Origin of the sequence: Sphaerisporangium sp. NPDC088356 (genome assembly GCF_040685555.1) — a bacterium.
GTDB lineage: Bacteria > Actinomycetota > Actinomycetes > Streptosporangiales > Streptosporangiaceae > Sphaerisporangium.
Genome location: NZ_JBFBIK010000001.1, coordinates 154,849 through 212,519, shown reverse-complemented (window position 1 = coordinate 212,519; position 57,671 = coordinate 154,849). Strand labels below are relative to the sequence as shown.

Here is a 57,671-nt window from a genome sequence, read left to right as displayed (position 1 = left end):
CCCTTCGCGGGCAGCGGCGCGGTCCTCGGCTCCGCACGGCCGAACCAGCGCATCAGGATCGCGATGAAGACCAGGTAGAGCGCGTAGGTGAAGCCCTGCGGCGAGAAGTAGTCCTGCCCGATCCATTGGACCAGGATGAACAGCAGCGCGGCGAACCAGCGGGCCCGGGTGGTGGCCACGAGCTGGCGCAGGATCAGCACGAACGGCAGCAGGTAGAGCAGGTTGGACACCAATGGCGTCCACTGCAGCACGGTGGAGGGGTCCTGGATCCCGGCGGCGCGCAGGACGAACCCGAACAGGGCGAAGAAGCCGGGCCAGGCGAAGCGCGCGTCCAGGCCAGGAAGGGCCTCACCGGCCCGGCCGATGTACTCCGCGAAGCCGGCGTGGACCCACGCGGTCGGGAAGCGCGGCTCCGCCTCGATGAGCGCCGCCGCCCCGTGCAGGGTGAACGTGACCGCCGCCAGCTGGAACAGCAGCAGGCCCTTGCGGTCGGTGTTCTGCGTCAGCGTCACGAAGAACGACACGATGATCAGGGCGATCGCCGCGAAGGCCGTCACCGGGAGGACGGAGACCAGCCCCAGCCCCTCGATCTTGCCGAGGTCGACCCCGCGCATGACGCCGTGCGGCACGCGCAGCGCCAGCACGTACATGACCAGGCCCTCGATGGTCAGCAGCGGGGGCAGCCACGAGGACGCGCTCGCCGCCAGACGGGTCACCCGGGACGGCGCCGCATCGGGCGTGGCCGGAGGAACCGCCGCGACCTCCGGCGCCTCCTCCACCACCGGCTCTGGCTCGGGCTTCGGCTGGACGCTCTTGCGTGGCTCGTCGAGCTCAAGGGGCTTGTCGGGGTCCGTGGAGGGCTGCACCGCCGGGGCGACGGCGTTCGCCGCGGCCGGGAGCGGAAGGTGGATCACCTGCGTGGCGGCCTCGTCGTACGCCTCCTCGGCCGCCATGACGTTCTCGTCCCCAGAGGCGTCCTCGGGGGCCGGAGCGATCGGCAGGGACACCGGGCGGGTCATCTCGGATGTGGTGTCGACGTCCACTTCCGTGTCGTCGTCGGCGAGCTTCGCCGCCGTCTCCTTTTTCACCTCGTTGCCCGTCCGTTGACTCACGTAGACCATGATGCGGCCTCGGGCGCCTCCCGCGCGCTCGCCGATTGCGGCGTTTCCGCATGATTAAGAATCTTGCGGAGCCCATTGAAGATCAACAAAGCGACCAGGACCTCGCTGAACAGCAGCCCGTACCCGACCGAGGTGATGCCCGTCACCGGCAGCAGGATCAACGACGAGGACAGCACGAGCACAGCCAGGCCGATCTGGACGAGGGCGAGCTTGCGGGCCTGGCTGCGGGCGCGCAGCCCGCTCAGGTAGATCTCGATGAGCACGCGGGGAAGGACGGCGAGGGCCATCAGCCGGAGCAGCGGCGTGCCCTGCTCGGAGAACCCCGGCCCGAAGACCGAGAGGATCAGCGGGGCCGCGATGAAGGTCACGGCCGACACGGGGCCGATGATCAGGTACGAGCGGCGTAACGCCTGGCGGCAGTTGGCGGCCAGGCGCGACCGGTCGGTGGACCCCTCCACGGTGAGGGAGGTGGCCATGTTGATGGCCAGCAGCTCGATCATCGCGCCCAGGGTCTGGGCCATGGCGAAGTAGCCGAACAGCTCCCCGCTGACCCGCGAGGCGACGTACACCGGGAGGAAGTAGACGATGGCCAGGATGGAGAACGCGCCGGGATAGTCCCCCGCCAGGAAGCGGCCGACCTCCCGGAACCTCGGCGGCTTGGACCCCTCGGGTGCCAGCCGGGCGTGCCGGGGTACGAGCACGCCGAAGATGAACAGGTTGATCGGGATCAGCGCGAGAGCGGTGGGGATGATCCAGGAGACGTAGATGCCGTCGTCCGGCAGGGCGCCCGCCAGCGCGACCAGCAGCCCCATCTTGACCACGCCGAAGCACAGGCTGTTGACCGGCACCCACACGGCCTTGCGCATCCCGGCCAGCGCGACGTCCTGCAGGGTGAAGACCGACCAGATGGCCACGGAGGCGAGGAAGAACAGGCCGGGGCCGACGCCGGCCAGCGTCGCGTAGTTCTCGCCCCAGAACGGCAGCGTCAGCAGGAACCCGCCCGCCGCCACGACGGCCGTGAGGGTGGCGGCGAGGTACCCCCGGCCGATCAGCGCGCCCGTCCGTCTGCCCGCCACGGGGATGAACCTGGCGAGCGCGCCGGTCAGGCCGAGCGCGATGAGCCCGGCGAACAACCGCATCGCGGTGATCAGCGCCTGGCTGCGCCCGAAGTCCTCCGGTGTGTACAGCCGGGCGGCGAGCAGCCAGTAGCCCATGCCGAGGACCGCCGTGACGCCCGTGTTGGCCATCAGCGCGTAGCCGTTGAGGAACAGTGGGTTGCGGAGGTCGCGTAAGATCCGTCGCCAGAGAACCGCCGGCCTTCCGGCCGCCTTGTCCGCGTCCGGATGCTTCGGCCTGTCGTCGGCCGCTGTGGTGTTCATGGTCGCGTCACCCCCCTCTTCGACGCGCGGCGTCTTCCCCGCGGTTACTTCACTCACGCCCGACCACATGGCGCAGGCCGTACCGTGTGCGGCGCACCATCGCGTAACCCTTGGTCAGCGCGTGTTCCTTGAGATAGATGAGCGGCACGCCGCGCCCCTCGACGGCCCGGCGGAAGCGGTCCATGGTCGTGGACCGGCCCACGGTCAGCCGGGGGAGTGCCATCACGTCGCCCGCGTCCGCCGCGAGCGTGTTCGCCACCGCGCAGGCCGCCCAGTAACCGGCCTTGCGCACTTCCCTGCGCACGCGGGCGCTGGAGTAGCCGTACGGGTAGGCCATCGTGGCGACCGGGCGGCCGACCTTGTCCTCCAGCAGGGCCTTGTTGCGCCGTAACTCCTGGCGCAGCGCCGCGTCGGGCAACTGGTCGAGCTGCGGATGGCTGTGGCTGTGCCCGGCGATCTCGATGCCGCAGGACACGGCCTCGCGCGCCTGGCTCCAGCAGAGCATGCGGTCGAGGGGTCTGCCCGCGGCGTCACCGCCCGCGTCGCTCACCCACCCGCTGGTCAGGAAGACCGTCGCGGGGAAGCCCAGCTGCTCCAGGATGGGCAGCGCCTCGCCGTGGAAGTCGGCGTAGCCGTCGTCGAAGGTCACGACCACGGGCCGCTCGGGCGCCGGGGCGCCTCCCGTGCCGTACAGGGAGGCGACCAGGTCTCCGAGGGTGAGGGGGGTGAACCCGCGGTCCTTGAGGTAGGTCATCTGGGACTCGAACACCGAGGGACGTACCGCCAGCGGCCGGGTCGCGCTGTTCGGGCGGTCGGTCACGGAGTGGTACATCAGGATCGGCAAGCGCATGTGATCACCGTTCGTGTTCGATGGATCGTCCCGCACGGTTTCCCCGCACGCGCAGCCGGGCGGAGCCCACCGCGTATCCCCACGTCGTCCAGGCCAGGCCGGCGACGATCGCCCCCGCTCTGGCCAGGCCGGCGAGATCGCCCCGCAGGGCGTCTCCCACGCCGCGCAGAGCGCCCATGGGCAGTGTCTTCATGGCGTGGGCGCGCTCGCTCGACAGCCCGTCACCGGCGCCGACCTCCTGCGCTACCAGGGCCTTTGAGAGCCCTTCCGCGTAGCACCGGGAACGGAAGTAGCGGAACGTGGCCCGCGACGCGGGCACTCGATGGCCGATGACCGCCCGCGGCTCGAACATCATGATCGAGCCTGGCCTGCGCTGGGAGAGCCTGATGCAGAACTCGGTCTCCTCGCAGCCCAGCGGGCGGCTCTTGCGACCCTGGACGCTGCGGCCGATGCCGGAGTGGAACCCTCCGACCTCGCCCACCACCTCCCTGCGGAAGGCGGCGTTGCCTCCCATCACGTTGCGGATCGGCTTCCTCTCGGCGGGCAGGCCGCGATAGGTGCACCCGATGGTCCAGTCGAACTCCTCGGGGAACCATCGCGGCCGGTCACCGTTGTCCCAGAGCGGTTTGGTCAGCCCGCCAACCCCCACGACGGTCGGGGCGCCACCCGGCTCAACGGACATGGCCTGCTCGAACGCGGCGAGCCACTCGGCGTCCGCGACGGCGTCATCGTCCAGGAACGCCACGACGTCGCCGGAGGCGGTCGCCACCCCGGTGTTCTTGCCGCCGGACAGACCCCGCTCGTGGGAGTTCTCCACGACGATCGCGTCGGCGTACTCCCGCTTGAGCCTGAGGTGCAGGTCGGGGTTGTAGTCGACGACGAGGATCAGTTCGTACGGCTGACGCCTCTGGCTGCGCACCGACTGCACGGCGGCCCTGATGTCGTCCCACCGGTCTTCGGTGTAGACGCAGATGACGACGGAGATGTTCATTTGGGTTATGCCGCGCCCTGGTCGGCGGCCGGTTGCGCCGTGGGGGCGGGGACGGCCTCGGTCAGCGGGCGGCGCCACTCACGCATGATCGTCTTGAGCACGCGCCAGCCGTCCCGCACGACGCGGAGGTTGCTCTCGCCGTGGATGCGGCACCTCTCGTGGCTCGGCACCTCGTGCACGCGCAGCCCGGCTCTGGCCGCGCGGATGTTCAGCACCGTCTCCACCTCGAAGCCTTCGCAGTCGAGGTCGAGGACATCGAGGTGACGCGCCCAGAAGGCGTTGTATCCGTAGCACAGGTCGGTGTAGCGGGTGCCGTAGATCCAGTTGACCATCGTGCGCAGCACGCTGTTGCCGAGGCGGCGGCTGATCGTGAGGTCGTCGCTGCCGCCACCGCTGGCGTACCGCGAGCCCTTGACGAAGTCGGCCCCGGTGACCAGCGCGCCGACGAAGTGGATGATCTCGCGGCCGTCGGTCGAGCCGTCGGCGTCGATCATCACGATGATGTCGCCGGTGCACTCGGCGAATCCGGTGCGGAGGGCGTCTCCCTTGCCCTTGCCGCGCTGCTGGATCACGCGGAGGTTCGGGCGCAGGCGGCGGGCCACCGCCACGGTGTCATCCGTGGAGTTGCCGTCGACCAGGACGATCTCGTGGATCCAGTGGGGCAGCGTGGCGAAAACGTGCGGAAGGTTCTCCGCTTCGTTCATGGCCGGTACGACCACGCTGACGGTCGGTGAAATGGCGAGGTGTGGCGTGAGAGGGGTGAAACGGTCCACTGCCGGCAGTGGCCTCAGGCTGTGAAGCTGAGGTTTCCCGTTGTGCTTGGTGATCTCGGGACTCATTTTGAGGGATGTCCTTCCGGGCGGTCTGACATCGGCGGCGACTGCCAATAGGACCGGCGCGACTGGACGGAGAGGGGTTTCTCCGTCCCGGTCAGAGCAGTAGAGGGGTCTGGGCTCGTTTCGGGAGGAGACTCAGCTCGCTCCCGAGGGTTCCTTATGTATGTTTTCGGGCTGGATGGTGGTGCGGACCCGCCCGAACCCCTTCAGCAGGCGGTCGGCCAGCCGGTAGAGCGACGGACGGTCAACCACGATGTTGCGGGCCTTGTTCACAGGCGTCCGTCCCATCCAGTGAACGGCGGCCGTCGCCGACGGACGGGAGACCCGGCCCTCGGTGACGTGGATGACGCCGTTCTTCAGCCAGCCCTTGTACTCCCGGCCCCCCTTGCCCATGTCGACTTGGCCCAGACCGTGGAACGCGGCCTGCTCCGCCATGTGCAGGTGGTGCATTATCCCGGGGGAGTACCGGGCGAACTCGGGGTCATAGGCGGGGAACCACCCGACCAGCGTGTGATGGGTGCGCAGGCCGAAGTGCCCCGCCACCGGGGTGTCCCCGGCGTAGAGCATCGTCAGCACGCCGCCGAACGACGGCGAGTCGGTGCCGTGCATCTCTTCCAGGAGCTCGACGATCCACGGCTGGGCGAACCGGTCGACCCGGCCGGTGCGGCGGTACTGGTCGGACTTCCAGCTCGTGAGGGTCTGCATCGACCCGGGGTCGGCCGCACACCACTCCAGCCGGATCTCACCGTGCTCGCGGGCGAGCTTGCGCTCCTTGTACCGGACCGTCTTGTAGTTCTTGGGCGAGTTGGCGCGGACGTACTGGATGTAGGAGTCGAACCCGCCGGTGAGGTCCATCATCGGCACCGGGCGCACCGCCGACTCGTGCGGCGCCCAGGTGGGCTGGCCGGCGACCATGTGATCGAAGTCGAAGACCGAGAGGCCGCACGCCCGCAGGAGCTCACGGGCGGAGACGTCGAGGCCGGGGACGGAGATGAGCCCGTGGCAGGTGGTCAGCCAGCTGCCGAGGGGCTTGCCGATGCCGAAGGCGTGCCGCTCGAACGGGAGGAAACCGACCACCTTCGCGTCGTCCTCGATGACGGCGACGCGCACGTACGAACGCAGCCGGCTCAGGGCCAGCGCGAACTCGACCGAGAGAAAGGGGTTGTCCAGCGACGGAGCCGAGTGCTGTAGTTCACGCCAGCGGGTGAGCTCCGGCTCTCCAAGCTCCCCCGGCCGGACGACCGTGACTTTCATCTTGACCCGGCCCCCTGTTCGGTGTGCACACTGCCGTTCCCCCGGTACAGAGACCGAAGAACCCACATGAATCCACCGAGCACCGCGACGGTGGCCACTCCCGCGCGTGGGGACCAAGCGTCAAACATAAGCATGGCCTCGGCTAACAGAACGTTTATAACGAGACTCACGGCGGCGCCCACCGTTAGAGCCGCGAGAGGGTCACGATCACGCAACAGTCCAACGACCGAAGCTCCTGGCACCACCAAAAGGAACAGAGGCGTCAGAATCAGGCGTGCCGGAGTTTGGATATCGGCGAGCGCGATGACCGCTCCCGCGGCGCACGCGATGGCCAGCACCCATGTGAGCACGGTTCTGTTCGTACGCATCTCTCCTGGCTCCGCTGGTCAAGGCCGACTAAAGACATGGTTGATCGCTGCTCTCATAGGACCAACCACGCTATGCGATCGTCAATGCCGACGCCCCAACCCGGTCAATGGTTTACCTGGACGAGGGCAAGAACCGTTGTGTAGTCAATCACGTCACCCACGCCAACGACTGATGCCCCCGAGACCACTGGGACTGCAGGGGCCGGGGGGTAATCAAAAGGTACCCCTGGTTTGCCCCAGATGTGCAGTCGGGCCTGAATTCAGCCGGGGCCTCCGCTCGATTCCTCGCTCGGCGTGCCGGACGCGGACGGCTCCGCCGTGGGCGACTGATCGGGAGGCGGATCCGAGGCGGGAGGCGCATCCTGACTGTCCCATGACAGCCGGCATGACGCGTCACCTGACGTGGAACGCAAGGTCACCGTGCCTTCCCCGGCCTCCCCGGGCTCCGAGACCACGACCGACAGCCTTTCCTTCACGCCAGACTTAAGTACGCCCTGGCCGGGTATCACGGCCAGCCCGCCCGTCACGCTGGCCGTCCAGGAGACGGTCGCGTTACGCGCGGAGACAAGGATCACACCGTTGCCCTCCTCGCTCAGCGCCCCCGGGCACGAGACGACGAGCTTGGCCGCGGGCGTGGGGGCCGGCCGGGTGGGCGTACGCGAGGGGGGAGGCGGCCTGCCGGTGGACGCGGCGGGGGCGGCGGCAGCGCTCTGAGTCGGTGATCTCTTCGCCTGGGTGGGGGTGGGCGACGGGGACTCTGAGAGGGAGGGGGTGTCGGTGGGCTCGGGACCGTAGCTGATCCGCAGCTCGCCGGGCGTCTGGCTCGGGAAGCGCAGGGTCTGCGTCAGCCCGCCCGGACCCGGGGAGCCCTGCCCGGTCGCGACGACCATCGCGCCGGTCGCCACGAGCACGCAGGCGACGGTGGCGAAGACGGGGGTCCTTCGGGATGTCCTGCGGGCGTGCGCGACCCCGGTCCCGTACCTCGGGGTCTCCATCTCCGGGGACGCGCGGCGGTCCTCCCGGGTTTCCCGGCCCCTGGCCCGGCGCTCGGGTCCCACCGGAGGGAAGCCGCTCTTGTCGAACCGGTCGGCCACCGCCATGATCGCCGTCCGTCCCGCGTCGCGCTCCGACTTGGCGCAGGTCTCGGCGACCCGGCGGCGCAGCGACAGGGGAGGGAAGGCCACGGGGACGGAGTCGAGCAGGCGCTCGGCCGACACCCGGCGGCGCCGCCCTTCCGTGCACTCCTTGCACCCGATGATGTGCCTGGTCAGGCGCCTCCTCAGCTGCTGTGGGAGCGGACCCTCGATGGAGTCGAGCAGGGCGGACAGATCGGGGCAGTGCGCCCGGCCGGTCCTGGCGAGGATCACCGCGGCGGCGGCGTTCTCCACGTGGTCGCGGGCGCGGGCCAGCCGGGTCCCGGTCTGACGTGAGGTCAGGCCGAGCACGGCGCCGATCTCGGAGACGGTGAGCTCGTGCCGCAGCGCCAGGAGCAGGACGTCCCGCTCCTTCTGCCCCAGCTCGGCCAGGCCCTCGCGTACGATCGCCGCGAGCTCCGGATCCTCCTCGTCCCCCTCGAGGAACGGCTCCGGCGTGGTGCCGTGCGCGGGGGTCTTGCCGCGCCGGGTGGTGCACTGGAAACGCGTCAGCGCGTACAGCCAGGCACGCATGCGCGCCGGTTCGCGCAGCGCTCCGGCCCGCCCGTGGGCGGTGACGATCGCGTCGTGCACGGAGTCCGCGGCGGTGTCGGTGTCGTGGAGCAGTGAATAGGCGTAGTCATTGAGTCGGTCGGCGTAGGCGTCGTAGAGGCCGTCCGCCGCGCGGCCGTCCGCTCGGCGCAGGGCCTCCAACAGTCGCTGGTCGTCGGCACGGCCGACGCTCGGCCATCCGGGCACGAATCTTCCTCCCCGCAGGACGGGTACCTGGCATTTGGTCGCGCACGCTCGCGAGAATTTCTCCTGCCCGCGCCAGGCCCCACACGCGTAGGACGTCCGTTCCCCTCGCCCGGTTCACCCGACATTGCTTGATAATCATCGGGTATGACCTGGGAAAATGGGGTCGGATGGGGCTGCTGAAACTGGTGTTTCGAAGAGAAATGCCTGAGGTGATGATCGGTAACGCGGAGGGGCGTCCCCGGTGACACACCGCGAGTTCCGGTCGGTCGGAGGAGCGGAAAAAAGACGCCCGACCCCGGGCCCGCGAGGGGCCGGGATCGGGCGGTCGCGCGCGGGGCGCGTCTACTGCTGGGACGTACTGCCATTGCAGTTGGGGGCGCACAGGCGGCGGGAGATGCCCTCCAGGAAGACCTTGCGGATCTCCAGGGCGTTGTTCGGGAAGAACGCCTGGCCGTGCGTGGCCTTCGCGATCGACTGCATCTGCCGGCGTCCGGCCGCGTCGTTGGCGCCCAGGGCGACGATGATGACGCTGATCGGCTGCGTCTCGTCGAACTCCGAGCGGAGCTTCTTGAGGATCTCGGCGTTGGAGATGCCGCCTTCGGGGTCGTCGTTGCCCACGCCGTCGGTGAAGACCAGGATCGTGTTGATCTTGTCGGCCTCGTACTCGGCCTTCATCTTGTCGTAGGCGGCTGCGAGCGTGTCGTTCAGGCCGGTGTCCCCGGTGGCCTTCGCCTTTATCTGGTTGAGGGACTGGCCGATGACGTCCCGGCGAGTGACACCGTTGATCTTGGCGCCGATGGGCCCGACGGGCACGGCCTCGCGGTAGTCGACGCCCTTGCCGTTCAGGTTCGTGGAGAAGATCCAGGTGCCGATCTCGGTCTTGTCGGGGAAGAGCTTCAGGCCCTCGATCGCTGTCTGCCCGATCAGCTTCATGCGGTCGCCGGGGGCGCCGACGGCGGGCAGCGCCATGGTGCCCGAGATGTCCAGCAGGGCCAGGAGCCGGCCGCCCAGCTTGAGGCGGGACCACGCCTGCGAGAGCCTGGTCACCGAGGCCGCTTCCGGGACCTTGATGGCGCGCGGCGTCGCCGGGTTGAGCCCGTTCGCCTGGCTGATCGCGCTTCCGCCCTTGCCGTCCGGGGTGCGGAAGCCGTACTGACGGATGATCTTGTTGGCGTCGGCGCCGGAGAGCGCGGTGGCGAAGCTCTTGGCCGCGTCGCGGGTGGCCTGGTCCTTGGCGGTCACGACGACCGGGTAGTCGAGGCTGATCGTGCCCTCGGCCGGGTAGAGCGCGACGATCTCACCCGGCTTGGTCTTGGCGTTGAACGCCCAGATGCCCTGCTCGGAGGCGATGCCGATCGGGACGCGGGACGACTGCTTCGCCATGGTGGCGAACATGTTCGCCGGGCTGTTCACGGCGTTCTCGGAGAGCTGCCTGAGCACGCCCACCAGTTGGTCCTCACCCGCGCCCGACGCCTGGAGGAGTCCTGACCCGGCGAGCAGCGCGCTCAGGCCGGCGGCGTTGAGGGTCGGGTCGAGCGGGAGAACGCGGATCTTGCTCGCCAGGCCGTCCGGGTTGGCGGCGTTGGCGGCCGACATCAGGCCGCTCCAGCTCGGCTCTCCGAAGGCGCTCTGGAGCTTCTCGACGGCCGGCTTGGGAGCCGCCAGCACCACGGGGGAGCGGGCGACCGAGCCGACGGGCGCGGAGATCCCCGACCCCTTGGGCGTGGAGCGCAGCTTGGCGAGCCACAGGCTGGAGTCCGGGATCCAGAGATCGCCGTCGAACTTGCCGGCGGTCGCACCCGAGCCGGCGATGGCGTTCGTGACACCGGCCGGGTCGCTCTCCTTGACCGTGACCGCGAAGCACTTGCCGTCCACGGGGGTGGAGTTCTTGGAGAAGCCGGCCGCGATCTTGGTGATGGCGGGCGCGATGTCGGGGGCGGCCACGACCTGTAGCGCCACCTTGCCGTCGCCGCAGGTCTTGTCGCGGCTCATGATCACGTATGCCGCGACGCCCAGCAGCACGGCCAGCGCCACAGCGCCCGCGAGTGGCACCAGCACCTTGCCCCGGCCCGCGCGACGGCGGCCCGACGGCTCCTGATAAGGGTTGTAGCCGCCCTCAAGCTCGTCTGTGCGGTGGCGTCCGCCCACGGTGTCCTCTTAAGGTGTCGATCTTTTCCCAAATCTGGCGCGCTTTGCGGCGACCATATAGGGAGATCCCGGGTAATGCTTACGGAACCATAGCGTCAAGGCGGGGCGCGGCAAAACCGATCATTTCGTGCAGTGATTACCGTACGTGCGGGTAACTTATGCCTGAGCGACATTGATCGCGATACATCTCGACACTCGCGTAACGCGATGTATCGTGACCCAATAGATCGAGATATTTGATGCTTTGACGGGGTGTGTGCCGTACGCGGCCGGCAGGGGGTAGCGGCTCATGTCGATGGCCATGGCGCTCCGGGGGGTCCGGGGCGAGGGGTGTCCGGACCTGCTGCTCATCGAGTCGCACGGGCCCGGCTGCCCAGAGGAGATCAGGCGGGCGCTCAGGGAGTCGGACTGCGTGCGCGAGGTCGTCATCGCGGGCCGCGTGTGCCGCGCGCTGGCGGACCCCGGCACCGCGCCGCGGGTGGCGGGCGCGCTGCGGGCTCAGGGACTCGAAGTCGCCGTGGTGATCCTTCAGTGGTGGCAGGAGTGGCCGCGCCAGGCGCTGCGGCCCTCGCGGACGGCCACCGCCGCCAGTAGGAGCGCGACCGCCGGATCGAGCCACCACCAGCCGAACGATGTGGCGGTCAGCCCTGCCAGCACCCCTCCGGCCAGCAGGGCGCACAGTAGGTTCTGGGTGCCCTCGCCGGTCGTGGCCGCCGAGCCGAGGCGGGCGCCCAGCCTGCGCTTGGCGACCCCGAGCAGCGGCATGCTCACCAGGCTGATCGTGGTGACGACGACCCCGAGCATCGTGGGCACCGATCGCTGACCCGACCCGAGGTCGTAGGCGACGTGGAGCACGAGGTAGGGCGCGAGCAGCCAGAAGCTGACCGCCACGGCCTTCTGCGCCCGATGCTCGGCGGTCGCGGAGTGGAGCCGGCGCCCGGTGAAGCGCCAGATGACGATCAGGCTGGCCAGCGCCTCCACGAGTGACGACCAGCCCCAGCCGATCAGGGCCACCGAATGGGCCGACAGGCCGGCCGCCAGCCCGAGGGAGCTCTCGGCGCCGAGCCAGACCAGCGTCGCGAGTGACAGGCTCCTGGCCAGGCGCGCGTCGCGCATCCACGGCGCCGGCGGGGCCGAAGGGCGCACGTACGTACCTTGATCTGGCACGATGGCCCCCGATCGTTCGAACATGGCCCTGACAGCGGTGAGTAGCCTACCCGTTACCGATAGCGTCACATCCCCGTCCGCGTAAAGCTGTGGACGGGCGGCGCGGGCCCTTAGCAAGGAGAGTCCGTGCCGTTCACGCCGAGCCACGTCGCGGCGGTGATCCCGCTCATTTCCCGGGCACGGGTGCGCAGGGTGCTCGATCCCTGGGCGCTCGGCGTGGGCGCCATGGTGCCTGACCTGCCGATGTTCCTGCCCTACCTCGACGCCTACACCCGGTGGCACTCGCCCATCGGAGTGGTCACCGACGACGTCGTGGCGGTGTTCGTGCTGCTGGCGCTCGTGCAGTTCGTCTTCCGCGACCCGCTGACCGCGCTGCTGCCCCAGCCGCTCGCGGCGCGGATCGCCGCCCTGCCCGGCCCCGGCTGGCGCAGATTCCCCGCCATCGCGCTCGGCGCCGCCGTGGGCGCGGCCACCCACGTCTTCTGGGACTCCTTCACCCACGACTGGGGCGCGCGGTTCTGGGGCTGGAGCTGGCTGACCGCGCCCGTGGCCGGATGGGTGAACGGCTACCGGCTCATGCAGTACGGCTCCTCGGTGGTGGGCCTGGCGCTGGTCGGCTGGTGGCTGCTCCGCGCGCTGCGCCCCCGCGCGAGCGGGCCGCTGCCCGACCGGCTCGCGCTCCCGGGCGCGGTGCGCTGGGGCGTGCTGGCCTGCACGTTCGCCGGAGCGTGCTGTACCGCCGGGGTGTGGAGCCTCGTCGACCCGCCCAACCCCGTCTTCGGCTGGGCGGGGATCGTCACCAAGACCGGAGTCGGCCTGGTGGTGGGGTTCTGCGCGGTGCTCACCGTGTACGCGCTGCTCTGGCAGCTCAGACGGGTCATACGCTTGTCTCGTGCCTGAGCTCATCCCCCTTTCCGACGCCGCCGACCCCCGGCTGGCCGACTACGTACGGCTGCGCGACGTCGAGTTGCGCAAGAGCCTGGAGGCCGAGCGGGGTCTCTTCGTGGCGGAGGGCGAGAAGGTCATCCGGCGGGCCGTCGCGACCGGGTACCCCGTCAGGTCGGTGCTGACGACACGCCGCTGGCTCCCCGGCCTTTCGGACGTGCTGGGCGACGCGCGCGTCTACCTGGTCTCGGACGAGGTGATGGAGGGCGTCGCCGGCTTCGCCGTCCACCGCGGCGCCCTGGCCTCCATGGCGCGGCTGGAGCTTCCATCGGTGAAGACCCTGCTGGAGCAGGGTCCGCCGCGCCGGATCCTCGTCCTTGAGGACCTGGTGGACCACGGCAACGTCGGGGCGATCTTCAGGTGCGCTGCGGCTCTGGGCGTCGAAGCCCTGATCCTCTCGCCTCGGTGCGCCGATCCCCTGTACAGGAGGTCGGTCAAGGTCTCGATGGGCGCGGTGTTCGCGGTGCCGTACGCGCGCATGACCAACTGGTACGACGGGCTGGCCGAGCTGCGGGCCCTCGGCTTCCAGGCCCTCGCCCTGACGCCCGACCAGTCGGCCGTACCTATCGAGAAGGTCTCCATGGGGGAGCGGGTGGCGCTCATGCTCGGGTCCGAGGGCGACGGGCTGTCCTCGCGGTGGCTCCACGAGGCCGATCACGCCGTGTGCATCGCCATGAGCCCGGCGGCCATGGGCCTCGGCGTCGACTCCCTCAACGTGGTCGCGGCGGCGGCGATCGCCTGCCACAGCCTCATGCGCTGACCCCGGCTGGTCACTGCCCAGAAGGCGAGGAGCGGCGTGAGCGCTTTGAGCGGGATCAGCTGACTCATCGCGCCCCCCGTTTTATGACTGATACTCTCACCGTGGCGAACGCTGACATCATTGAGAGCGGTCATGCCATGGCGACTTTGACCTGCTGTCGCATCCAGTTCGTCGTGCGTGACGTGGTCGGCCACGGCATCGCCGAGGCGGGCTCTCGCAAGGCCTGATCATGAGGAACACATGATGTCGACAGAGCCGACGCCCACAGGGATGGCAGTCCTCGAAATGGCGCGGGCGGGACGCTTCGCGGAGATCCGCGACATGTTCGCGCCCCAGCTACAGGCGCTCGTGTCGGCCGAGGCGCTCCAGCTCGCCTGGACGGCCGAGATCGGCCGGCAGGGCCCGATCTCCTGCGTCGGCACGCCGGTGAGCGAGCCGGCCGGGGCGGGGACGGTCGTGGTCAAGATCCCCGTGACGTTCGAGCAGGGCGAGCTGACGGTGATCGTCTCGGTCGACGACGCCGGCCGGCTGACCGGGCTCCAGCTCGCGCCCGCCAGTGCCGCCAAGCCTGTCCAGCCGTGGGTGCCACCGGCGTACGCCGCCCCAGAGACCTTCGACGAGCAGGACGTGACGGTCGGCTCCGGACCGCTCGCGGTGCCGGGCACCCTCACCCTGCCACGCCGGCCGGGACCGTACCCCGCCGTGGTGCTGCTCGCCGGTTCGGGGCCGGGAGACCGCGACGAGACGATCGGGCGGAACAAGCCGTTCAAGGACCTCGCGTGGGGGCTCGCCGGCCGGGGCATCGCCGTGCTGCGCTTCGACAAGGTCACGTACGTCCACCGCGGTGTGGTCGCCGAGAATCCCGGCTTCACGCTCGAAGACGAGTACGTCCACCATGCGGTCGCGGCCGTCGAGCTGCTCCGGCGCCGGTCGGCGGTGGACCCCGCGCGGGTCTTCGTGCTCGGCCACAGCCTGGGCGGCACCGTCGCCCCGCGGGTGGCGGCCGGCGAGCCGACCGTCGCCGGGCTGGTCATCCTGGCCGGCGGCACCCAGCCGCTGCACTGGGCCACCGTCCGGCAGGTTCGCTACCTCGCGTCGCTGGACCCCGGCACGGCCGCCGCGGCGCAGCCCGCCGTCGAGGCGATGACCGCGCAGGCGAGGATGGTCGACAGCCCTGGCCTCTCCCCGTCGACACCGGCCGGCGAGCTGCCGTTCGGCGTGCCCGCCCCCTACTGGCTGGACCTGCGCGACTACGACCCCGTCGCGGTCGCCGCGACGCTGGACAGGCCGATGCTCATCCTCCAGGGCGGCCGCGACTACCAGGTGACCGTCGCCGACGACCTGGCCGGCTGGAAGGCCGGCCTCGCCCACCGCCCGGACGTCACGATCCGCGTGTACGACGCCGACAACCACCTGTTCTTCCCCGGCACCGGCCCGTCGACGCCGGCGGAGTACGAGCCGGTGCAGCACATGGACCCGGAGGTCGTCACCGACGTCGCCGACTGGCTGACTCAAAAGTCCGCGTTCGACGGCTCCGGACACTGACCCGTAGACCGCGTCATGTGCTGGCCCCGGCGGGCCGGGTGGCCGCCTCCAACTACATCGGGCAGTCGGTGCTCACGTGTCTGGTCTTCACCGGGTACGGCCTGGCGCCGGCGGGCCGGCTGTCGCCGATCGCCGTGATGGGCGTCGCCCTCCTGATCTATACGGCCCTGCTGTGGCTCAGCGCGTGGTGGCTGCGGACTCACCGTTATGGACCTGTGGAGTACGGCCTGCGCCGCCTCACCAACTGGACCTGATCACAGGAGGCCGGCTGAATGGCGCGGCCGGCATCATGGCATCGGAAGGGCACGAAGCCTGGCGTTACGCTCGCCACCAGCTCAAAACACATGGCCGATTCAGCGTCGATGTGCTCGCCGGATCATCAATCAGCGTGCGCACTGCGATGGCCTAGGGCCGCCTGGTGTTCGTAGCTATGGAGGCGCAAATCCGGTGCAAACTCCATTGGTTGCGATAATTCTGGAGTTTTCTACATCGGGGCAAACCACCGGATCTCTGGATTTCACCCTGGCTAATGATCGTGCAATGGGGTGGGGCCGGGAATTGTCGGTGGGGGGCGATAGGTTGGTGGCGGTTCTTGTTTTCCGATGAAATGGGGAGGTGCCTGGCGATGACGACGGAAGCCGGGCAGATTTCCCTCGTGTCGGCGCTCTTGGCCGATACGCCAAAGGCGACAGGAGAAAACGTGCCCAGCGGGTCAAACCAGTGCGCGATCCCGCAGGGTGCCGTCCGCGCCGGTGACAAGGCGTCGGCACGGGGGGTGCCGGTCGCGCCGGAGGCCCTGTTCGCGGACCTGTCCGGTGCCGAGCTGGCGAACGCGCTGGAGGCGCTTGATGCCGGTGCGCTGCCCCGTGACGAGTTGATCGACGCGGTGGCCGCCTGGCGTCGGCTGGCGTCATGGGTCAAGGCGCGCGAGCTGGCTATGGTCAATCTGCTTGCCGATCGGTTCGTCACCGACGGCCGTTATGGCCAGTCGTGGCGCGAGTGGTTGGAGGCGGAGCTGAGCTTGGGGCTGATCCTTACCGACTGGTCGGCCTCGGCTCTGGTCGAAACGGCCGCGACACTGCGAGACCGGCTTCCCGGCACGATGGCATCCCTGCTCGCCGGAGCGCTTGACGAGCCGCGAGTACGGGTGATCACAGAAGGCGTCAAGGGGCTGTCTGAGGCCGCCTGCGGCCGGGTGGAGGACGCCATTCTCGAACGTGCGCCCATGTTGACCACCGCCCAGTTGCGCAAGCTCGTGGCCGCCACGGTCGAAAGGGTCGCGGCCGAGGAGGCCGCCGCTCGGCGTAAGGCCTCCGAGCGGTCCCGGCGGGTGGAGTTCCGCAACGACGGTCAGGGCACCGCCGAGATCTTCGGGCTCAGTCTCCCGGCCGGGCCCGCGACCGCCGCCTATGACCGCGTGGACGCGATCGCGCGTGCGGCAAAACGAGCGGGCGACTCCCGCACGACCGACCAGTTGCGGAGCGACGTCTTCCTGGCCCTGCAACTCGGCCTGCTCACGCCAGGTTCGTCCGAGGTCCCCAACTCAGCCGCCCTAGCCAGCCATGACCATGTCCAGAGCGGCAACGGGCGAGGCAGCGGGGTAGGAAACGGGCCAGGCAGCGGCGTGAGGAACGACCCAGGCAGCGGCGTGGGAAACGGCCCGGACAGCGGGGCCAGCAGCCAGGCGGTCGTCTTCGCCGGCCCGCTGGACGAGGACGGCATCCCTGTCCAGGCTCCGCCCGCCGACGACGCCGACATCCCCGCCCCCGACGAGCACCACATCGTCAACGAGCTTGATCGACAGGACCGGGGGAGCAAGCAAACCCCGCCAGCCATGCCCCTCCCCAGGCAGGCCCCCGCAGGCCCACCCCCCGGCGCCGGGGCCGAAGTCAAACCCTGCTCCGGAACCGAAGGCGAACGCTGGTCTGGAACCGGAGGGGGACGCTGGTCCGGAACCGAAGGCGAACGCTGGTCCGGAACCGAAGGCGAACGCTGGTCCGGAACCGGAGGGGGAGGCTGGTCCGGGGCCGAAGGCGAACGCTGGGGTGGGGCCGAAGGCGAACGCTGGTCCAAGAGCGGGAACGCACGCTCGGGTGCCACCGGAGATCAAGGCTGGTCCGGGAGTGGAGGTGGCCACGGGGATGGGGGCGAAGGCAGACCCTGGCCCGAAACGAGGGACGGGCGCTACTCCGGACCCGGACCCGAACCCGAACCTCGACCCGAACCTCGACCTGAAGCCGGACCTGAACCTGGATCTTTGTCCGAGGCCTGGCCCCCGCCCAGCGGGTGGGGTAGCGTACCCACGCCTCAAGGGTTGTTGGAGGCTGCCGCGCGCCAGTTGGGCGGTCCGCACCTGGTGGTCGGGCTGGACACCCTGCTAGGGCTGGCCGAGAAGCCCGGAGAGCTGGGCCGGTATGGATCACTGGTGGCGGACATCGCCCGGCAGATCGCCGATGACAGCATCCACACCGGTGTGAAGGTCTGCTGGACCGTCACCAACGACAACGGCGAGGCCGTCCACCACGGTGAGACGCGCTATCGGCCCGGCACGGTGCTGCGAAAACTCGTCAACGCGCGAGATCGCACGTGCAGGTTCCCTCGTTGCCGAAGACCGGCCTCCCGATGCGATCTTGACCACACCCTGGCCCACGACCAGGGCGGTGCCACCTGCCCATGCAATCTGGCCCCGCTCTGCCGGCGACATCACCGGCTCAAGCAGCTCGACGGCTGGGCTCTCATCCAGCCCCAGCCGGGCCTCCTGGCGTGGATAACTCCATCAGGGCGCACGCACGTGGTGCACCCCGACACCTACGACACCTACGACACTGGATGACCCGTCACGGCCCGGGTCTCCGTCACGGCCCGGGTCTCCGCCAGGGCCGACCGCTCCCGGTACTCAGCACCAAGCGCCAATCGTCGACCGCATCAGCGGGGTTCCCGGTTGATATCCCGGTGCGCGTATTTCTTGGTGCCAGGGTGAGTTTTCTTGGTGCCAGGGTGCGGGCGAGGCCGTAGCCATGGGTTCAGTTCGTTCAGGGGCGTATCCGTGCCTCGGTTATCGGGTGCCGCGATCGGGGGAGAGGAGGTAGTCCGGCCAGCTGCCGTACTTGCTGATGTCGGACGCTTCCTCGGTGGCGTAGGACTCGCAGAGGAAGCCGTGCACCTGGCGCCCGTCCGCGAGGCTGATCCAGCCAAGGCTGAGGGGCGGCATGATCTGGGTCAGCAGGGTTCCCAGCGCCGATGGGCTCAAGGCGTACAGCTCCACCTCGACCGATACGCCACCGTCCACGGAGCGGACCAGGCCGGGGCGTGGCGGTTCGCCCCCGTTCAGCGCGTAGAGGCGGTAGAGCGGGGCCGTCTGGGCCGTACCCAGGTCGACCGCTCCCAGCGAGGTGAGCTGCCCATGCAACGGCTGCCCGGCACGATGCGCGCCCACGACGGCCAGTACCGGCTGCGCGCCGGGAACGCCGCAGGGAAGGGCAGGAGGTGCTTTGACGCTTGTTGCCGCTTCGGGAGCGGTGGGGGGTGCTTGTTGCAAGGCGGGTCCGCAGGATCTTGCGTGGATTGTGGATTCGCCGGGTGTGGCTTGGGCTGCGGGGATGCTCGTTCGGGGGTGGAAGGGCGTGGCGAGGGCGGCCAGGAGTTCGTCGGAGCCGGCAGGGGCTAGGAGGGTGATGCCATGAGGGCGGCCGGCCGTGGTGGTGCCCGCGGGTATGGACACGCCGGCTAGGTCGAGCAGGTTGGTGAACGTCGTGTAGTGGCCCAAGACCGTGTTGCGGTCGATCGGGCTTTCGGCCATCTCCGCGATGGTGAAGGTGGTCGGCACGGTGGGAACGGCCAGCGCGTCCATCGACGCCCAGGCCTGCCTGGTCTCGGCGCGCAGCGCCCGCAGCCGGTACAGCCCCTGGAAGGCGTCCACCGCGCTGAGTCCGGTGCCGTTGCTGAGTACCTTCCGGGTGACCGGGTGCAATTCGTCCGGGTTCCGCGCCGCGAACTCGCCGACCGCGGCGAGCCGTTCGGCGATCCACGGCCCCTCGTACAGCAGCCGCCCCGCGGCGAGGAACGGATCGAGATCGACCGGGACCAGCCGGTGCCCCGGAGCCAAGAGCCGTTCCACCGCCTCCTCGAATCCGGCGGCGGCGGCGTCGTCGCCGAAGAACTCCGGGCGCTGCGGAACGCCGATGCGAAGTGCACCCACGACGGGCGGCTCAGGAGAGGGCACGGGGAGCGGGCGCGACCAGGGGTCGGCGGGCTCGTACCCGGCGATGACCGACAGCACGGCCGCCCCGTCGGCGACCGACTGGGCGAAGACGCTCGGGCAGTCGAGTGACGCGCACGCGGGCACCAGGCCGAGGGTGCTGACCAGCCCCCGGCTCGGCTTGATCCCGATGGTGCCGGTGAGCGCGGCGGGCACCCGGCCCGATCCGGCTGTGTCCGTGCCGATCGCGAAGGCGACCAGTCCGGCGGCCACCGCCACCGCCGACCCGGAGCTGGACCCGCCGGAGATCAGCCCCGGCACCAGCGGCGACTCGCACGCGCCGTAGGGGCTGCGCGTGCCGGACAGGCCGGTGGCGAACTGGTCGAGGTTGGTCTTGCCGACGAGCAGGGCGCCCGCCGCGAGCAGCCGGTCGACCAGCGGCGCACTCCGCTCCGGGATGTACGCGTACGCGGGGCAGGCCGCGGTGGTGGGCAGCCCGGCCACGTCCACGTTGTCCTTGACGGCGAAGGGCACTCCGTACAGCGGTGGGCGCGAGCCGGGGTCGGGCCAGCGGCGGGCCAGCTCGGCGGCGTCGGCGAGCAGGTCGGCGGCGGGCCGCAGAGTGATCCACACGTGGTCGTCACCGCGCGCGGCGATCCGCCCGAGCACCTCCTCGGCGACGTCGGACGGGCAGGCCGACCCGTCGCGGTAGCGGCGAGCCAGGCTGTCCAGGTCGAGGTGGGACGGGTCGAGGTGGGACGGGTCCAGGTGGGACGGGTCGAGGTGGGCCAGGTCGGCGTGGGCCAGGTCGGGCTGTGAGGGATCGGGGTGAGCCGGGTCGAGGCGGGCTGAGCCGTCCAGGTCAAGAGGAGTGTCCATCTGCCTTCCCCGCACGGGCTGAGGGCCCGTGGCTGATGTTCATGGTGCGTCTTCGTGCTGGTCGGCGGCCCGTGACATGCCGCCCTGCGCCACGGCGCCGGTGGCGTGCCCTATCCGCCGACACGGGCCCGTGACCATCGGTTCGGTGTCCGGATCGGGCCTGTGGCCGGGGCACTCCGTACCCAGGCACGGGGTCCGTGCCTGGGGCGGTTCGCGGGGTCTGGTCAGGAGGCCGCGGGGACCTCTGCTGGGGTGGGTTCGGGGGTGGTTCGGGGCGCGTCGGCTACCTTGGTGGTGCTGGGACGGAGGAAGGCGAAGGCTACGAGGACCAGGCCGGCGAAGAGATAGCCCAGGGCGACCTGACTGTTGGCGTTCCACTCGACCTTCGCCCCGTGGATCAGCCCGATGAACGACAGCACCGCTCCGCCGAACGCGTACCCGGCGCCCCACAGGAACGACCGGTCGATGATGAAGGCGGTGATCGAGCCGAGGATCAGCCCGGCCAGCACCGCCCCGCCGCCGAGCAGGGCGGTCCCCTCGTAGACGGTGCCGCTCTGCGCGATCGCGGCGTACCCGACCTTCTGTGCTGTGGTGCCCGCCGCCGCCAGCGCGTTGTCCATGTAGCCCTGCGCCCAGGAGGCGATGTTGGGGATGATGGCCATCACCACGGCCACCGCGTGGGCCTTCGGCACCGACTGGAAGGCCTGGGCGCCGATCAGCAGGCCGATGTAGAGCAGGATCGGCACGATCGCCGGTGTCGGCAGCACCGCGCCGAGCAGGGCGAACATGCCGAGGAAGCAGAACAGCGCGATGACGACGCCACTGGCCATCGAGTAGCTGCTGCGGCCGCCCGCGGACTTCCAGCCCGGGTGGCCGATGTAGACGGCCGGCGGGAACGGCGAGCCCAGCATCGAGCCGACGACCGCGCCCGCGCCGTCCGCCAGCAGCACCGACCGCAGGTTGTACGAGTCGCCCGCGGCGGCGGCGCTCTCGACGTTGCTCATGCCCTCGGTGAAGTTGTAGATGCCCAGAGGGATGGCGGTGGCGAGCAGAGGTGAGACCTCTCTGAGCCCGTCGATCAGCCGGTCGATGTTCAGCGTCGGGAGGCTGACCGCGATGTTCTCGGCGGCGGCGCCGACGTCGGCGGGGTTCATGTAGCCGCCGATCCAGGCGATCGCCGTGCCGGCCAGGAGGGCGGCGAGGCCGACGGGGATGTTGCCGGGCAGCTTCAGGTCGGTGAAGAAGCCGACGAGGATGATGACGAGCACAGGCAGCGCGATCCAGGCGGCCTCCCACATCTGCGCGGCGGGCCGCATTGAGATGAAGGCGATGGAAATGCCCGCCAGGGTACCCAGCATGGCCGCCCTCGGGGTGAAGCGGCGGATGTACGGCCCGACGAAGGCGCCGATCAGCACGATGATGCCGATGATGAAGCACCAGGCCAGCCCGGCCGCCCACGCCTGCAGGGGGCTCTTGGTGGCCAGGTAGGTGGGCAGCATGATGACGAAGACGACGATGAACATGTGCGGCACGCTCGGGCCGTACGGCATCGCGCACACGTCGGTGCGGCCCTCGCGGCGGGCCAGCCGCCGCGCGAGGTAGGTGTAGTACACGTTGCCGATCAGGAGCTGGATGCCCATCGCCGGGAGGATGACGCCGAAGACGTCCGAGCCGGGCAGGTGGACCACCCCGAGGCAGAGGCCGCTCAGCACCAGCACGTTCACCATCACGTTGAAGCCGAGTCCGAAGAAGGCGTTGGTGTCCCCGCTGACCCACCAGGGGAGTTTGAGCGTGGCGGGGCCGGTTGTCGTGGTCATTGGTCAGCTCCGCGCTTCGAGTGCCTTGAGATAGTGGACGGAGGGGGCGACCCAGCCGAAGATGCCGCCCTGGGCGGCGATCATTTCGAGCCCGTACCGCTGGAAGTCGGCGAAATACGAGCCCACGCAGTCGGACAGCACCAGGCACTCGTAACCGCGGTCGTTGGCCTCGCGCACGGTGGTGTGCACGCACACCTCGGTCGTGACGCCGGTGACGACGAGGCTGCGAATGTCTCCGGAGCGCAGCACCTGGCCGAGGTCGGTGGCGTAGAAGGCGCCCTTGCCCGGCTTGTCGATGACGAGCTCGCCCTCGGTGGGGGCCAGCTCGTCGATGATGTCGTGGCCGTACTCGCCCCGGATGAGGATGCGCCCCTTCGGGCCGGGATCCCCGATGCGCATGGAAGGCGCTCCGCGGTCGAGCTTGGCGGGTGGGCAGTCGGAAAGGTCGGGCAGGTGTCCCTCGCGGGTGTGGATGACGGTCATCCCTGCCTTGCGGGTGGCGGCCAGCACCTCGCTGAGTGGCGGGATCACCTGCCGGAGCATGGTGACGTCGTTGCCGAGGGTCTCCCCGAAGCCCCCGGGCTCGACGAAGTCCCGTTGCATGTCGATGAGAAGCAATGCTGTATGTGCCGGGTCGAACCCGTATGTGTACGGCTCGGCCTCGACGAGAAGCGGATCGGACACGTGGACTCCGTTCCTCGGATCCTCCTTTTGTCGATTGTCGACAGGATTGTGTCCGCAGCCGTTCCGTCCGGTTACGCTTCTGTTAGCTCAGTGATCAGCTCTGCGAGCTGCGTTGTCAGCCGATGTAGGTGCGGGCGCCGTGCCTGGCCAGAGCGTCGAGCGCCGTGGCCGGGTCGCCGGAGGCGATGGCGTCGAAGAGCCGCCGGTGCCGCTCCACCCCTTCGGAAGGGGCGCGCTGCTCGGCCTCCCTGCGCAGGTTGGCGGCCATGTAGAGCTGCAGCTTCAGGATGACCGGCTCGTACACCAGCAGCAGCTGGCGATGGCCCGCGAGCGCGACCAGCGCGACGTGGAAGCGCCGGTGGGCCTCGTTCTCGCTGAGCGGGTCGTCGGCCTCCACCGCCGCCGTCATGCCGTCGAGCGTCCTCGCCAGCCCGGTCAGGTCATGCGTGCCGGTAGGGGGCAGCGCGAGCTCGACCGCGTAGCGTTCCAGCACATCGCGCAGCCCGAACAGCTCGTCCACGTCCTCGCGGGACAGCTCGGCGACGCGGACGCCGCGCCGTGGCAGGTGTTCCACCAGCCCTTGCTGCCCGAGGGACCGCAGCGCCTCGCGCAGCGGCGCTCTGCTGGTGCCGAACCGCTGGGTGAGCTGCTCCTCGATCAGGCGCTCTCCGGGTGCGAGGGCGCCGCTGAGAATCTCGTGGCGGATGCGCCGCATCGAGAGCTCGACGAGGCTTGGGGGTTCCAGCACCCCGTCCGGTTCCACCCGTCCACCTCCTCTCGCCGTTGGGACGAACTCTGTCAGACCAACCATCAGGCCGCGGTGGCCGCCGCGGTGGCGTCGAGCAGTGTGCGGGCGGTGCGGTAGCGGGCGGCGTCGCCGGTGTCGCCGAGGAGAACCCCGATCATGGTGTGCCCGCCGATCACGGAGGTGAACATCAGGCAGTAGCCGGCCGCCCGCGTGTACCCGGTCTTCAGCCCCCGCGCCTCGGTGGGCAGCAGCCGGTTGGTGTTGTGCCAGACGTGGGCGCGATGCGCGGCGGACTTGCTCACCGCGTGCCTCTCGGTGCCGACGATGGCGGCGATGACCGGGTCCTTCAGGACCGCCTGGGCGAGGGTGACCTGGTCTCTCGCGGTGGAGTGGTCGCCGCCGGTCTGGGGGAGCCCGTCGGGGTTGGTGTACACCGTGTCGCGCAGGCCGAGGGTCCGCGCCGCCTGGTTCATCCTGGCCACGAAGCGCTTCACGCCCGGCCCGTACCGGCGTGCCAGGGCGTTGGAGGCGTCGGCCCCCGATGGCAGCAGGAGGCCGTAGAGCAGTTCCCGCACGGTGAGCCGCTCCCCGGCCTTCAGGCCCGCGCGGGTTCCGTCGTTCGCCGCCGCGTGACGTACGTCGGCTCTGGAGATCGTGATGACGTCGCCCAGTGACCCGGCGCGGCGCACGACGTACGCCGTCATGATCTTCGTCAGGCTGGCCACGGGCACGCGGCGGGTCTCGCGCTTGGCGAACTGGACCGTTCCGGCCGTGGCGTCGACCAGGTAGACCTCCTTCGCTGTGACCTGTGGAGCGGACCGGGCGAGCGCCGGGTCGACCAGGCCGAAGATGGACAGGACCGCCGCCAGGAGAGGGATAGTCACCATACGCATCCGGTTATGATCCCATGTCCGCCATTGCGGACATGGGAATCGATTGCAAGCAGATGACAAGTAGGGAGCAACCGCCCCGGCGTACACCTAAGGGTGAACGAAAGGGGAGGGTCATGGGAGCGCGAAGCGGTCTGAAGCCGGTAGTCAGCCTGGTACCGATCATGGCAAGCGGTACGGCCACCGTGTTCAAGCTGCTGGTCGCCACGCTGGCCGTCTGCGGCGCGTACTTCGGGGTCACCCACGGCGCCACCGGTACGGCGGGGGCGGTCGGCGACACGCACGTCAAGACCGTGGTCCTGTCGGCGCAGTCGCTCCCGATCGAGGCCGGGCACATCCCCGAGGCAGGCATGGTGACGGTGGGAGCCGCCGGAGCGGGCGCCTCCTGCGAGCGGACCTACCACGCGCAGAGCGTGATCGACCCCGGCCCCTCGGGCGACCCCGTGGACTACGACTGGCGCCTGATGCGCTGGAGCCCCGCGGCGCACGCCTGGAAGACCTACCTCTACTCGGAGAGCGCCGGCTTCATGGGCTCGCCGCGCACCGTGGAGTGGCACCCCCGCGTCGTGCGCAACCCCGGCTGGTACCGCGTCGAGCTCGCTGTGTCCGGCAAGGGCGTCATCATCAGCGAGAAGTTCCAGATCAGCTGCTGACCGGCCCCACGGCTCACACGCTGCCAAGGGCCTGCCGCGCCGCCGCGACCCACCGGAGGATGCCCACCCGCTCGGCCACCGCCAGCGCCTTCTCGTAGTGCTTCCGTCCCTCCTCGGGCTGCCCCAGGTGCATGGCGAGGTCGCCGAGCGTCTGGGCCACCGGCCACAGGGCCACCACGCCGGTGCCCGCCCCCGCGATTCGGTCGGAGAACGGCCCTAGCGTGGAGTAGGCGTCCTGCATCCGGTCACGGTCGCCGAGGAGCATCCCCGCCAGCGCCCGCCATGTCATGGCCAGCTCGTAGAGGAAGTCGGGACGGACGGGCGTCCTGGTGGCCGCGATCGCGCGGGCGTCCTTGATGTGGCCCGCGGAGGCGAGGGCGACGGCGTAGGCGTCCAGGGTCCACTTGGCCCCGCGCCGGTGCGCCTCCTCCAGCGACTCGACCATGTCGGCGGCCTTGCCGTCGACCAGGCGCAGGCAGAACGTGGTGATGAGCGGCAGGTCCTGGCGTCCTTCGAGCATCCCCGCCCGCGCGGTGAGCCGGGCGGCGTTCCGGTACGTGCGCTCGGCCCCGGCGTAGTCGCCCGTGATCATCATGCGCATGCCGGCGTACCAGGCGCCCACCGCCGACGGCGCCGGCAGGTCGTACTGCCTGGCGAGCCGCTCGGCCGCGCGCATCTGGGCGTCGGCCTCGGCGAAGTCGCCGCGCGCCGCCGCGCACTCCATGAGCACCAGGTGGGCCAGCGCCTGCACGGCGATCTGCCCCGAGGCGGCCCCGACCTCCAGCAGCTCGCGGCCGATGGCCTCACGCTCATCGACGACCGTGATGACGTACGACTGGCGCAGCCGCCCGCTCAGCGCGACAGCCAGCAGGGCGGGGTCGCCGCTCTGCCGCGCCAGCTCCTCCGCCTCCAGCGACGCCTCGTACCCCCGGCCGGTGGCGGAGCCCTCCAGCTCCAGTGCCAGGGTCGCGAGCAGGCTTGCGCGCAGCGACTGCTCGCCCGGCGGCAGCTCGATCAGTGCCCGCTCGGTGACGTCGACGATCTCCCACGCCGTGCGGGTGAGGTCACGGGCGATGCCCTTGTACGGCACGGCCACCGACGCGGCGATGCGCGCGGTCATCTCAAGGTCGCCCAGCGGCAGCGCGGCGTCCATCGCCTCGCGGCGGCGGGCCCGGGCGGCCGCCATGTCGCCGCAGAGCGCGAGCGCCTTGATCAGCCGTAGCTGCAGCAGCAGCCGTTCCTTGGGTGGCCCTCCGAGGGGGTGGGCCCGGTCGAAGGCGGTGATGGCGCGCTCCCACAGCGTCGCCGCCTCCCGGTGGGCGAACCGCCGCTCCGCCTGCTCGGCGGCCAGGCCCGCGTAGTGGACGGCCTTCGCGGCGGTCTCCACCGTGCCCGCGGAGTCGTAGTGATGGGCGAGCGCCGCGACATCGGACGCCGACCGGCTCTCGATCACCGACGCGACGGCGGCGTGCAGGCGCGACCTGCGCAGCCGCGAGGCGTCGGAGTACAGGGTGTCGCGGACCAGGTCATGGTCGAAGCGCAGCATCCCGGGCCCCGGCTCGGTGACCAGCCCCGCGAGCAGCCCGGCCTCCACGGCGTCGACGACGGCGTCCTCGTCGCCCGAGACGTCCACCAGCACGTCGATGTCGACGTCGCGGCCGATCACCGCCGCCTGTAACAGGATCTGCTGGGCGGTGACGGGCAGGCGGGTGATCCGGCGGCGCAGTACGTCGCGCACGCCCGACGGCACCTCGGAGATGACCTCGGCGGCGGTGGCCCGGTCGCCGGTGGCCTCGGAGTCGAGCAGCCGGACCGTCTCGCGGACGAAGAACGGGTTGCCGCCCGTGCGCTCGATGATCCTGCTGACCGCGTCCTCGTCGACCTCGCGGACGCACGTGGCCCGTACGAGCTCCGCCACCGCCTCCTCGTCGAGCCCTTCCAGGCCCACGCGCACGGGGCCGAGCCGGGCGAGCGCCGCGAGCACGTCGGACTGCTGGTCGTTGAGCTCGCCGTCACGGCAGGTCACGACCAGGAGCACCCGGCTCGTCGCCAGCAGGCTGGGCAGGGCGCGGAGCAGGGCGAGGGTCTGGTCGTCGGCCCAGTGAAGATCCTCAAGGGTGAGCAGCACGGGGGCCTCGCGGGCGATCCCCGCGATGTAGCCGCCGACCGCGCGGTGCAGCCGGAAGCCGCCCGACGCCTGGTCGTCCTCGTCGGTGGGGGCGGCGTCGTCCAGCAACGGCGCGAGCAGCGAACCGTACTCCCCCGTCCCCCGGACGGCGACGAGCATGCGCAGGACCTCCACCCAGGCCCAGCCGGGCGGGGTGGCGCTGCTGTCGGGACACCCGCCGGACGCGGTGATCCAGCCCTGCCGGGACAGCTCCAGCCCAAGCTGACGTACCAGGGTGGTCTTACCCGCTCCCGGGTCGCCGCCGACCACGGCCGCGGTGAAGCGCCCGGCGAGGGCGTGCGGCGCGGCGCCGGTCAGCCGGGCGAGCTCGGCGGCGCGGCCGACGAACGGCTCGGGCGACAGCGGGGGCAGGTCGGCGGTCTGGCTCTCGGGACGCGGCGGCCAGGTGCCGGCAACCTCGAAGCGGGGGCGCTGGGGGAGCGTGAGCTCCAGGGCCGGGTCCTGGGAGAGGATGTCCGACTCCATCTTGCGCAGCGCGGGGCCCGGGTCGATGCCGAGCTCGTGGGCCAGGGTCGTGCGGGCACGGCGCAAAGCGGCGAGGGCGTCGCCCTGCCTGCCGCAGCGGTAGAGGCCGAGGGCGAGCAGCCGCCAGCCCTCCTCCCGCAGGGGGTTCTCGCCGGTGAGGGCTTCGAGGTCGGGCACGGTCTCGGCGTGCAGGCCGAAGCGCAGCCCCGCGTCGGCGTGCCGCTCCCGCGCCACCAGCCGCAGCTCGGCGAGCCGGCTGACCTCGGCCTCGGCCCACTGCTGTTCGGCGAAGTCGGAGTAAGGAGTGCCGCGCCAGAGGCCGAGCGCGGTCTCAAGGCCCGTGCGCGCCGGCTCGGGGTCGTCGTTGTCGAGGTACTTGCCCGCCGACCTGACCATGGCCTCGAAGCGCAGGGCGTCGACCTGCTCGGGCGCGGTGCGCAGAGCGTACCCGGAGGCGACGGTCACGAGCAGCCGGTTGGGGCCGCCGCGCGGCCGGCCGGGCTCGAGCACGCGGCGCAGGCGGGAGATGTAGACCTGGAGCCCCGACTGGGCGCCCTTGGCACCCTCGTCGGTCCACAGGTCGAAGAGCAGCGTGTCGACGGGCACGACCTGGCCGCGCGCGACGAGTAATCGCGCGAGCACGGCGCGTTGCCGTAGCCCACCGAGGTCGACCTCGCCGTCGTCGTCGTACGCCTCGACTGGTCCAAGAACGCGGAACGTCACCATGTCAGCCGCCACGCTATGCGGGCCCGTCGAGCACGCACAAGGTATTCGCCAAGGCCCGCCTTCCTTCCGTGGGTGCCACGAGGCTACAGGTACAGGAGTGCGCGTGTTGACGATGCGACGCGCTCAGGTACGGGAGGCGGGCTCGGGGGAGCGGTGATCGTTCGAGGCGCCGCGCCGCCGCAGCAGGGACCACGCACCGAGGGCGAGGCCGCCCCACGGGATCTCGATGGTGTAGGTCCAGAAGCCGAACAGGATGGCGGCGGCGGTCGCGGCCCCCGGAGGCTGGCCGAAGGCGATCAGCAGGGAGGCGGTGCCGCCCTCCATGATCCCCGCACCGCTCGGGGTGATCAGCGCGCTGGTGAGCACCCGGCTGACGGCGAACACGGCCACCGTCTCGGCGGGGCCGGGGTAGGAGCCGGTGGCGACCAGGCAGCACGCCATGATCAGGCACTGGAGGGTCAGGAAGGCCACCATCCCGAAGGACAGGCCGCGCCAGCGCCTTCGCACGATCTCGGCGGTCTCGGCGCGCACGCGGTGGATCGCGTCGGAGGCGTAGTGCTCGGGCGGGCGGATCTTGCGGGGCAGCACGCCGAGCAGCCTGTCGAGGACGCGGCCGAGCAGGTCGGCGGCCAGTTCCCAGTAGAGCGCGGCGGCCACCACGGCCACCAGGACGAGGATGGAGACCGCCCCGCCCCACGCCGCGTTGGTGACCCTGGGGTCGGGGATGCGCCCGGCGACCAGCAGCGCGATGATCCCGACCGCGGGCAGGATGAAGCGGAACAACGTGTTCCAGATGCCGGTGACCAGCGTGTACACCACCACGGAGCGGGTGGCGAACCCCCAGCCCTTGGTCATCGCGAAGGTCAGGGCCACCCCGGCCGCGCCGCCGAAGGGCAGCAGGTTGCTCACCGCGCTGCCGGCGGCGTTCAGCGTGAGGGCCTGGACATGGGTGAGCCCGGGCAGCGCCGCCGTCATCACGTACGTGTAGGCCCACAGGCTCGCGAACCACAGCGCGGCCATCAGCAGGATCATCGCCCAGCTCAGCGAGCGGAACTGCGCGCCGATCTCGCTCCAGCTGACCTTGGCCCCGGTGAGCGCGTGCACGATCTGCGGCAGGTACACCACGAGCAGGACAGCCAGGGCCAGGGAGGCCACGGACAGGCCTGCCTGGACCCATTTGTTCCTCATCGCGATGCCCCCATCTGTTCTCCGCGCGCCGGTGCCGCCCGGATCAGTCTGCCCGGAGGCCGCCGGGTGGATCTCATCCTCCAGCACGAAATCAACCTTTATCCGGTCTCCTCCGGGAGGTCGTCGAAGGGGTGCGTCCGCCGGGCGCCCGGGGGCAGATCGCGGCGGACGTACCACTCGGTGCCGAAGATCAGGCGGTACAGCGGCCCGGGGATCCTCAGCATGACCGCCAGCGTACGGTCGCTGTCGCCGCCCGTCGCCTGGGAGGCGTGGGCGGCCATGCTCGCCCGCTTGACCTTCGCGAACCTGCGGACGTTGACGCGGTGGGTGATGTCCTCGCCGGGGGAGTACGCCCGCTCGAAGGAGCGCACGTCGAACTCCGGGGGGAACCGGTAGAAGCGCTGGGCGAGCCGGAGGCCCTTCAGCAGGGGGTCACGGTTGACCGTGGCCTCCAGCAGGATGGGCGTGCCCGCGATGTCCGCCGCGCGCTGCCCGACCCGGTAGACCTGCACGTGGTCCGGATGGCCGTACCCGCCGGCCGGGTCGTAGATCGTCAGCAGGTCGGCGCTCTCCTCCTTGAGCACCGCCGCCAGCCGCTGGGCGGCCTCCTCGATGTCGGCGTCGATGAAGGCGTTCTCCGCGCGCTCGTCGCCGACGCCGCCTTCGCCCTCGCCGAGCCCCGAGTCGCCGTAGCCGAGCAGGACCACGCGGGCGACGCCCAGGGCGGCGGCCGACTCGTACAGCTCGGCGGTGCGCGCCTCGGCCAGCTCGTCGCCGTGGGGCAGATCGGCCAGGCCGCGCTCGCCGGCGGTCGCCACGACGAGGACGACCCGATGGCCCTCGGACGCCAGCATCGCCATGGTCCCGGCGGTCAGCAGCGCTTCGTCATCGGGATGGGCGTGGAAGAAGACCGCGGTACGTGCCACGCGGCCATGATTCCACGTGGCGAATCCCCGAGTCCCAGGCGCCTCCCCGGGAGGGGTTCGAGAAGCCTTCCCGAACCGTTCAAGAACCCGTGGCCAGGGCGAGGTGGTCCCGTTTGATGCGGGTCGCGGGCTCTGCCAGGCTGGCGGGGTGCGGATCCTTCATGTCAGTGACTGCTACCTGCCACGGCTCGGGGGCATCGAGGTCCAGGTGGCAGATCTGGTGCGGTCGCAGTCCGAGGCCGGTCACGAGGTCGAGGTGGCCACCGCGACCCCGGGCGAGCGCATTTCCCGGATCCACCGCGTCGTCGCGCGCATGCCCTTCGACCTGCCGATCCATCCCCGCGGGGGCGCGCACCTGCTCCGGCTGATGACCTCGCGGCGTCCCGATGTCGTGCATGTCCACACCGGGGCGGTGTCGCCGTTCGCCTGGATGGGGGTGCGCGCCGCCGTCCGCGCGGGCCTGCCGGTCGTGGTCACCGTGCACAGCATGTGGGATCCACTGACCCGCGCGCTCTACCGCGTCCTCGACGTGCTGTTCGGGTGGACCCGGTGGGGCATGGTGGTCACCGCGGTCAGCCACGCCGCCGCCGGGCACATCCGGGCCGTCGCGGGCAGGCGGGTGCCCGTCGACGTCGTGTCCAACGGCCTCGACGTCTCCGCCTGGCGTCCCACGCGCGGCGTACGGCCCGGCGAGGCGCGGGCCGTACGGCCCGGCGAGCCCGGCGGCGTGCACATCGTGGCGGTGGGGCGCCTGGCCCCGCGCAAGCAGCCGGTTCGGTTGCTGAAGCTGCTGCTGGAGGCCAGGCGCAAGGTTCCAAGGGGCATCGCGATGCGGGCCACCCTGGTGGGGGACGGGCCCGCGCGCGGTTCGATGGAGCGTTTCCTGCGTGCGCACGGCATGGAGGGGTGGGTGTCGCTGCCCGGCCGCTACACCCGTGAGCAGATCCGCGACCTGCTGACCTCGGCCGACGTGTTCGTGGCCCCCGCGCCGAGGGAGTCGTTCGGCATCGCGGCCCTGGAGGCCCGGGCCGCCGGGGTCCCCGTGGTCGCCCGGGCGCAGAGTGGCGTCGCCGACTTCGTACGGCCCGGCAAGGAGGGGCTGCTCGGCCGCACCTTCGACGAGCTGGTCCAGTCGGTCGCGCGGCTCACCCGCGACCGGGAGCTGCGTGAGTCGATCGCCCTGCACAACAGGGAGACCGAGCTGACGCGCTGTGCCTGGCCGGCCGTGCTCGAAGGCTTCGAGCGCAGCTACGCGCTCGCGGCGGCCAGAGTCTGACGTGACCGGTGGCGTCCGCGGCCGAGCGGTCAGGAGCAGTTCACGGCCAGCTTCTGGGTGGCCTCGGTGGCCTTGGTGGTGAACTGCGGCAGCTGAGCCGCCGCCGCGCTCGGGTCGGCAGTGTCGATCTTGAAGCCGCCCCACGACGCGGACAGGTCCGTCAGCGTGGTCTTCAGGTCGCCCTCGGCCTTGCCGGACAGGTCCTTGAGCTTGGCGGCCAGGTCGGCGGTCGCCTTGTTCCAGCTGTTCAGGTCGCCCGCACCGGCGGCCGCCTGGGTGCCGTAGTCCTGGAACGCCTTCACCGCGTCGTCGCAGACGGCCTTGGTGCTTCCGCCGCGGACACGGCGAGGATACGGCGGGTAAGGGTGATGTTCATTGTGTGCCTTTCCTAGTGATCTGTCGCGATGGACAAGCTAGGGATGGCACCTTGCGGGTCACTTTCACCGTGCCTGCACGGCGGGGATGGGGAACTTTCACCCTGGTGACACGCCTGTTCGAGGCGCGTGATGGCACTTTTCGGGTCACGGGCCGGCTTCGGGAGCGGCCGGCCTCGGAGAGCTAGAAGGGGAGCGCTCGGCCTGAGGGGCTTCGAAGATCAAGGGGGAGGGGCTGGCGTGGGGGCTTGGGCCGCTGGGTGATGAGAATCCGCTTCATGTCCTTCTCCTTCGGTACGGGCTCACACTTCCCTCGTCACTCGTCGGCGGACAGGTCCTCTGCCTCACTGGGTAATTCGACGGCCGGGAGGTGCGCGGACCCGACCTCACCTCCTGTTTACCCTTTCCGGGGCTGCCGCAGACGCTTCCGACCTCAGTTTCTCTGATCTTGATTTGCCGTGGAACCCCTAGCCGCCCCCAGGTGGGACGGCCGCGAGCGTGCCCGCGGAGGCCGCTCCGAGGGCATGTGATGGCGTGGACATATCTGAAGGCTAAAAATGTAATGTTTCCGGTGAAGCTCTCCTTTGTTGCAAGCTCACGCCTCCGTAAACGAAGAAGATAGCCCGGACAAGCCGGACACGGTTTCGGTGGCGAGCATTGCTCCGAGACGGAGCGCCTGCTCGGTGGCGCCTCCCAGCGCGAATTCGATCTGCTTGGCGTGCAGGAAGTAGCGGTGCACGAAGTACTCCTCGGCGATGCCCATGCCGCCGTGCACGTGCACGACCGCGTGGGCCACCCTGTGCCCGCCGTCGGCGGCCCAGAACTTGGCGGTGGCCACCGCCTCCGCCGCCTGCCGCGCCTGGCTCTCCGCCGTGCCCTGGGCCCGCGCCTCCGCCCTGGCCTCGTCCGACAGCAGCCAGGCGGCCTGCCACATCGTCAGCCGGATGGCCTCGACGTCGATGTGGCAGTCGGCGAGCCGGTGCCCGACGGCCTGGAACGACCCGATGGGACGGTTGAACTGGTGGCGCCTGGTGGTGTACTCGGCCGCCGCCTCGAGCGCGCGGGAGGTGATCCCCAGCTGCAGCGCGCACAGGCCGAGCGTGGCCATGTCGCGCGACCGGCTCACCATGTCGGGCGCGTCGGCGCCGGGATCGCCCAGCACCGCGTCGTACGGCAGGGTCACCTCCAGCCGGACCAGCCCGGTGGTCTCCCTGGCCGTCGTCCGCTGCGGGGTGATCGTCAGGCCGTCCGTCCCCGCCGGGACCAGGAAGATCCGCTCACCGGCCGGGACCAGGATGAGGTCGGCGACGGTCGCGGCCGGGACGCCGGTCCTGACGCCGGTGAGCCGCCAGCCGTCCCCCTCCCGGCGCGCGGTGACCTCCGCGGCCCCGGCCGGGCCCGCGAGCGCGGCGGTCAGGACGCGCTCGCCCCGTACGGCCGGCCGTGCCCACGTGTCGCGCTGCTCGGGGGTGCCGAAGGTCGCGATGGGCCAGGCGCCCAGCACCGCCGTCGCGTGGAGCGGCACCGGGGCGAGGACGCGCCCGGCCTGCTCCAGGACCAGGCACTGCTCCAGCGTGCCGTACCCGCCGCCGCCGAGATCGGCGGGCAGCGCGATGCCGAGGAGCCCCGCTTCGGCCAGCGTCGACCAGAGCCCGGTGTCGAAGCGTTCGGTCCCCCGGCTCTCCAGCTCGGTGAGGGACTCGTGGGTGACGCGGTCGGTGAGGATGTGCCGCGCGAGCCGCGCGAGCTCCTGCTGGTCCTCTGTGCGGGCGAAGTCCATGTCGTCCTCAGCGTGGAGTGGGTGAGTCTCTGAGCGCCGGAACGTGATCAGCGTGGCGGGCGCGGCATGCCGAGCCCGATCATCGCGATCATGTCCCGCTGGATCTCGTTCGTGCCGCCGCCGAAGGTCAGCATGAGGATCGTGCGGTACATCCGCTCGATGCGCCCGTGAAGAACGGCGCCCGGGGTGTCGGTCAGGACGGCGTCCTCGCCGAAGCACTCCATGAGCAGGCGGTACGCCTCGATCGCGAACTCGGTTCCGAAGATCTTGGTGACCGAGGCGTCAGCCGGGCCGACCTTGACCCCGTGGTCCAGACCCCAGGCGATCTTCCAGTTGACCAGCTTGAGGAACTCGACCTTGGCGTGCACCCGGCCGAGGTTGGCCCGCACCCACTCCTGGTCGATGACCCTGCGCCCGTCGGCCAGCCGGGTCGCCGCCGCCCAGTCGCGCGTGCCCGCGAGCACGGCCTGGATCCCGGCCGCCGAGCACAGCGCGACCCGCTCGTGGTTGAGCTGGCCGGTGATCAGCTTCCATCCGTCGCCGGGCTTGCCCACCAGCGCGGTGCCCGGGACGCGTACGTTGTCGTAGAAGGTCTGGCTGGTGACCTGCCCCGCCATCGTCGGCACCGGCGACCAGCCGAAACCGGGTGTGTCGGTCGGTACGAGGAAGACCGAGAGGCCCTTGTGCCTCGGGGCGTCGGGATCGGTGCGCACGGCGAGCCACACGTAGTCGGCGGCGCTGATCACGCTCGTCCACATCTTCTGCCCGTTGATCACCCACTCGTCGCCGTCGCGCTCGGCCCGCGTACGGAGCGCGGCGAGGTCGGTGCCGGCCTCGGACTCGGAGTAGCCGATGGCGAAGTGCATCTCCCCGGCCAGGATCCTCGGCAGGAAGAAGTCCTTCTGCTCCGGCGTGCCGTACTCCATCAGGGCGGGCCCGACGCTTCCGAGGGTCAGCAGCGGGATCGGGACCCCGGCGGCCATGGCCTCGTCCGCGAAGATCAGCTGTTCGACCATGGTGCGGCTCTGCCCGCCGTACTCCTTGGGCCATCCGATGCCGAGCCAGCCGTCCTGGCCCATGCGGCGGATGATCCGGCAGTAGGCGCTGTCCTTGCCCATCGAGGCTGACTCGCCCCCGGACATCTCCTCGCGGAGGGGCGGCGTCATGATCTCGGCGAAGTAGTCCCGAAGCTCCGCGCGGAGCTTCTCCTGCTCTGGCGTATAGGCGATCTTCATGGTCGCACGCTCATGGTCGCTCCTCCCGGCTGAGGTATCGTGCCACGTCGCCACGTCTCTAGCAATCGCTTGGTGGGCAGGAGTGCCAGCGGTCGTCCCGCGCGAGGGGCGCCGGGTCGTTAGAGTTTCTGGCAAATCCTCCAACCCCCCGGAGAGCCGATGCCGGATGTCCAGCCCCTGGAGTCGAGCGACCCCACGCGACTCGGTGCCTGCCGCATCATCGGCAGGATCGGGGAAGGGGGGCAGGGCGTCGTATATCTGGGCGAGACGGACTCCGGTGACCTGGTGGCCGTCAAGCTCTTCCACGCCCGCATCGGGCAGGATCCCGCCCTCGCCGACACCTTCATGCGCGAGCTGGACGTCGCGAAGCGGGTCGCCCGTTTCTGCACGGCGCAGGTCCTCGACTCCGGCATGGCGGGCGGCCGCGCGTACATCATGAGCGAGTACGTGCCGGGGCCCGCGCTCAACGAGGTCGTGGCCGCGGAGGGGCCGCGTTCGGGCAGCGCCCTCGAACGCCTCGCCATCGGCACGGCCACCGCTCTGGTCTCGCTGCACGACGCCGGGATCATCCACCGCGATCTCAAGCCGCACAACGTGCTCATCGGGCCGGACGGCCCGCGGGTCATCGACTTCGGCATCGCCCGCGCTCTCGCCGGCACCAGCACGGTGACCAGCCAGGTCGTGGGCACGCCCGCGTACATGGCGCCCGAGCAGCTGACCGCGGGAGAGGTCGGCAGGGCCCTGGACGTGTTCGCCTGGGCGTCCACGATCGCCTACGCGGCCACGGGCCGCCCGCCGTTCGGCAACGACTCCATCCCCGCGATCATCAACAGGATCCTCAACGAGGAACCCGACCTCGGCGAGACCGAGGCGCCGCTGAGGGGCCTGCTGGCCGAATGCCTGTCCAAGGAGCCGTCCCGGCGGCCGTCCGCGGAGCAGATCCTCGACCGCCTGGTACGGGGTACGGGCCAGGCTCCTGCCGTGCCCACGCAGGGCCCGCCGGCCCCTCGCGCCGATCCCCGGGAAGGTCTCGCGGCCGTGACGGGGGCGGCCGGCTCGTCTGTGAAGGTCACCGCGCCAAGTCCTGACGCGCGTAAGAACGGCAGGGGAAGGCGGGTGGCGGTCGCCTCGGTCGTGGTCGCCGTGGCGATCTCCGGGGCCGTCGTCGCCGCCTTCGCGATGCTGCCGGAGGAGCGCGTGTCCGCGTTGAAGACGGGAACGCTTCGGACCTCGCAGGCGTCCGCCGTCACGCGTACGCCGGAGAAGCCCGCCGACACCGGCTCGAAGGCTCCGGTCACGACCGCCTCTCCCCTTTCGCCGGCGACGTCGCACAGATCGGTCCCGAGCGCGGGCGTCCGGCCGGTGAGAAGGTCCGCGACGACCACGCCGACCCACAAGCCGAGCGGCTTGCCCAAGGCCGAGCCGACCCGGGTGGAGCCCACGGCCAGCGAGCCCCCGCCGACCAGCACTTCCTCCCCCAAGCCGTCGCCGGAGCTCGCCGAGCTGGGTCCCGGGCATTTCACCGCCTACTGCCAGAAACTGGGCTGGGAGTACGACGAATACCGGGAGACCCCCAAGGCAGGCTCCTACTGCATCAAGCAGAAGGGCGCCGAGACCCTGTACCTGAGCGCGAGCCAGCGTGACGCGGGCTGCCAGTGGCGCTACAAGGCATCGGGCGCCTTCCACCGCTACAAGGGCAAGTCGAACTGGTGCTACATCTACCGCTGACGGGGGCGCCGGCGCGGCTAGCCGATCACGCTGGAAGCGCTGGGAGGCCAGATCCCGACGTGCAGGAGCCTGTGGGCATAGGAGTACGCCACGAGCTGGCTGCGGTTGCTGCAGGCGAACTGGTCGAGAAGTTTGCTGATCCGCTCCGCCACCGTGTACCTGCTGAGGTGCATCTCGCGGGCGATCTTCGTCGTCGTGTACCCCTGGGCCAGCATGACGATCAGCCATTTGTCGCGATCATTTATCAGGTCATCGAAAGCATGAGCCATGAGAGTCCCTTGGGTCGGATCGCCTTCACCGAGGCGCTTTGCGAGAGCGCCTCTGTGTCGACTGTAGAAAAGCCCGCTTAACCATCGGTATGGCGTGAGCATGCGGCCGGTTATCGGTGGTGGTTCCGGTGCCGTCCCCCTGTGATCGATGTGACCGGATGTCGCGCGTCGAGGGTCTCGCCCCGGTCCCACGGAGTCGGCGAGGTCGCGGTGCCCGGCTCCGGCCGGCGGGGCGCTTTGCCCTGGAGGATCTCCTCGTACAGCTTCCTGAGGACGGGGCTCGGGTCGATGCCCAGTTCGGCCACGAGATGCCGGCGCACGGCCTCGAACTGCGAGAGCGCCTCAGGTGCGCGCCCGCAGCCGGCCAGAGCGGTCATCCTCGCCGCCACGAGCCGCTCACGCCCGGGGAAGAACGGCACCAGATCGTCGAGCCTGTTCAGCACCTCTATGTGCCCGCCTCGCTCGATCTCCAGCTCCGCCCAGTCCTCGTTGATCGTGAGGTACAACTCGGTGAACCTGCCGACGGCATCGTCGATCAAGGGAACATCCGAGAACTCCGCGAGCGGCCGGGAGCGCCACAGGCGTGTGGCGCGGTCGAGCAAGGTCAGCGCCGCGTCTGCGTCGCCCCTGCGCCGCATGTCGCGGCCGGCGCCGGCGAGGTGCCGGAACCTGAGGAGGTCGAGATCCTCCGGCCCGGCGTCGAGCTGGTATCCCCAGCCCTCGTAGGAGATCCGATCGCCGATCTTCCTGCGCAACGCCGAGACGTAGACCTGGAGGTTCTTGCGCGCCGTGGGTGGTGGTCGCTCGCCCCACAAGGAGTCGATCAACTGGTCCGTCGGGACCACCTGGTTCGGGGTCGAGAGCAGGATGGCGGCCAGGAGCCGGGCCTTCCTCGCGCTGATGTGCGAGGTCGCGCCGTCCACCCGGATGTCGAGCGCTCCGAGCACGCGGGCGTCCATGCTGGGTGTCCTGTCCCGCGCCTGTCCCGCCCGGTCGGTGCCCAGCACCAGGAACCCCGCCAGGTCGATCGCGGCCGAACCCTCCTGGGTCGCCTGGCGGTGGAGTGTCCGCACCATGGATAGCGCGGAGATGGAGACGTCGTCCACTCCGGCCTTCGACTCGAACCACCGCCAGTCGCCGTCGGGATTGACCTCGAGGAAGACCGGCCCGTCCCCGGTCAGCAGGAAGTCGAAGGCCCCGTAGCGCAGACCCCAGAGCTCGGCGAGCTTGTGCACCGCCACTTCCACGGACTCGGGGGCAGCCGTCGGAGAGACCGTGACCGACGCCGCGTCGCGCCAGATCGCCTCCGGCGAGGGTTTGCCGACACGGAAGGCCCGCGTCTCGCCGTTCAGGTAGTAGACGCGCAGCTCCGCCCGGTGCTCGACGTATTCCTGGACGATCATCGGTACGTCTCGCACGGCCAGGCACCTGGCCGAGGCGCCATCCATGATCTCCGGGAAGATCCCCTCCATGGTGCCCGGTTCGGTCTCGACGAAATGCCGGTTGAGGACCTTGACGATGATCCGGTCGCTCGACAGGGCCGCGCTCGCCGCTCCAGGATCGGTCGTGACGATCGTCCGTGGCGTGCGGATCCCCGCCCGCGCCGCGTCGTCCAGCTGGACCAGCCGCCCCGGATCGGCGCCATCGGGCAGCCGGAAGGCGGACAGCGACGAGATCTGGTCGACCAGGGCGCACCACGAGTCGGCCCGGAACAGGGACGGCGCCGAGCCGTTTCCAGCGGGGATGGCCTGCGGCGAGAAGTGCCGTACCCAGGTGACGGTAGGGACGATGCGGTGCCCGTCCACGGTCAGGGACCCGTCCTCGTGCAGGGTGAAGATCCGCAGGTCCGCGAGCGATCCGGCGTCGATCCGCAGGCTCGGCACGCCGAGCGTCCGCAGCCCTCGCTGGAGCACGGCGCACTCGGCGAGTCCCGCGCGATCCGCGAGGACCACGCAGGGCAGGGGGGTCGTGGGGTCGATCACCTCCGGGAGGTGCCATGTCACGCCAGGACGGCCGGACGGCATCCGCAGAGTGTAGGGAGCGTCGCCGGATCGCCGATTGAGGTTCACTCAGAAACCACCGCCTCGGGCCTCGCAAAGGGACGTGAGCTTCGAGGGGCGGCGGCTCAGCTCCGATCCACGAGCTCACCGATGGTCATTCGCGTGGTGGGGGGGATCAGCGGGTCACGACAGCCGCTTGTGGTGAGCTCGTCCATGCGCCGATGGTCATCGGACTGGCGGGGCCGCACAATCACTCCTCTGTCGTTCGGCATATGCGTTGCCCCAATCCGCGCCGGTAGCCCACGTTCGTGGGGTTGTGTCACCTCCTTACCGCCAAGCCATACTCGACCTGCGACGCACCGTGGAGGGCGAAGTGAAGGGTGGGCCTGTGTCGGATGACGTGGTGATGGCCGAAGGGCTGACCAAACGCTATCGGCGGAGTGACAGACCGGCCGTGGACGACGTCTCGTTCGAGATCGCGCAAGGGGAGACCATCGGGCTCCTCGGGCCCAACGGCGCGGGGAAGACGACCCTGATCAAGATGATCTGCGGAGTCACCGCCCCCACCTCCGGTCAGATCCGGGTCTTCGGCGCGGATCCGGTGCGCCAGCCGGTCGAGGCCAAGTCCGGCATCGGGGCGATGCACCAGACCGGCCCGTTCGACATGATGCTGCCGGCGCTCGACAACCTGCGGATCGCGGCCCGCTTCCGCGGGCTGAAGTGGCGCGACGCCCGGCCGTGGGCGCTGGAGGTGGCGGACTTCCTCGGCTTGACCGAGGCCCTGCAGCGGCTCTGCTTCCAGCTGTCGGGCGGCCAGCGGCAGCGGTTGCAGCTGGTACGGGCACTGCTCACCATCCCGCGGCTCCTGATCCTCGACGAGCCTTCCGCGGGGCTGGACGTGGCGGGGCGGCGCCAGGTCGAACGCTTCGTGACCTGGCTGCGCGAGGAGCACGGAGTGACCATCCTGTGGACCAGCCACCACATCGACGAGCTGGAGCGCAACAGCCAGCGCGCCCTGGTCATCAACCGCGGGCGCGTGCTGCGCTTCGCCAAGCCGCGCGAGCTCGTCGAGGAGTTCGGCAGCACCCACATGCTGGTGACCGTCGAGGATGCCGAGGCGAGCCGCGTCGTGGCGGCCTGGGCCGAGGGCGCCGGGCTGACGGCCACGGCCGGGGATTCCGAGGTGCGCATCCACGGCGCGAAGGTACGGGACGTCCTGCCGGAGCTGTCGCGGCACTGCCAGGACTACGGAGTCGCGATCTCCGGAGTCTCGACCGCCTCGGACTCGCTGGAGCAGGCGTTCCTCCGGATGACCGAGAACCAGGGGTGACAATGGTCGACACGCTGCAGTTCAACAACGCTCCCCCCGCCGGGACCGCGCGAGCGGCCGACCTGTCCGCGGTGCTCTACCGGGAGTACGCGCTGCTCGCCCGCAACCGGGTGTACCTCATCCTCGGGCTGACGCCGATGCTGGTGTACCTGCTGCTGGTGAACACCTCGTTGAGCAACCTCGTCACCGTCGTCGGCTACCGGGGCGTCGAGGTGCGGTTCGCGGTCTTCCTTCTCCCCATGACGCTGGCGATGTCGGTCGTCAGCGCGGCCGGGACGTCCAGCATGGCGCTGTTCCAGGAGGAACTGAGCGGAGTGGCGACGCAGCTGTGGTCCTACCCGCTGCGCAGGTCACGGTTCCTGCTCGGCAAGGTGATCGCCGGAGTGTCGCTGGTGATGGCGCAGAGCCTGCTGGGCCTCGGTGTGGCGGTGCTCATCTTCGACTTCCCGTTCGACCTGGAAGGCTGGCTCGGCCTGCTGACGGCGCTCACGCTGGCCGCCCTGGCCTTCAACGGGCTGTACCTGGCGGTGGCGATCACGATCACCGACTTCCAGGCCTTCATGGTGCTGTCGAACGTGTCGATCCCCGTTCTGGTCTTCAGCGCCCCGTCGCTTTACACGGTCGACAGCATGCCGACGGTGCTGCAGTGGGTGGCGGCGATCAACCCGCTGACGTACGCGATCAACGGCATGCGGGACGCCGCGCTCTTCGGTTTCGCCGACGCGTGGGGGAGCCTGCTCGTGCTGATCGTCATGGCCGTCATCGGGTACACCGTGGGCGGCCGCGGCCTGCTCAACCGCGCTCGCAACATCTGACCCCGTACAAGGGCAAGGGACGATGCGGACAGACAACTCTCTCTCGTGGATCCTCTCGAACTCCGACCAGTCCAAGGTCCGGTTGCCGGGCACGGACCGAGCCCACGACCCGGCGGCCACGCTGGAGATGGCCGGCCGTGCGGCGCGGAAGGTCGGAGTCACCAGGGTCGCCGACATCACAAGGCTCGACACCATAGGGATTCCGACGTTCCAGGCCATCAGGCCGACGTCCAGGACGCTCGCCGTGTCTCAGGGAAAGGGAGTCACACCCGAGCTGGCGAGGCTGTCCGCGACGATGGAGGCCGTCGAGCTCTGGCACGGGGAGCAGCCCATGTCCCCGATCACGACCGCGCCTCCGAGCGACGTCGTCGGGCACCTGGGATATGACGTCCGCGACCTCCCGCGCTCCACGCCGACCGTGCTGCATGACGGGCTGCCGCTGGACTGGGTGCTCGGCAGGTCTCTTGTCGACGGTTCGGAAACGCTCGTCCCAAGGGATGTGGTGGCGTTCTCGCTCGTGCGCAAGGAGGGCTGGAACCCACCGGTGTTCCTGGAGTCGACAAATGGCCTGGCCAGCGGGAACACGCTGGTGGAGGCCATCTTGCACGCGCTGTACGAGGTCGTCGAGAGGGATGCCGTGACAGCGGCGCTCATCGACGGCGGCCGGGGCGTCCGCGTCCACCCGGGGACGCTGGGGTCGCCGGTCGTCGACGAGCTGTGCGCGATGATGGCGCGGGCCGGGGTCTCCCTGGAGGTCAGGTCCGTGCCGTCGCCCACGGAGCTGCCGTGCTTCCTCGCCCGGATCACGTGCGACGACTACCCTCCGCCGTTCATGGGATACGGCTGCCATCTCAGCTCCGAGATAGCGATGACCCGCGCCATCACCGAGGCCGCGCAGTCCAGGCTGGGCTATGTGTCGGGCGCGCGAGACGACCTGCGGCCGGACGTCCACAAGGACCCGGCTTCCAAGCGCCCGCCCGTCCCGGCGGCGCAGACCGGGGAAGCGGTCCAGGAACTACCGGCTCACGAGAGCCTGGTCGACGACCTGGAGGACGTGGTCAAGCGGGCCGCGGTCGCGTTCTCCAGCGCGCCCCTCGTCGTCGATCTGACCCGGGAGGACATCGGAGTCCCCGTCGTCAGAGTGGTGGCGCCCGGCAGCCGCCTCATCCCGGAGGTGTTCTAGTGAGCCCCCAGAAGGTGGTCGTCTACGCCGGGCCGACGATCTCCCGCGACGAGATCCTCGATGTGGTCCCGGAGGCGCAGGTACGGCCGCCAGCGGCCCGCGGCGACCTCCTGCGGGAAGAGTGGAGCCGGGACGACACCGCCGTCATCATCGACGGCTACTACCGTGAGCGGCTGTCCGTGGGCCACAAGGAGATCCTCTGGCTGCTCAACGAGGGCGTGAACGTCATCGGCGCGGCGAGCATGGGCGCGTTGCGGGCGGCGGAGCTGAGCCCGTACGGCATGAGCGGCGTCGGGTCCGTGTTCCGCATGTACGAGACCGGCGAGGTCGACGGGGACGACGAGGTCGCGATACTCCACGGGCCCGCCGACAAGGGGTACCCCGCCGGCACGGTGGCGATGGTCAACATCCGCTACGGCTGCCAGGAGGGGGCGAAGACGGACCTCGTCCCGGCGGCGGCCGGCGAGCGGATCGTCCAAGCGGCGAAGGCCAGGCCCTTCACCCACCGGACCTGGGAAGAGCTGGAGGGGGAGCTCGGCCGGGACGACCGCGACGCTCTGAGAACGCTGGAGCGGATGATCGGGACGGGTGAGTGGGACCTGAAGCGGCTGGACGCGGTCTCGGCGCTGAGGGCCGTCGGCGACCGCCGGGCCGAGGTGTCCGGGGAGTGGGCGGCCGAGGTGGCCCTGACGGGGATCACCCACTACGAGGCGCTGAGATGGCGGTCGACGCGCGAGTACGCGCCGGGCAGGTGGATGTCCGATCTCGACGTCCTGAACGCGGCGCGACTCTTCGGCGACGACTACCCCCGGTTGCACGAGGAGGTCCTGACCCGCCGGCTGGAGGACTTCGCCGGCGCGCAGGGCCTGGAGGTGGAGGCGTATGTCCGCGCCAAACTCGGGGTGGACGACCGTTCCGCCCTGCCATCCGCCCTCGCATCGTGGCTCACCGAGACGGAGCTGGCCACTCTGCCCGCCGCCGAGCAGCGCCGGCTGGTCATGGTGAGGGTGTGGCCGGTCTGGCAGTCGGCCGACTGGAGGCCGGACGCCCTCGCGCGGATCCGGGAATCGAGCCACTGGCACGAGTGGTCCGGCATGGTCGCCCGCGCTGATGAGGTCGCGGAAGAGACCCGCGGCCGGGTGGTCGTCCCGCCGCCGGAGATGTGCGGAAGGCTCTTCCTGCGCCACTGGCAGCGGCGCGGGACGTCACCGGATGTCGAGATGGCCCGGCGGGGGTTCTTCGGGATGGAGGATCTGGGCCGCACCGCCACGAGGTTCTTCGCGATGGACGTTCAGAACTCCCGCCGTTCCAAGACGCATTGAGCGGTCATCGCGTGCGGCCGGCCGGCCACGCACTCGTGAGGAGACGGCGATGAGCGCGACCACGCTTGGCCAGTCGTTCGACCCGGCCGGCCCGGAGCATCGTCCCGACCCGCACCCGCTCTTCCACCGGATGCGCGAACGGGCGCCGGTCTACCGCCACGTGAGCCCCGGCGGCCGCGCGTTCTGGTACCTGACCCGGTACGCGGACGTGCAGCGTGCGCTTCTCGACCCGGACATAGGGCGGCAGCTCGACCGGCTGCCCGACGAACTCGCCGCGCTTCACCACAAGTGGGACCACGACCCGCTGGCGATGGTGCGGCGGAACATGTTCAACCTCGACCCGCCCGACCACACCCGGCTGCGGCGGCTGATGGCGCCCGCGTTCGGCCCCCGGACGGTGGCGGCGCTCGAACGGCGCATCCATCAGGTCGTCGGCGAGCTGGTCGAGGGCATGGCGGCGGCGGAAGGCGAAGTCGACCTGATCGAGGCGCTGGCCCTGCCGCTGCCGATCCTGATCGTCGCCGAGCTGGTCGGCTTCCCGATCGACGACCGGACCCGGCTCCGCGCTTGGAGCGACGACATGCTGCGCAGCCGGGACGCGGTCCGGGTGCGCCGCGCCGGGATGGAGTTCGTCGCGTACGTCAACGAGAAGATCGACGAGCGGCGGGCCCACCCGGGTGAGGACCTGCTGTCCCAGCTCATCCGGGCGGAGGAGACCGGGGACGGGATCAGCCATGCCGAGCTGGTGTCCAGCGTGTTCCAGCTGCTGCTCGCCGGGGACGAGACGACGGTCAACCTCATCGGCAACGGCGTGCTGGAACTGCTGCGCCACCCGGACCAGCTGGCGCGGCTACGCGAGCGACCACGGCTGATCGACTCCATGGTCGAGGAGGCGCTGCGGTTCAACGGCCCGGTCGGGCACTCCCGGCTGCTGTACGCGATGGCCGACGTGGAGATCGGGGGATCCGTGATTCCGCGCGGTGACATCGTCGTGCCCGTGCTGCTGGCGGCCAACCGCGACCCGGCGGTGTTCCCCCGGCCAGATGTCTTCGACATCGGCCGCAGCCCGAACCGGCATCTGGGCTTCGGCCACGGGATCCACTTCTGCCTCGGTGCGGCGCTGGCACGGCTGCAGGCCCGGGCCGCCATCGGCACGCTGGTGCGCCGCTTCCCCGATATGGCACTGGCCGTCGATCCCGCCGGCCTGCGATGGACGCCTGACCTGTTCTTGCACGGTGTACGACGCCTGCCCCTGCTGGTGCGGCAGCGCCCCCGGTGACGTCGAAAGGGTTCCAGCCGATGACCGACCACGTGACGAGTCCCGAGGGGTACGCGAACCTGTCCCGCATGGCGTTCGGCTTCGCCACCTCGCAGATCCTGTACGCGGCCGTCCGCCTGGGCGTGCCGGACGCCCTGGCCTCCGGTGCGCTGCCGGTCGAGCACCTGGCGAACTCCGTCGGGGCCGACCCTCGGGCGCTGCACCGGCTGCTGCGGGCACTGGTCGTGCTGGGCGTGGCCGAAGAGGGGGCCCCCGGGCATTTCGCGCTGGGCGAGCTGGGCCTGCCCCTGCGTGCCGACCATCCGCTGTCGATGCGCTCCAGCGTGCTGCTGTTCGGCGACCCCGCGACGTGGCAGGCGTGGGGAGCGCTGACCCACGGCGTGCGAACCGGCGAAGCGGCGTTCGACCACGTGCACGGCCGGCCCCTCTTCGACTACCTCGCGGGCCATCCGCACCTGTCCGAGATCTTCAACACGGCGATGCGCGAGGGCGCCGAGCAGATCGCACCCGCGGTCCCCAAGGCGTACGACTTCACCGGTGTCCGCACCGTGGTCGACATCGGTGGCGGAAACGGCACCGTGCTGGCCGCGATAGTGGCGGCCACGTCCGGCGCCCAAGGGGTCCTGTTCGACACCGCGGAGGGAGCGGCGGGCGCCGCCGGGACGTTCCAGCGGGCGGGGGTGTCCGATCGGTGTTCGATCGAGGTCGGCGACTTCTTCGACGCCGTGCCCGAAGGCGACCTGCTGCTGGTGAAGGGCGTCCTGCATGACTGGGACGACGATCGGTGCACCACTCTGTTGCGCGGCTGCCGCAAATCGATCACCGCCGGCGGGCGCCTGCTGGTGCTGGAACCGGTGATGCCGGAAAGGCTCGGCACACCGGAGGCGGGCGGAGTCGTCATGAGCGACATCGCCATGCTCGTCTACACCGGCGGGCGGGAACGCGGCAGGGAGGAGTTCCGGCACCTGCTCGCGGCCGGCGGGTTCGATCTGGCCGAGGTCACCCCGCCTCTGGCGGGGTCGGCGATCCGGATCCTCGTCGCGGACCCGGCCTGAGTGCGGCGCTGACGCGAGGGGGCCTCATGAGTACCTGGCCTATGTGGCCGGGGGGATTGAGTAAGTCACCTGCTCTGGTGGCCCGGCGGGCGGGCGCGCATAGTGTGCCGGTGGCACAAACTCACTCAATTCGGATTTTAAGGTGATACAACGGTGCGAATCGGGCTCTACAGGTGAGGCAATGCCTGCTCTGCGGGTCGTCGTCGGCGAGCCGGACCGGGTGGTGCGCGCCAGGCTCAGGGGCGTGCTGCACATGGGCAATGGCGTCTACGTGGTGGGGGAGGCCAACGCCGCGCACCGGCTGAGTGATCTGGTCGCCCGGCACCGGCCGAGGGTGGCGGTGGTGAACGCGGCGCTGCGGCAGGCGGCCGGCGCGGAGTTCGACTCGGTCGTCACGGCGCTGACCAGGAAGAGGACGCAGGTGGTGCTGGTCTCCGACGCGCTGGATGAGGAACTGCTGGCGCGCGCGCTGCGCGAGGGTGTCGGCGGCTTCGTCCACCGGCAATCGCTGTTCGAGGAGATCGTGCCCGCGGTACGGCTGGTCGCCGCGGGGCACACGTTCATCTCCAGTGCGATGATCACGCGGCTCCGTGATCGCATAGCCGCCGTGGTCACCGGGGTCGATCACCAGCTCGCGGAGCTCACCCGGCGCGAAGCCGAGGTGCTCGCTCTGGTCGCGACCGGGCTGTCGAACGCCGGCATCGCCGAGAAACTCGGCATCGGCACTGGAACGGTCCGCTCCCACCTGGCCCGCATCCTCACCAAGCTGCAGGCGACGAACCGGGCGCACGCGGTCGGCATCGCGTACGAATCCGGCTACATCACGGGTGGATGTCACCACCAGCGGGCACACGGGCAGGCCTGATCGGCGGAAGCGACCGCGAGAGCCACCACTTGTACAACTCGGGGTACTGCATTACCGCCTCCTCCGTTGTGAGGAGGGGATCCGGCTCTCCCGTCATCGCCAGGAACAGCGATGACCTGTCCTGCGGGGCATCTGTGGAGATCAGCGTCTGGGCGCGGAAGATGCCGGCCGCGATTTCCGGGCTACTCAGCGCCGCCCGGGCCAGACGGGTCTGAATCCGGCGCTCGAACGGAGACGGCTCCCGCTGCCCGCCCGCTTCAGGGCCGACGTGCCCGCCGTCCTGCTGGATCGCCATCTGCCATGACTTCTCCGCCTCCGCCGCCATGGCGACCTGCAGTTCGGGGGCGAGGGAGGGTTCGAACCCGCGCCGTGACAGCTCCCCGTCCAGCCTGAGCGCACTCAGCGCGGCGACCGACATCCCGTGCGAGTGGACGGGATTCACCGCGACGACCGCGTCGCCGATCGCGACGAAGCCCACGGGCAGGCGCGCTCGTTCGAAGAACCGCCTCCTGTTCGACGTGTCGCGGTAGGGCCGGATGCCGCCGACGGGCGTGGCCGTCGCCATGAGGTCCGCGACGATCGGGTCGCGCAGGGAGCGCGCGAAGCGCACGAAGCCCTGCTCGTCGGCCGGCGGCTCACCACCCCGGGTGCCGGTCAGGGTGACGACCCACCGGTCGTCCTCGACCGGGAACAACGTCGCCCCCTGGGCCGGCCGCCCCTTCGCCGGACGAGGGTGAATCATGATCGCCGGAATCGCGGCGGCGAGTTCGGGAGGCGCCTGGTAGACCCACGTGGAGTACGCCAGGCCTGAGGAGACGGTCACCTCCTCGACCTCCGGCGCACCGATCTCGGCCAGCCACCGCGGCGCCTTCGACCTGCGCCCCGTCGCGTCGACGACGAGATCCGCCTCGACGGTCTCCGCCGGGCCGCCCCCGCGCGTGACCCGGACTCCGGTGACCCGCGTGGCGTCTCCCACCAGCCCGAGCGCCTGCGCGCCTTCCCACATCGAGACGGCGCCGTCGCCCAGCGCCCGCCGCCTCACCACGTCATCCAGCAGTCCCCGGCTGCACGCGATGAGGCAGGCTTCGGTGTCGAGACGCCGGAACCATCCCTCCAAGGCGAGGATCAGCGCGTCGCCGGGGAGGCCCCGCCGACGCGCGCCTCGCGCGAAGAGCGCCTCGACGGCACCGGGAAGCAGCGTTTGCAGCGCCCGCACGCCGCCGGTCACCAGCACGTGGTTGTGGTGGGACTGGGGCAGGCCCCGGCGGGGGCGCGGGCCGGACGGGTAGCGATCGTTCTCGATCACGATGACGTCGTCCGCGTGCTTCGCGAGCACGGCGGCGGCCAGCACCCCCGCGAAGCCCCCACCCAGGACGACGGCCCTGGTCATGGAAGCGCGGTCAGCACGGCTGACCGAACAGGGTTCGTGACCGCCTCATGCCGGGAGCTCTTCGATCAGCTCATCTTTGATCATGGTGCCGATGAAGTCCTCCACATCCATCCGGATGCGGCTGCTCACCAGGGCGCTGCTGCCGGCGAACTCACGGGACAGCTTCGAGATGATCGGTTCCCGTTCTCCGTCGCTCGCGATCAGCGTCCATATCCTGGCGGCCGTCGCGTTCAAACTATGGAATTCCCCGGTTTCTGTGTGGTACAGCGAGATGCCTTCCTCGGTCTCTTGCCATATCACAGCATCATTGATCTGCAGTGACACACTCCACCTCCGCTATACCGGGCTTATGGGAAGCAGCTCGCCGATCTTGATGGCGTCGGGCGAGGGGGGAACATAGGTCTTCCAGTCGTCGAAGACCGGGTGGATGTCGCCGTTGACGACCAGGCGAGGCGTCGTCATCTCGACGTTCTTCCTGGTGAGCTCGGAGGCACTGACGCCGGCTTCCAGCCAGAGCTGCGTGGCGATGCCGTGCCGCAGGATCCTGCACTGGTGGCGGCTGTTACGCCGCAGGTCGCCGGACTCCGCCATGTGAGCGGCGCGGCATCCTCCGCCGCAGGACGACTTGATGTAGCACTTCTCGCAGTCGGCGTGGAAGTCGCCGCCGAACACCGAGCTGTTCCGCATCTCCCGCAGGACCGGGCTGGCGAAGGTCTCCGCCAGCGACTGCCGTCGTACGTTGCCCGCGTAGTGCGACTGTCCTGTGACGAGCTTGCACGGGTAGACGTCGCCCAGCGAGTTGATGTAGATCTCGTTGCCGCCCATCCCGCAGCTGGCCCGCACGGAGCACGGCGACATCGGCTTGGGCCCGTCCGGGCTCAGCTTGCCGGCGGCCGGCGATGTCCAGGTGATCTCCTGGATCCTCATATGATCTTGCCAGCCGAAGTCGTACTCGTCGGTCACCCCGCGGCCCAGGTTGTTGTGGTACATCAGCCGGATGCTGTGGACTTCGAGCCCGTCGATGAACGTGGCGAAGTCTTCCAGCTCGTCGATGTTGTCCGAGGTCACGATGTGATTGATCTTCGGGACCACGCCGGCCTCGTTGAGCAGCTGCAGGGCGCGGTGAGTCTTGGCGAAGGAGCCGGCGCCCCTGGTGCGGTCGTGCGTCTCGGCGGTGCCGCCGTCGACGCTCACCGTGACGGAGTTGAACAGCTCGGCGAACCGCTGCGCCGTCGCGGGCTTCCTGATCATCGTGGCGTTGGTGACGATGTTCGACTTCAGGCCGCGCTGATTGGAGTGTTCCACTATCTGGAACAGGTCCTTTCTCAGCATCGGTTCGCCACCGGTGAAAACCAGGATCTCGGCCCCGAAGTCGGCGATCTCATCGACCAGGTGAAGCGATTCGGCGGTGTTGAGCTCACCCGGCAGGCATTTCTCGGAGGAGGCGTAGCAGTAGGGGCAACGGAGATTACAGCCGTCGGTGATGGCGTAGTACACCTGGCGGAGCGGTGGCTCCTTCATTTTCACCGTCGGACGTCTGCCGTCGTAATAGACGATCCAGCTCAGGATGAGCTTGGCGAGGGTCCGTTCGGTCTCGTCGGTCTCCTCCAGCGGCGCCGGTTCGCCGCTCGCCTGGGAACGGGCCAGGGCTCCAAGGACGCCGAACTCGCGCGCACTGAGGACGCACCGGCCGCCCACCCGCGGGTTGACCACCATGAAGTCGTCGTCGTGCACGAAGTAGGTGAGGTCTTCCGGTACGTGGAGCAACGCGCGGTTTCTGGCCAGCTTCCCGGACATCCGTTTCCCTTCACACTCCCAGCGGCAGATGCGGCCCCGAGCTCTGTACGGCGACAGGCGGTCGGGGCCGCCCTGCGAGCCGTTCGGACTAGTTCGCCCCGGACCCGGACCCGGACCAGGCGCCGCACAGACATGACGGCGCGGCCTCGATCTGGTTGTGCGCCACGACCTCGGGGGTGGCCCACTGTCCACTCGCCGTGGATTGCGACAGCACCTCGGGCAGGACGGCGGGAAGCCGGGACTTCAGGGAGATGAGGAGGTCGACTTCCTCTCGGGTCAAGGTGGCGAACGCCTCCTCGATCTCCGCGGCGATCGGGCTGTTCAGGACTCCAGCGTCTCGCAGCTCTTCCGTCGGATCGAAGGCCATGCCTTCACCTCTCTATCTGGTGGGGTTGTGTTGCAGGTTGAGTATGGGCTGGCCGCGAGGAGGTGGCACAACCCCACAAACGTGGGCTTACCGCCGTCGGTTATGGAGCGGTGGGGAAACTCGCGATCGCTCGGCGACAACCACACGAATGTGGGTGCCCGGATCGCTTGCGGTCATTGATCAGCCGTTTCAGGCTTGTCGCGCAGGACGATATCCACACTTCCGAAGTCCGATGTTCCGGCACTCACCCGTCGGCTCGCGTCCGGTCGCTGATCAAAGGAAGAATTCATGAACAGAACCGGATCGGGCACGTTCGACGCACTGTCCAGACTGCGTGCGGCGGGGCATCCCATCGACCTGCTCGACGAGCGGCAGCGCCGGGTGTTCGCCGAGCTGTCGGAATCCGAGGTCACGTTGCTGAACTCGATCAAGAAGCGCCTGGACGACGCCGCGGGTGAAGTCGAGGGACAGGAGCTCAAGCTCGTATGACAGGCAAGGGCCCGCGACCCGCCCGTCGTCACATCGTGGTCCTGTTCATCGACATCGTCGGGTCAACGGAACTCGCCGAGCGCCTCGACCCCGAGCTGCTCCTGCAGATCCTCGAGAGCTACTACGCCGCGTGCAGGGCGGAGATCTTCATACACGGCGGCGTCGTGGAGAAGTACATCGGCGACGCGATCATGGCCGTGTTCGGTGTTCCCGCCAGCCGGGAGGACGACGCGCTCCGGGCGGTCCTCGCCGCGTACGGGGCGATGTCGGCCGTGCACCGGCTGAGCGCCGAGATAGCCCCGACCCACGGAGTCCTGCTGGACGCCCACTGCGGCATCGCCTTCGGTGAGGTGATAGTCGTCGGCTCGTCCGATTCGGATGTGCGCGTGATCGGCGACACGGTCAACACCGCGAGCCGCCTGCAGTCCGCGGCGGGAGACGGCGAGATCCTCGTGGGGGACGAGGTCGCCCGTCTGGTCCGGCACCACGCGGTGCTGGACGAGGTTCCCCCGCTCACGCTCAAGGGCAAGAGAGATCCCGTACGGGCGTGGCGGCTGGTCGCCGTGGAGCCCGATCGCGGCGAGCCGGGAACCGACACGATCCCGTTGATCGGCCGCACTGAGGAGCTGCGCCAGCTGACGCAACTCCACGAGCGTGTCATGCGCGACCAGCAGTGCGGCATGGTGACCCTGCTCGGCGTCTCCGGCATCGGCAAGTCCCGGCTGGCCAGGGAGTTCCTGCACAACCTCCCCGATGACGTGACGGTCCTCACCGGCCGGTGCCCGTCGTACGGTATCGGCGCCACCTACCGGCCCATCGCGGAGATGCTCCAGGCACTCAACGGCGAATGGCCCGCCATCGCCGAGGCCGTGGGCCCGGAAAGCGAGCGGGCGTTGCGCGGGCTGGCGGGCCCGGACGCCACGGAGTACGGGGACACCCCTGGCATCGCGGAGATCGCGCAAGCCGTACGGTCGTTCTTCGAGGCCCTCGGACAGCGCCGGCCGTTGGTGGTGGTTCTGGACAACCTTCAGTGGGCCGAGCCGACCCTCCTCGACCTGATCGTGGACTGCGCGACGTGGCTCGCCGACGTTCCCGTGCTCCTCGTCTGCGTCGCCCGGCCCGAGCTCTACGAGATCCGTCCCTCCTGGGGAGGAGGCATGGCCTGCGCCATGTCGCTGGAGCTCGGCCCGTTGAGCGAGCCGCACATAGCGCGACTCGTGGCCGAACTGTGCGCCGGACGGGCGGACGTCGTCGCCCACGACGACGACGTCATGTACCAGCGGGTGATCTACGGCTCGGACGGCAACCCGCTCTTCGCCGAGCTGATGCTGGAGACCCTCGCCGAGGGCGCCGCCTCTCTCCCGCCCACCATTCAGGCGCTGCTCGGGGCCCGGCTCGATCGGCTGAGCGAAGCGGAGCGGGGGGTCCTGGAAAGGGCCGCGACCATCGGGCAGGCCTTCACGGTGGACCAGGTCGAGGCGCTCCTCGACGCCGACGCCCCGACGACGGCGCTGCCGCTGCGGCGGCTCCAGCGCGACCGCCTGATCCGGCGTGGCGCACTCCCGCGGTCGTTCGAGTTCACCCAGACCCTCACCCGGGAGACCGTCTACGCGATGACGAGCAAGGAGTCGCGCGCGGACTGGCACCGGAGGCTGGCCGACTGGTTCGGCGAGCGGGCCGCCGGCGCCTCCGGCGACGCCCCGTTCCCGGGATCGACCTCAGGAGATGTCAGCCAGCACCTGCTGGCGGCCTGCAGGTTCATCCGAGAGGTGCGCCCCGGTGATCCGCTGTTGCCCGAGCTGACGGACCGGGCCGCGGACTCGCTCATCAGGGACGGCGGTGAGGCGTTGCACCGCAAGGACCTGCCCGCGGCGATCGCCCTGCTGGAACGGGGCCGGGAGATGCTGCCGCCGGGCAGGGACGAGCACCGCTGGCTGGCCGTTCGCATCAGCGACGCGGAGCTGGCGCGGGGGGAGGGCGCCCGGGCGGTCGCGGCGCTGGACCACGCGGAGGGCCTGCTGCCGGACGACCCGCGGACCCTGCTCATCTGCGCGATACAGCGGGAGATCCTCGCCCTCCGCTCGGGCACCCGCGGGCCGGATCTCGGATCCCTTCGGGAGCGGCTGGAGCTCGACCCCGGAGACGAGCTCAGCTGGTGCCGGTTCCACCAGCTGGAGTCCTGGATCCACATCGACGACGGCCGTTTCGGCGCGGCCGACCAGGCGCTTCGGGACGGGCTCGACCGGGCCCGGGCGATGGGCGACCGTTACGAGGAAGACCGCCTGCTCGGCGGGCTGTGCGAGCTGGTGCAGTGGTCGCCCACCCCGGTGCGGGAGGGGCTCGCGCTCTGTGCCGACCTGCTGGCCAGGTTCGCCGGCGACCGCGCTCTGCTGGTGCCGGTCCTCGTGACCAGGGCCCGCCTTCTGGCGCTCTCGGGCGACCTCGGCACCGCCCGTGAGGCGCTCGACACGGCCGCCCGCTACGCGGACGAGCTGCACCTCGGTCTGTCGGCGATCGTGGTCGTGCAGGTACGGGGGCTGGTGGAGTCCCTGGACGGGAACCACGAGGTCGCGATGGGCCTGTTCAAGCGTGCCGCCTCCGCGCTCCGCGCCGTGGGGCACGGGGCGCCGGCCGCCACCCTGGAGGTCTACACGGCGCGCGAGGCGCTCCGGCAGGGAGACGTACGGCAGGCGGCCCTCGCACTGGCCCAGAGCGAGGCCGGGCCGCGCCAGTTCCGCGGCGAGCTGGCGGCCGTCGCGATGAGGGCCGCGATCGCGTCACGCGAGGGCGCGCACCCGGAGGCGCTGAGCGCCGCCGAGCGCGCGGCCGAGCTGCTCGAATCGACCGACGACCCGTGTCTTCGAGGAGACGTCCTGCTGGAGGTCGCGGAGGTCCATCGAGCCGCCGGACGCGACCCGGCCGACGCCGCCTGGCGCGCACGCGACGCGTACCTCAGCAAGGGCGCGACCCTGCTGGTGCGAAAAGTTCACGACTGGATGGGGGAGCCGTGTCCATGACGCCGACGAGCATGCCGCCCTGGCGACGGGAGAAGCGCGCTCACTTCCCCGGAGTGCCCGCGTGGGGACTGGCCACCACGCGGCAGGCCCCGGAACGCTTCCAGGTCAGCCCGCTGGCGGAGGTGTCCAAGGAGTGGGCGTGGGGTGGGGCCGACGGCACGGGTGTGCGCGTGTGCGTGGTGGACACCGGCGTTGACGCGGGACATCCGAGGATCGGCGGCCTCGAACGGTCCTTCGAGGTCGTCAGCGGGGACGGGGGCAAGCCGAAGATCGTCGGCTGTGACCCCGCCGACCCCGCCGGTCACGGTACGGCCTGCGCCGGGGTGATCAGGTCGATCGCTCCCGGAGCGTCGCTCACCTCGCTTCGCGTGCTCACCGACGGCAAGACCGGCACGGGTGACGCCCTCATGGCGGGGCTGAGCTGGGCCATCGACGCGGGGTTCGACCTGATCAACCTCAGCCTCTCCACCACGAGGTCCGACTTCCGGCAATCGCTCCAGGAGCTCGCCGACCGCGCGTACTTCCGGCGTTGCCTGCTGGTCGCCGCCGCGCACAACATGCCCGTGCTCAGCTTCCCGTGGACGTTCTCCTCCGTGGTCTCCGTCGCCAGTCATGACGAGCCCGACCCGATGACGTACTACTACAACCCCGCGCCGCCGGCGGAGTTCCACGCGCGAGGGGTCAAGGTGCCGGTCGCGTGGGCCGGCGGCAGGGAGATCCGCAGCACCGGCAACAGCTTCGCGGCGCCGCACATCACCGGCATATGCGCCCTCATCCTGAGCAAGCACCCCTGGCTGACGCCGTTTCAGCTGAAGACCGTCCTCTATCTGGCCGCGGACAACACCACGCAGAACGGAGAGGCACATGTACCCTGACGACTACGACGGCACCGAGCACAGGTTGCTGCAGTCCATCGTCGAGGTGGCCCGCCACATGTTCGGCGCCGCCGCCTCCTCCATCTTCCTCGTGGACCCGGACACCGGCGACCTGGTCTTCGAAGCCGTCTCGGGCGAGGGCGAGAAAGAGCTGGTCGGGAGCCGCTTCCCGGCGGGAACCGGGATCGCGGGCTGGGTGGCCGCGAGCGGGCAGCCCATGGTCGCGGACGACGTGTCGACCGTGTCGCAGTTCGCTCAGGACGCCGCGGAGTCCACCGGTTACGTCCCGCGCGTGATCATGGCCGCACCGCTCATCCGGTTCGAGGAGTGCATCGGCGTCCTTGAGGTGCTGGATCCTTCGGCCTCCCGCAGCGATCTGGACGACATCGAGCTCCTGGGGCTGTTCGCCATGCAGGCCGCCTGTGGCCTTGAGTTCCTGCTCCGGTTGCGGGAGAGCCGGCGGGAGCCGGACGCCGATCCGTACACGCTCCTGCGGCGCATCGGCGAGAGACTGCCGGGGAAGGCCCGGCCGTCGGACGCGGCGGCCGTACGTCTCCTGGCCATCGCCGACGAGCTCCTCGCACCCTGACGGGCTACCCCTGGTGCAAGGCCGTTTATGGCTGTTAATCGAATGCGGCGACCCCAGATATCTTCTCAGATCGTGACGAAGAGGACAGCGCTCCGAATTACGTCATAAATGAGGATTAAACACCTGTTGTGAGCGGGTTTGGGGCGCCGCAAAGCGAGAACCTTCACTTGAAGAAGATCAATGACCTCCTGCCGCCTCACGTGAAGGGGCGCGGTATGCCCGCGTGCCCGGATTGGCTGGTCAGGCGGGGAACGAGCGCGAGGGCCGCGGTGAGGCGATATCCCGCCCGCCCTTCCGGCTCGACAATCACCGAGTCACGTTCGATTCTTGACACTGTAAGAAGCAGTTGACCGCCGTGCACCGAGTCGCTCCAGCCAGTCGGCTTTCGCGACCGCTACTCAAGGAGAGCCGTGGCTTTACCACCCCGGTCATGGTGCAGCGCCGTGGTCACCGTGACGACGTTCTGAGGGGGCGACATGGGAGACGGCCCTCCGCGTGACGCGCGCCCCGGCGACCTGTGGCCGCTCGTCGGACGCGCCACCGCGCTGCGCGCCATCACCGAAGCGGCGACGCAGGCGGACGCCGGAGGAGCGGTGATCGTCGGACAACCGGGAGTGGGCAGGACGCGCCTGGCCAAGGAAGCGGTCGCGCGGCTCGCCGCGATGGGGCACCCGACGTCCTGGGCGACCGGCACCCGTGCCGCCGGGACGATCGCGCTGGGCGCGCTGCTCCACCTCGCGCCCCTGGGCGACGCGGCGATCCCCGCCACGGGCCGCACCTTCGGGCGGATCGTTGAGCGTTTCAGCGTTCCCGGTGGAAAACGGCCCGTGCTCGTCGTGGACGACACCCATCTGCTCGACAGCGCCTCCGCCGCGCTCATCTACCAGCTCGCCGTGCACACAAGGACCTTCGTGCTGCTCACCGTACGACAGGGCCAGACGACGCCCGACGTGGTGACGGCGTTGTGGAAGGAAGGGGTGGCACAGCGCGTCGATCTTCAGCCGCTGAGCGACGGCGACGTCGACACGCTGCTCGAACGCGGCCTGGACAGTCCCCTCGACGCCGTCACGCGCCGCACGCTCCGCCGCCTGTCGGTCGGCAACCCGCTGGTGCTGCGTGAGCTCGTCCAGTCGGGACTGGAGGGGTCCGCGCTGCGCCGGGTCGACGGCCTCTGGCATCTGGACGGCCGGCTCCAGGTCACCCACCGGCTCGGTGACCTGATCGAGGCGCAGATGCAGGTCGACGATCCGGCCGTGCTGGCCGTGCTGGAGGTGCTCGCCTGCAAGGAACCACTCGGGCAGCCCGTGCTGGAGGGCATCACCGGGCACTCCGCTGTGGTGCAGGCGGAGCGGCGGGGGCTGGTGGTGGTCGAACGCTCCGGATCGCGGCACCAGACACGGCTCACGATCCCCGCGTACGGGGAGGTCATCCGTGCGCGGATGCCACGCGCACGGGCTCGCGCGATCTGGGGGCGGCTCGCCGAGTCCCATGCCGCCTCGCCGCGCCGCCGCGCGGATGACGCGCTCGAGCTGGCCGTGTGGAGGCTCAAGGCGGGGCTCGGCTCGTCGGCGCAGGAACTGCTGGCCGCCGCCCGGAGCGCCGCCGAGCGGCTGGAGCTGGAACTCGCCGAGCGGCTGGCGGTCGCTTCCCGTGACGCCGGCGGCGGGGTGGACGCGAACCTCACCCTGGCCGAGGTGCTGGCGTGGCAGGGGCGCTACGTCGACGCGGCCGGCGTACTCCCGGCTCCTGAGGAATGCGACGGCGAGGAACGCGCCGACCGGCGAGCGATCCTCAGGGAGAGGATCGACTACTGGCGGCACGAAGCCTCACCGGATCAGGGGCATCCGACCGGCGAGAGGGCCGCGGAGGCGGTGAGGATCTGGACGATGCTGCTCGAAGGGCACGTCGAGCGGACCCTCGCGGCCGGCACGGCGCTGCTCACCGCGCCGCGCGACGGTGGCCCCGCCCGGCCGCATCCACCACTGTCCACCGCGCCGCGCGACGGTGGCCTCGCCCGG

The 57,671-nt window shown here is 70.2% G+C and carries 47 protein-coding genes (1 of these 47 running past the window's edge); 21 read left to right on the top strand and 26 right to left on the bottom strand.

All coding sequences use genetic code 11. From position 1 onward, the window contains the following. The 9 genes from AB0O34_RS00965 to AB0O34_RS00925 form a co-directional block, all read right to left on the bottom strand. Positions 1-1,121 carry the start of a hypothetical protein gene (locus tag AB0O34_RS00965; protein WP_363911180.1) on the bottom strand. It extends 1,426 nt beyond the left edge of the window, so the window shows 1,121 of its 2,547 coding nt (coding positions 1-1,121); its start codon is at positions 1,119-1,121; its stop codon lies off the left edge, out of view. After that, a complete protein-coding gene (locus AB0O34_RS00960; protein ID WP_363911178.1) occupies positions 1,109-2,557 on the bottom strand; it encodes a hypothetical protein in 1,449 nt (482 codons plus the stop codon). Before AB0O34_RS00960 ends, AB0O34_RS00965 begins: the two co-directional genes overlap by 13 nt. Beyond that, positions 2,550-3,350 carry a polysaccharide deacetylase family protein gene (locus tag AB0O34_RS00955; RefSeq protein WP_363911177.1) on the bottom strand — a complete coding sequence of 267 codons (801 nt, stop codon included), beginning with the start codon at positions 3,348-3,350 and terminating at the stop codon, positions 2,550-2,552. Before AB0O34_RS00955 ends, AB0O34_RS00960 begins: the two co-directional genes overlap by 8 nt. Positions 3,351-3,354: 4 nt before the next feature. Then, positions 3,355-4,341 carry a glycosyltransferase family 2 protein gene (locus AB0O34_RS00950; RefSeq protein WP_363911176.1) on the bottom strand — a complete coding sequence of 329 codons (987 nt, stop codon included), beginning with the start codon at positions 4,339-4,341 and terminating at the stop codon, positions 3,355-3,357. Between the two features lie 5 nt (positions 4,342-4,346). Continuing rightward, positions 4,347-5,180, bottom strand: a complete 834-nt coding sequence (locus tag AB0O34_RS00945; protein ID WP_363911175.1) for a glycosyltransferase family 2 protein — start codon at positions 5,178-5,180, stop codon at positions 4,347-4,349. A 132-nt stretch (positions 5,181-5,312) separates the two neighbouring features. After that, on the bottom strand, positions 5,313-6,431 hold the full coding sequence (locus AB0O34_RS00940) for a GNAT family N-acetyltransferase (protein WP_363911173.1): 1,119 nt from the start codon (positions 6,429-6,431) through the stop codon (positions 5,313-5,315). Between the two features lie 628 nt (positions 6,432-7,059). Beyond that, entirely contained in the window at positions 7,060-8,691 is a 1,632-nt protein-coding gene (locus tag AB0O34_RS00935) for a sigma-70 family RNA polymerase sigma factor (RefSeq protein ID WP_363911171.1), read from the bottom strand. A 342-nt stretch (positions 8,692-9,033) separates the two neighbouring features. After that, positions 9,034-10,839, bottom strand: coding sequence for a substrate-binding and VWA domain-containing protein (locus tag AB0O34_RS00930; RefSeq protein WP_363911169.1), 1,806 nt, complete (start codon positions 10,837-10,839; stop codon positions 9,034-9,036). Positions 10,840-11,367: 528 nt separating this feature from the next. After that, positions 11,368-11,985 (bottom strand): cation transporter, encoded by a 618-nt coding sequence (locus AB0O34_RS00925; protein ID WP_363911167.1) that lies wholly within the window; start codon positions 11,983-11,985, stop codon positions 11,368-11,370. Between the two features lie 147 nt (positions 11,986-12,132). Between AB0O34_RS00925 and AB0O34_RS00920 the strand changes: the two genes are divergently transcribed. The 6 genes from AB0O34_RS00920 (at position 12,133) to AB0O34_RS00895 (ending at position 18,089) form a co-directional block, all read left to right on the top strand. After that, positions 12,133-12,906, top strand: a complete 774-nt coding sequence (locus AB0O34_RS00920) for a DUF4184 family protein (protein WP_363911165.1) — start codon at positions 12,133-12,135, stop codon at positions 12,904-12,906. After that, a complete protein-coding gene (locus tag AB0O34_RS00915; RefSeq protein WP_363911163.1) occupies positions 12,899-13,711 on the top strand; it encodes an RNA methyltransferase in 813 nt (270 codons plus the stop codon). The genes AB0O34_RS00920 and AB0O34_RS00915 overlap by 8 nt, the downstream gene beginning before the upstream one ends. 101 nt (positions 13,712-13,812) lie before the next feature. Continuing rightward, positions 13,813-13,938, top strand: coding sequence for a hypothetical protein (locus AB0O34_RS00910; RefSeq protein WP_363911161.1), 126 nt, complete (start codon positions 13,813-13,815; stop codon positions 13,936-13,938). 13 nt (positions 13,939-13,951) lie between these two features. Next, entirely contained in the window at positions 13,952-15,256 is a 1,305-nt protein-coding gene (locus AB0O34_RS00905) for an alpha/beta fold hydrolase (RefSeq protein ID WP_363911159.1), read from the top strand. Beyond that, entirely contained in the window at positions 15,214-15,510 is a 297-nt protein-coding gene (locus AB0O34_RS00900) for a DUF418 domain-containing protein (protein WP_363911242.1), read from the top strand. Before AB0O34_RS00905 ends, AB0O34_RS00900 begins: the two co-directional genes overlap by 43 nt. A 446-nt stretch (positions 15,511-15,956) precedes the next feature. Further along, positions 15,957-18,089, top strand: a complete 2,133-nt coding sequence (locus AB0O34_RS00895) for a DUF222 domain-containing protein (RefSeq protein WP_363911157.1) — start codon at positions 15,957-15,959, stop codon at positions 18,087-18,089. A 222-nt stretch (positions 18,090-18,311) separates the two neighbouring features. Here the strand turns inward: AB0O34_RS00895 and atzF are convergent, their stop codons facing one another. From atzF to AB0O34_RS00870, 5 genes are all read right to left on the bottom strand, one after another. Then, positions 18,312-20,333, bottom strand: a complete 2,022-nt coding sequence (gene atzF, locus AB0O34_RS00890; RefSeq protein ID WP_363911155.1) for an allophanate hydrolase — start codon at positions 20,331-20,333, stop codon at positions 18,312-18,314. A 224-nt stretch (positions 20,334-20,557) separates the two neighbouring features. After that, a complete protein-coding gene (locus AB0O34_RS00885) occupies positions 20,558-22,150 on the bottom strand; it encodes a hypothetical protein (protein ID WP_363911153.1) in 1,593 nt (530 codons plus the stop codon). Between the two features lie 3 nt (positions 22,151-22,153). Beyond that, positions 22,154-22,834 (bottom strand): cysteine hydrolase, encoded by a 681-nt coding sequence (locus AB0O34_RS00880; RefSeq protein WP_363911151.1) that lies wholly within the window; start codon positions 22,832-22,834, stop codon positions 22,154-22,156. 115 nt (positions 22,835-22,949) lie between these two features. Then, positions 22,950-23,597, bottom strand: a complete 648-nt coding sequence (locus AB0O34_RS00875; protein WP_363911149.1) for a GntR family transcriptional regulator — start codon at positions 23,595-23,597, stop codon at positions 22,950-22,952. A gap of 47 nt (positions 23,598-23,644) precedes the next feature. Further along, positions 23,645-24,475, bottom strand: a complete 831-nt coding sequence (locus AB0O34_RS00870; protein WP_363911147.1) for a serine hydrolase — start codon at positions 24,473-24,475, stop codon at positions 23,645-23,647. Positions 24,476-24,636: 161 nt separating this feature from the next. Between AB0O34_RS00870 and AB0O34_RS00865 the strand changes: the two genes are divergently transcribed. Continuing rightward, positions 24,637-25,125: a hypothetical protein gene (locus tag AB0O34_RS00865; protein WP_363911145.1), complete on the top strand. Its 489-nt coding sequence runs from the start codon at positions 24,637-24,639 to the stop codon at positions 25,123-25,125. Positions 25,126-25,138: 13 nt separating this feature from the next. Here AB0O34_RS00865 and AB0O34_RS00860 read toward each other — a convergent pair whose 3' ends face one another. The 3 genes from AB0O34_RS00860 to AB0O34_RS00850 all read right to left on the bottom strand — a co-directional run bounded on the left by AB0O34_RS00860 (position 25,139) and on the right by AB0O34_RS00850 (position 30,618). Beyond that, entirely contained in the window at positions 25,139-28,504 is a 3,366-nt protein-coding gene (locus AB0O34_RS00860; protein ID WP_363911143.1) for a BTAD domain-containing putative transcriptional regulator, read from the bottom strand. Between the two features lie 123 nt (positions 28,505-28,627). After that, positions 28,628-29,779 (bottom strand): lysylphosphatidylglycerol synthase transmembrane domain-containing protein, encoded by a 1,152-nt coding sequence (locus AB0O34_RS00855; RefSeq protein WP_363911141.1) that lies wholly within the window; start codon positions 29,777-29,779, stop codon positions 28,628-28,630. A gap of 11 nt (positions 29,780-29,790) precedes the next feature. Continuing rightward, positions 29,791-30,618, bottom strand: coding sequence for a PIG-L family deacetylase (locus AB0O34_RS00850; RefSeq protein WP_363911139.1), 828 nt, complete (start codon positions 30,616-30,618; stop codon positions 29,791-29,793). 148 nt (positions 30,619-30,766) lie between these two features. Here AB0O34_RS00850 and AB0O34_RS00845 point away from each other — a divergent pair, with 148 nt between their 5' ends. Next, positions 30,767-31,894 carry a glycosyltransferase family 4 protein gene (locus AB0O34_RS00845; RefSeq protein ID WP_363911137.1) on the top strand — a complete coding sequence of 376 codons (1,128 nt, stop codon included), beginning with the start codon at positions 30,767-30,769 and terminating at the stop codon, positions 31,892-31,894. 29 nt (positions 31,895-31,923) lie between these two features. Here AB0O34_RS00845 and AB0O34_RS00840 read toward each other — a convergent pair whose 3' ends face one another. The 3 genes from AB0O34_RS00840 to AB0O34_RS00830 form a co-directional block, all read right to left on the bottom strand. Next, complete coding sequence (locus AB0O34_RS00840) at positions 31,924-32,196, bottom strand: hypothetical protein (RefSeq protein WP_363911135.1); 273 nt, start codon at positions 32,194-32,196, stop codon at positions 31,924-31,926. A 667-nt stretch (positions 32,197-32,863) separates the two neighbouring features. Continuing rightward, complete coding sequence (locus AB0O34_RS00835) at positions 32,864-34,048, bottom strand: acyl-CoA dehydrogenase family protein (protein ID WP_363911133.1); 1,185 nt, start codon at positions 34,046-34,048, stop codon at positions 32,864-32,866. A 47-nt stretch (positions 34,049-34,095) separates the two neighbouring features. Continuing rightward, positions 34,096-35,283, bottom strand: coding sequence for an acyl-CoA dehydrogenase family protein (locus AB0O34_RS00830; protein WP_363911131.1), 1,188 nt, complete (start codon positions 35,281-35,283; stop codon positions 34,096-34,098). 159 nt (positions 35,284-35,442) lie between these two features. Between AB0O34_RS00830 and AB0O34_RS00825 the strand changes: the two genes are divergently transcribed. Then, positions 35,443-37,011, top strand: coding sequence for a protein kinase (locus AB0O34_RS00825; RefSeq protein ID WP_363911129.1), 1,569 nt, complete (start codon positions 35,443-35,445; stop codon positions 37,009-37,011). Positions 37,012-37,028: 17 nt separating this feature from the next. Here the strand turns inward: AB0O34_RS00825 and AB0O34_RS00820 are convergent, their stop codons facing one another. Further along, positions 37,029-37,280, bottom strand: a complete 252-nt coding sequence (locus AB0O34_RS00820; RefSeq protein WP_363911127.1) for a LuxR C-terminal-related transcriptional regulator — start codon at positions 37,278-37,280, stop codon at positions 37,029-37,031. A gap of 110 nt (positions 37,281-37,390) precedes the next feature. Further along, complete coding sequence (locus AB0O34_RS00815; protein ID WP_363911125.1) at positions 37,391-39,283, bottom strand: BTAD domain-containing putative transcriptional regulator; 1,893 nt, start codon at positions 39,281-39,283, stop codon at positions 37,391-37,393. A gap of 385 nt (positions 39,284-39,668) precedes the next feature. Between AB0O34_RS00815 and AB0O34_RS00810 the strand changes: the two genes are divergently transcribed. The 7 genes from AB0O34_RS00810 to AB0O34_RS00780 all read left to right on the top strand — a co-directional run bounded on the left by AB0O34_RS00810 (position 39,669) and on the right by AB0O34_RS00780 (position 47,129). Then, a complete protein-coding gene (locus AB0O34_RS00810) occupies positions 39,669-40,610 on the top strand; it encodes an ABC transporter ATP-binding protein (protein ID WP_363911123.1) in 942 nt (313 codons plus the stop codon). Between the two features lie 2 nt (positions 40,611-40,612). Then, complete coding sequence (locus AB0O34_RS00805) at positions 40,613-41,425, top strand: ABC transporter permease (protein WP_363911121.1); 813 nt, start codon at positions 40,613-40,615, stop codon at positions 41,423-41,425. A 22-nt stretch (positions 41,426-41,447) separates the two neighbouring features. Further along, positions 41,448-42,608 carry a YcaO-like family protein gene (locus tag AB0O34_RS00800; RefSeq protein WP_363911119.1) on the top strand — a complete coding sequence of 387 codons (1,161 nt, stop codon included), beginning with the start codon at positions 41,448-41,450 and terminating at the stop codon, positions 42,606-42,608. After that, positions 42,608-43,930 (top strand): TfuA-like protein, encoded by a 1,323-nt coding sequence (locus tag AB0O34_RS00795; RefSeq protein WP_363911117.1) that lies wholly within the window; start codon positions 42,608-42,610, stop codon positions 43,928-43,930. The genes AB0O34_RS00800 and AB0O34_RS00795 overlap by 1 nt, the downstream gene beginning before the upstream one ends. Positions 43,931-43,979: 49 nt before the next feature. Next, complete coding sequence (locus AB0O34_RS00790; protein ID WP_363911115.1) at positions 43,980-45,209, top strand: cytochrome P450; 1,230 nt, start codon at positions 43,980-43,982, stop codon at positions 45,207-45,209. A 20-nt stretch (positions 45,210-45,229) separates the two neighbouring features. Then, positions 45,230-46,264 carry a methyltransferase gene (locus tag AB0O34_RS00785; protein WP_363911113.1) on the top strand — a complete coding sequence of 345 codons (1,035 nt, stop codon included), beginning with the start codon at positions 45,230-45,232 and terminating at the stop codon, positions 46,262-46,264. 181 nt (positions 46,265-46,445) lie between these two features. Then, positions 46,446-47,129: a response regulator transcription factor gene (locus tag AB0O34_RS00780; protein WP_363911111.1), complete on the top strand. Its 684-nt coding sequence runs from the start codon at positions 46,446-46,448 to the stop codon at positions 47,127-47,129. Here AB0O34_RS00780 and AB0O34_RS00775 read toward each other — a convergent pair. The 4 genes from AB0O34_RS00775 to AB0O34_RS00760 all read right to left on the bottom strand — a co-directional run bounded on the left by AB0O34_RS00775 (position 47,086) and on the right by AB0O34_RS00760 (position 50,683). Then, positions 47,086-48,519 (bottom strand): FAD-dependent monooxygenase, encoded by a 1,434-nt coding sequence (locus tag AB0O34_RS00775; protein ID WP_363911109.1) that lies wholly within the window; start codon positions 48,517-48,519, stop codon positions 47,086-47,088. The genes AB0O34_RS00780 and AB0O34_RS00775 overlap by 44 nt on opposite strands. A 45-nt stretch (positions 48,520-48,564) precedes the next feature. Then, complete coding sequence (locus tag AB0O34_RS00770; protein WP_363911107.1) at positions 48,565-48,843, bottom strand: PqqD family protein; 279 nt, start codon at positions 48,841-48,843, stop codon at positions 48,565-48,567. Positions 48,844-48,855: 12 nt separating this feature from the next. Continuing rightward, positions 48,856-50,316 (bottom strand): StsB family radical SAM/SPASM domain sactipeptide maturase, encoded by a 1,461-nt coding sequence (gene stsB, locus AB0O34_RS00765; protein WP_363911105.1) that lies wholly within the window; start codon positions 50,314-50,316, stop codon positions 48,856-48,858. 88 nt (positions 50,317-50,404) lie between these two features. After that, on the bottom strand, positions 50,405-50,683 hold the full coding sequence (locus tag AB0O34_RS00760) for a StsA-related sactipeptide RiPP (protein ID WP_363911103.1): 279 nt from the start codon (positions 50,681-50,683) through the stop codon (positions 50,405-50,407). Positions 50,684-50,971: 288 nt separating this feature from the next. Here AB0O34_RS00760 and AB0O34_RS00755 point away from each other — a divergent pair, with 288 nt between their 5' ends. The 5 genes from AB0O34_RS00755 to AB0O34_RS00735 all read left to right on the top strand — a co-directional run. Continuing rightward, positions 50,972-51,172, top strand: coding sequence for an aroma-sacti cluster domain-containing protein (locus tag AB0O34_RS00755; RefSeq protein WP_363911101.1), 201 nt, complete (start codon positions 50,972-50,974; stop codon positions 51,170-51,172). Continuing rightward, the gene (locus AB0O34_RS00750; RefSeq protein WP_363911099.1) at positions 51,169-54,189 is read left to right on the top strand and encodes an AAA family ATPase; all 3,021 of its coding nucleotides are present in this window, start codon (positions 51,169-51,171) and stop codon (positions 54,187-54,189) included. The genes AB0O34_RS00755 and AB0O34_RS00750 overlap by 4 nt, the downstream gene beginning before the upstream one ends. Beyond that, a complete protein-coding gene (locus AB0O34_RS00745; protein ID WP_363911097.1) occupies positions 54,186-55,064 on the top strand; it encodes a S8 family serine peptidase in 879 nt (292 codons plus the stop codon). Before AB0O34_RS00750 ends, AB0O34_RS00745 begins: the two co-directional genes overlap by 4 nt. Continuing rightward, a complete protein-coding gene (locus AB0O34_RS00740; RefSeq protein ID WP_363911095.1) occupies positions 55,054-55,653 on the top strand; it encodes a GAF domain-containing protein in 600 nt (199 codons plus the stop codon). The genes AB0O34_RS00745 and AB0O34_RS00740 overlap by 11 nt, the downstream gene beginning before the upstream one ends. A gap of 476 nt (positions 55,654-56,129) precedes the next feature. After that, a partial coding sequence (locus tag AB0O34_RS00735) for an AAA family ATPase (RefSeq protein WP_363911093.1) occupies positions 56,130-57,671 on the top strand: 1,542 nt, incomplete at its 3' end.

Bases quoted from the DNA above. Each gene is read 5' to 3' on its own strand.
- AB0O34_RS00750 (WP_363911099.1), top strand. From the start codon at position 51,169: ATGACAGGCAAGGGCCCGCGACCCGCCCGTCGTCACATCGTGGTCCTG.
- AB0O34_RS00820 (WP_363911127.1), bottom strand. From the start codon at position 37,280: ATGGCTCATGCTTTCGATGACCTGATAAATGATCGCGACAAATGGCTG.
- AB0O34_RS00905 (WP_363911159.1), top strand. From the start codon at position 13,952: ATGATGTCGACAGAGCCGACGCCCACAGGGATGGCAGTCCTCGAAATG.
- AB0O34_RS00945 (WP_363911175.1), bottom strand. From the start codon at position 5,180: ATGAGTCCCGAGATCACCAAGCACAACGGGAAACCTCAGCTTCACAGC.
- AB0O34_RS00870 (WP_363911147.1), bottom strand. From the start codon at position 24,475: ATGCGTATGGTGACTATCCCTCTCCTGGCGGCGGTCCTGTCCATCTTC.
- AB0O34_RS00950 (WP_363911176.1), bottom strand. From the start codon at position 4,341: ATGAACATCTCCGTCGTCATCTGCGTCTACACCGAAGACCGGTGGGAC.
- AB0O34_RS00790 (WP_363911115.1), top strand. From the start codon at position 43,980: ATGAGCGCGACCACGCTTGGCCAGTCGTTCGACCCGGCCGGCCCGGAG.
- AB0O34_RS00805 (WP_363911121.1), top strand. From the start codon at position 40,613: ATGGTCGACACGCTGCAGTTCAACAACGCTCCCCCCGCCGGGACCGCG.
- AB0O34_RS00760 (WP_363911103.1), bottom strand. From the start codon at position 50,683: ATGGCCTTCGATCCGACGGAAGAGCTGCGAGACGCTGGAGTCCTGAAC.
- AB0O34_RS00860 (WP_363911143.1), bottom strand. From the start codon at position 28,504: ATGGTGACGTTCCGCGTTCTTGGACCAGTCGAGGCGTACGACGACGAC.
- AB0O34_RS00775 (WP_363911109.1), bottom strand. From the start codon at position 48,519: ATGACCAGGGCCGTCGTCCTGGGTGGGGGCTTCGCGGGGGTGCTGGCC.
- AB0O34_RS00955 (WP_363911177.1), bottom strand. From the start codon at position 3,350: ATGCGCTTGCCGATCCTGATGTACCACTCCGTGACCGACCGCCCGAAC.
- AB0O34_RS00745 (WP_363911097.1), top strand. From the start codon at position 54,186: ATGACGCCGACGAGCATGCCGCCCTGGCGACGGGAGAAGCGCGCTCAC.
- AB0O34_RS00800 (WP_363911119.1), top strand. From the start codon at position 41,448: ATGCGGACAGACAACTCTCTCTCGTGGATCCTCTCGAACTCCGACCAG.
- AB0O34_RS00865 (WP_363911145.1), top strand. From the start codon at position 24,637: ATGGCAAGCGGTACGGCCACCGTGTTCAAGCTGCTGGTCGCCACGCTG.
- AB0O34_RS00940 (WP_363911173.1), bottom strand. From the start codon at position 6,431: ATGAAAGTCACGGTCGTCCGGCCGGGGGAGCTTGGAGAGCCGGAGCTC.
- AB0O34_RS00780 (WP_363911111.1), top strand. From the start codon at position 46,446: ATGCCTGCTCTGCGGGTCGTCGTCGGCGAGCCGGACCGGGTGGTGCGC.
- AB0O34_RS00830 (WP_363911131.1), bottom strand. From the start codon at position 35,283: ATGAAGATCGCCTATACGCCAGAGCAGGAGAAGCTCCGCGCGGAGCTT.
- stsB (WP_363911105.1), bottom strand. From the start codon at position 50,316: ATGTCCGGGAAGCTGGCCAGAAACCGCGCGTTGCTCCACGTACCGGAA.
- AB0O34_RS00755 (WP_363911101.1), top strand. From the start codon at position 50,972: ATGAACAGAACCGGATCGGGCACGTTCGACGCACTGTCCAGACTGCGT.
- AB0O34_RS00785 (WP_363911113.1), top strand. From the start codon at position 45,230: ATGACCGACCACGTGACGAGTCCCGAGGGGTACGCGAACCTGTCCCGC.
- atzF (WP_363911155.1), bottom strand. From the start codon at position 20,333: ATGGACACTCCTCTTGACCTGGACGGCTCAGCCCGCCTCGACCCGGCT.
- AB0O34_RS00825 (WP_363911129.1), top strand. From the start codon at position 35,443: ATGCCGGATGTCCAGCCCCTGGAGTCGAGCGACCCCACGCGACTCGGT.
- AB0O34_RS00835 (WP_363911133.1), bottom strand. From the start codon at position 34,048: ATGGACTTCGCCCGCACAGAGGACCAGCAGGAGCTCGCGCGGCTCGCG.
- AB0O34_RS00740 (WP_363911095.1), top strand. From the start codon at position 55,054: ATGTACCCTGACGACTACGACGGCACCGAGCACAGGTTGCTGCAGTCC.
- AB0O34_RS00885 (WP_363911153.1), bottom strand. From the start codon at position 22,150: ATGACCACGACAACCGGCCCCGCCACGCTCAAACTCCCCTGGTGGGTC.